The sequence below is a fragment of the Bacteroidota bacterium genome (assembly GCA_019637975.1).
Classification (GTDB): Bacteria; Bacteroidota; Ignavibacteria; order UBA10030; family UBA6906; genus CAADGV01.
In genome coordinates this window covers 1-57,671 of record JAHBUR010000014.1, presented here as the reverse complement: position 1 = coordinate 57,671, position 57,671 = coordinate 1, and the positions used below count along the sequence as shown (strand labels likewise).

The following is a 57,671-nucleotide window of genomic DNA, read 5'->3' as shown; positions in this document are numbered from 1 at the left end:
GAATTGCGTGCCAAGTACCTGAAAGACGACTATCAGCTTTCCGGCGACGGGCCCGCATCGACGGCATTTCGTATCAACAAAGTCCTTCGAATGGTTCCGTTTTCTCCGGGCGACAAGGTGCTCGATATCAGTTCGGGCAAGGGACTCCTCTTCGAATTAATTCACGATAAGGTGTCAGAGTGCCGCGGCCATGATGTTGCCCCTGCAATGGTCGAGCGTATCCGCCAGAAGTTCAAGGACGCAAAGAATGTCTCCTTTACGTGCGGGCCATCCAGCGACCTTCCGTACGACTCGGGATATTTCGACAAAGTACTGATGACGGGAGCATTCTGCCTTCAGGAGACGAGAGAAGAATGCATGAAGACGCTCTCGGAAATCCGTCGTGTCGCCAAGGATAATGCCGTGATATTTCTCAGCGACATTGCGGTAGTGGATGAATCGAAACTTGTTCCTGAACATGTGCCGGCAGTTCAAAGACTCATGCGACGCATCAACCAGGACGGGCCTGTCGAGTTTTTCGCCAGTCTCCGGCGTTACCTTTTCCAGAGAATCCGCATCGCACGGGGAACCGAGCCTGTTCTCATCCCTTCAGATCGGGGCATTTGGTTCGACGATGCAGTGTTTGTCCGGATGTGCAGGGAAAACAAACTTGATGCGGAAGGATTTCCCACTGAAGAAATCACGGGCACGTCACGTTCCCGGTATGACTATCTTATCAAACCAGTTTCATAGCTTGGAGATGTTCCAATGAAATCACTTCCCCTGCTTTTGGTTGGCATGTTGTTGCTTCTGCCGTCTTTGTCTGAAGCGCAAAACCGGGAACAGCCGCTCAGCCCCCGAGATTCCGTATTCTGCCTGATCGACACGAACATGATCTCCGTGAATTACGGTCGCCCCTCCATGCGCGGCCGGAACATCATGGGCGAGCTTGTTCCCTGGCACCAGGTCTGGCGAACCGGCGCAAACGAAGCCACACACTTCAAGACGAACTACGACATGCTGCTCGGTGGTGTTCCTGTTATGAGAGGAACGTACACATTGTTCACTCTCCCCTCGCCGACCGGCTGGAAGATCATTCTCAACAAACAGCGCGGTCAATGGGGAACCCGGTACGATGCAACGCAGGACTATGCGCGCTTCGACGCGATTGTCGAAGAGCTTCCGGCACCCGTCGAGACACTCACCGTTGCGTTCGACGCAACGGGCATCACCAGCGGGCGCATGAAGATGATGTGGGAGAAAACGATGGTGTGGACACGGTTCGAAAAGGCCGACAACATTCGCCCTGTCAGTCCGTTGGATTCCACAGAGGTATTCCTCGAGAACCGGAAGGTGAAGGTGAAGTACAGCAAGCCATTCATGCGCGGAAGAGAAATTTGGGGCGTGGTTGTTCCTTTTGATTCAATCTGGAGAACAGGCGCCAACATGGCAACCGTTCTGGAGACGGAAGGTGACATTACGATCGGCGGCGCAAACGTACCCGCCGGGACCTACACGCTGTATTCAAAACCGGCAGCCAAGGGATTTCATTTGATTGTCAACAGGAAAGGACCGGGACAAGCCTCGTACGATCCGTCCCAAGACCATGCCCACGTTGAACTGACGATGAAGAATGTTGATAAGCCTGTTGATCCGTTCACGATTACGCTTGAACCCACCGGCCGTAGCAACACGGCAATACTCAAACTTGGCTGGGGAGATCGTGAATACGCGGCCGATGTTGTTGTGAAGTGATCTTTTGAAGAAGGGTTCTGCTTTTTAAGGCGGCGGAGCCCTTCTCACAACAAACTCGTATCTGTATTCTTCAGCATCAATACCGGTTATTCCCTCCTTCAACACCTCCCGTACACGCACAACGTAGCTCCCTTCCCGTGCAAGTTGTTCCCGCGTGAGAGTAACAAGAAGGCTGCGCATTCCGTCTTCTTTGTTCGAGGGTTGGAACAGTTTCTCGATCCTGATTCGTTCCCCTGCCGGTGGAGTGATATCGACCCTGTATCCTTCTGCAATTGCTGAATACTCGACGGGAACAGTCACATCCGCCAGAACAACATCATCCTCAATAACGAAAACCTGCACCCCGTTCCGTGTTGCCGATGGATGTCGCAGCGTTCCTGCATACGGCAGCGCGATTGCCATACGCCTTACCTGCTCTGCCTTCGGCGAGACAACGGAAGCAGTTTCCTTTGCCTGTGGCTGAACACCGGCTTGCTGCGGCGGAGATTCATTTGATTTCAGATAGATACCCACTGCGATAACAACGGCGAGAAGGGAAAACGCCAACGCAGGGCGGAGAAATTTTCTTCCTGTAAGAAATGAAAAGAGGCTCAGCGTACTTGCAGGTTTTCTGACCGTACGGGTTTCTTGGGTTGATTCCTGAATGAGCGAAAGCTCATCACGACACGATTCGCATGACCGCAAGTGGTTTTCAACGAGCAACCATTCCTCACCCGCGGGCAATGTCCCCCCGGCAAACCGGACAATTTGTTCCGCGGACGGGTGTTGTTGCGCATACGCTGCGTCCGCCAACGTTGCCTGCTTCATCCCCTGCCAGAATAGAAGTTCTTCCTTCAACTGCGGATGAGCTTCCAAAGCCTGCTGAACATCCTTTTCCTGCTCCGCCGAAAGCGAACCTGAAACATACAGGGGCAACAGTTCTTTTACTTCATTGAGCGTCATGATCCTCTCAAGTATATAGCCGCTTCAATCGGCCGGATGTTACAAAATTCAGGTGTTTTTCCGAATCCATTCCATTGCCTTGTCCTTGCAGCGCAAAAGCCTCACACGAAGGGTACCTTCCGAAATACGGAGCTTTTCTGCAATTTCCCGGTATGTCGATCTTTCGGTAAACAGCATATCCCACAACTCGCGACACATCGGGTCTGCAGCCGCCCGGGCACGAAGATAGATCTCCATATTCTCCTTCAACAAATAGATTTCCGCGGGGTCAGGATTTTGGAGTGGCAGGTGTTTCAGTTTTTCCTCCATCGCCTTTCTCCGTTTCTCGCGCCGCACGGCATCCACAGCAACACATTTGACGATATGGTGTATAAGTCCTTTGGGTGATGAAATGGGAGGCTGATTCGGCTGGGAAACAAGCTCGAAGAGGTTCATGCTTGCCTGGGAAACGATATCTTCCCGAGAGAGAGAATCCGTCCAATGCAGACGCGATACGGCCTCGCCAATCCAGCCGAGAACAACTTTCGTACTCGCTGAGTTTCGCAGTTTAAAACCTTCAATGAAGTCGGTATCCGTCACGGGAACTCTGCAGGCAAATGAACGGGATTGGTATCGACTGCTTGGTAGGGAACATACGAAGTTTTCCGGCACGGGTCAAAATGTTGTTGCGGATTCTTGTGGGAAATTGTACCTTGAACAGGACGTTCTTTCACATACCCTCATTCAGATGAAAGACAAGCTCTTACCCCCCGAGCTCAGGCACCCGGCCGGCATTATTGGCCTCACGGGTATTGCGCTCATCCTCCTCGCAGAAACCCACACGTATACTCTACTTTTGGTTTCCATTTGGTCACCGGTCGCACTGTTCGACTTCGGTCGACGGTGGCTGTCGCTACGCAGATGCGTAAACAGAACACCTGCGAAGGTCTTTGTTGCAGGAACGGTTTTTGTTTTTGTGATCAGACAGCTCTTCGTCAATGATGCCCTCGTTATGCCGGGTACTTTCTACTTCCGGGAGATTTCGCGGTTCGGCGGCGGGCCGTTGGGTGAGCCGAACTTCGAATCCCTTGCCATCGCATGTATTGGAGGAATGAGCTTCCTTCAGATTGCCCGCGCAATCCGGCAAATTGATCTCCCGTCAACAGGGATACTTCGTATTGGATTTGAAACGATGATGATGGGGATTGGAGTGTGGGGATTCTTCCTCGGCATCAATTTCCTTGGAGAACGCCACGGCATCTTCTCGCAAGATGTTTACATCATCTCGACGGCAATCTTCAACGCGCACTTCACCAATCCGCATCGCATCTTCATTGTGCCGCCGATTGCCGCGTTGTATGTGGTTGCGGTGTTGATGGCGGTGAGGAGATGTTTCTCATACGGCAGCAATCGTGAGACTTCAGCGTGAAGAATCGCCTCTTACTTTTTCTCATCTTGGCAACTACACCCGCTTCATCCCCTGCTCAAATCTGGGAGCAGTATGTTCTTCGCGCAGATTCGATCTTTCGTTCAAACCCGAAGGATTCGGCCACCATCGTCAATTCACTTCTCGAATCGGAGAAAGAGTGGTACTACATCACAACGGACACAGGAACGGCCAGAATATTCAATCCGGTCGGTGAACCCCTTTGGTTTGAGCAACCGGAATACGGAGTCAACGAAGAGTTGATCCATCGTACCATGGAAATACGAGTTGCGCTGCTCGGTCGTAATCATCCGCATGTGGCAAGAAGTTTGGAGCGGATTGGCATGCTGCATACACGATATTTCCGCCTTGAAGAAGCCGGGGAGGCATTTGCAGAAGGCCTCCGAATTTACGAAGCGACGTTAGGCCCGAACCATCCCGACCTTGGACGCATTCTCCACTGTGTCGGCTTCACCCACAGATACCAGTATCGCTTCGATGAAGCTGAGAAGTATCTTTCCCGAAGCCTTCAGGTACGGGAAGAAGGGCTGCACCCCGACGACCCGATGATCAGCTACAGCCTCAATGGGCTTGCTCACCTTTATTTCAATTTGGGACGATACAAGGAGGCAGAGCAACTGTACAAACGCGGAGCGGTCATTCGTGAGAAAGCGTACGGCCTTTATGAGCAAGCAGCTATCGGATCGAGAAGCAATCTTGTCCGGCTTTACATGACCCAAGGAAGGTATGAGGAGGCTGAACAGATACTGCACGGTCCGTCGGGACTGTTCAATCGTATCAACACTGGTTCCCAACAACTTATGAAGCTATACTTGCTGAAAGGACAGTTTGATCAGGCCATAGAATACGCCACAGCATCAATCGCACAACTCACGCAACAAATCGGGGAAAACAGCCCCTTTGTTGGAGATGTCTACTGCTTTCTCGCACAGGCTCACAGAACAAAAGGCAGTCTCACCGAGGCCGAGCAATGCTACCTGAAGTCAATAGAAGTCCTTGAAGATCAATCAACAACCGGCACGGGCTTGGAAGCGGGATTGCCCCGATTGCTGCTCGGTGAACTGTATTGTCAGCTCAGCCGGCTGGATGAGGCAGAGGTTCTGCTGAACAGGGTTGTTCGTGATCGCGAGCTTCTGTACGGATCCGCTCATCCGACTTTGGCGACAGCGCTTGAGTCGCGTAGCCGTTACCACCTGTTGCGAGGCAATACAGCCGATGCTCTCGCCGACGCTGCTTTGGCATTTGATATCCGTCGTCGGCACTACGATGGAGCTTTCGAAGTCATGGCGGAACACGAGGCGCTTGGCGTTTTTCAATCGTTAAGAGAGTCTGCCGGAAACTACTTTTCCAGCTTGCTGAAAGACTCACTTGCCGACGCAGAGTCGCTTCGACATGCCTTCGACGTTCTTCTTTCCGTAAAGGGAAGGGTTTCTGATGGAATGATTCAGCGTCAATCCCGATTGAAGGGCGGTGTCTCAAATTATCAAAGCCTTCTCGACAACTATCTGTCTTTGAAGGGTCGCCTTTCAAGTCTGTATTCACAAGGGCCCAACCCGGCATCCCCGTCGGGGTATCGTACTGCCCTGGACTCACTAACCTTGCTCGTGAGAGATCTTGAATTCGAACTGGTGTTGCAAAGCCGGGATTTTCGCATAGTCAAGTCGGAAAGCAATGTCACAAATGCAGACCTCCTTACCTCGCTGCCGAACGGGATAACCTTGCTTGAGTACTTTCGATATTCGAAATTCTATCCAGAGAATCACGCGTCCCTTGATCACTACCTCGTCGCCATCTTGAACACTAACGGGACTATTGCCCTGCTTGATCTTGGTTCATCAGACAGCATCGACCAACTAATCGCCGATTACCGCAAACACTTTCTTCAGGTTTCCACAAAAAAGCAAGTCCACATTTCTGACGATAAAACCTATGCATCAATAGCACGGAGCCTTTATCAGAGTATCTGGACACCGGTTTTGAAACACATACCTTCAGGCACAACGGGAGTGTTTATCGCCCCTGATGCCGGGCTGAATCTGATAGCATTCGGGGGATTGATGAATCGCGAAGGGCAATATGTCATCGAGCAGCATCCAATCCATCACCTCACGAGTTCGAGGGAGATACTCCGCCTGCGAGAAGAAGATTCTTCGGCAATCGGATTGCTCTTGATGGGCAATCCTGATTACCATGCCTCAGCCAGAAAGCGTGTCTTAACGGGCGGACTGCGGAGATCGGAAGAAAACCGCACAGCATTTTCATCTTTGACGCGCAATGTCCGAACCGATTGCTCTCACCTTAACCAAATAACTGTATCGCCCCTTCCTGCTTCGGAAGCCGAAGTGCTGGCCATTTCTCGCAGTTGGAATCTGATGTCCGAGAATTCACTTCAGAGAATGTACGTAGGCCCGGAAGCAAGCGAAGAGAACTTCAAACAGAATGCAACTGGTAAACGCGTGATCCACATTGCAACCCATGGCTATTTTCTGGGCGGCGAGTGTACCGAGGCGTCAAACTCATCTGGGACGTTGAAAGAGAACCCGCTTCTTCAATCCGGCCTTTTCCTTGCAGGCGCCAACCTGCACGGCAAAGACGCGGATTCCCTCGGCACCGAAGACGGCATCCTCACCGCTCTCGAAGTCTCCGCGATGGACTTGCGCGGCACCGACCTCGTTGTCCTCTCCGCGTGCGAAACCGGCCTGGGCAAAGTGGAACAGGGCGAGGGCGTGTACGGGCTCCGTCGTGCATTTCAAATGGCGGGAGCCAAAACCGTAGTCAGTTCCCTCTGGAAAGTGCCGGACAAGGAAACCGTCCAGTTCATGAAAGCCCTCTACGCCACCAAAGCCAAAACCTACCCTGAACTGATGCAGCAGGTGGCGCTGAAGCGCATCCGCGAACTCCGCCTCCGCGGCCGCCCGACGCATCCCTTTACATGGGGCGCTTTTGTGGTAACGGGGGATTGGAGAATCAGGGGCGTAGAGACGGGTCGGTGACCCGTCTCAAGCGAACAACCAAAGTAATGAAAAACGGGTCGGCGACCCGTCTCAAGCGAGCAACCAAAGTAGAAGACGTCTCCCTGTGCCCTTGACGACGTTTCACCGATATTCTAACGCACGTGTTTTCCTGTTGAGACGTTTCACCGAAACGTCTCTACGACATGCCAAAATTCAAAAACACATATCAAATCGAGTCTGCCCGCCTTAGCACCTGGGACTACACATGGCCGTGGTGGTACTACGTCACCATTTGCACGAAGGATATGGCGTGCTTCTTTGGAGAAGTCGTGAATGAGCAGATGCAACTTTCTGCCATTGGAGAGATAGTCGCCGAGGAATGGTTGGAGACACCGAAGATTCGGAAGAATGTGGCATTGGATGAATGGAAAATCATGCCGAATCATCTGCACGGGATCATCATCATAACCGATACCGTGGAGACCCCAAAGAAAGACGTAGAGACGTTCCGTCGGAACGTCTCACGAGAGACGACTCAACGAGTCGTCTCTACGAACCCGGAGGGGTTGCAAGCGAATTCACTCGGTTCAATCATTGGACAAATCAAATCGGTTTGCACAAAGAGGATATGGAAGGCCGGATTCACAGACTTTGACTGGCAAGAGAGATTCTACGACCACATCATCCGGAATGATAAGGACCTTCATCGAATTCGAACCTACATAGCACAAAACGCCCTCGTGTGGGAGATCGAGAAGAACCATCCCGAGAATCTCCCGGAGTAGAGACGGGTCGGTGACCCGTCTCCCATGCACCCTTGAGGCGCCGCCCCAAGAACTCCTCTGCGCGCTTTGAGACGTTTCACCGAAACGTCTCTACCCATAATGGATGGCGAACCGGGCCTCTCATGCGCCCTACCTTTCCCTTGTAACAAATCCCACCTTCCAGCGACTATACCTGTAAACCTCGTAAGGGTCAGGTGTGGTCAAACGTAAATCCGGACAATTCTCTCAAATCCGACTGGCAATCGCGCATATCAAGTCGCATTGGCAGGAGGGGAAATCCCTCAAGGAAATCGCCGCAACATACAGGGTTGATCCGGGCAACCTTGCGCGCGCATTTCGCGTGCAGGAAAGTATGACGGAAAAGAAATTCGTGGACATGAAACGGGCGGAATACATCCGACAGAAGCTTTCGAAGAATCATGTCTTGGGCTACGAACTCGCCGATGAACTCGGCTTTGCCTCGGATTTTGCGTTTTACCGGTGGGTGAGGCGGGTGTTTGAAATACCCTTTACGGTGCTGAGAAAGCAAGCGACTGACGCCAGGCATTCCCGGTGAATGACAAGGAATGACATATTGAAACAGTGGCGATTTGCCCGGCTGCGGAGTACCTTTGGCTAAGCACGCCCTTCAGTTTCCCGCGCTTTGCAGGTCGTGTTCAGGAAAAGCTCCCCGGGGCGTAATTCCTCATTGTCACGTGCGTCCGCCGTACCATGAGTCAATGCGGTACGGGGTTCAGAAATCCGAAAATCAAGTCAAACTGTTCTATCTCATCAGGAGAAATCCACATGGAAGACAGATATGCTTGCAGCGGAAGAACATATTCGTCATCGTCTCTCAAGAAGGGGACGATTCTCTTTGCGTCTCTGGTGATTTTCAATGCTATCGGTTTTTCTCAAGAAGTGGTGAGCCCGATCCGCCACGTATTGGAAGGAGGAGGGCACGCGCAGGATTACCGGGGTTACAGAAGCGTTGCAAATGCGACTCCCCCGGCCGTCAGCGGCACGCTCTCGACGGTTGGTGTCTACACGTCGCTTGATGGATACGCGGACTATCAAACCAACGGTGGTGCATGCCAGTACATTCGTGTTGATTCCGCTTCCGGGCGAATTTACGTCACGTATATGGTGCTGGATGATTCGACAAACGCTAACACAAATGGTGTTGCTTTCGCACTGAGCACAAATGCGGGCATTACGTGGAGCAACTTTTCCAACCTTCGTTTGCCTCAAGATGTCTCGTTTTATCCCGCGCTTGATTTGGGTCGAGGTCCGTTAGCGGGAGTTCCTATCATAGCGAATCAGTATGGCATTCCACGGAGAGTCTCTGCTTTTGTCGGAAACGTGGTCCATCCGGATAGTTTCAGCCAAGTTCCTCCTCCTGCTTCGACATTGTTGAGGGTCCCGGCGATTACTTCCGCTTCTGATGGTTCAATCATCATGGAACCTTTTGACTTTGGCATCAACAAAGCACAACTGTTTCGGACGACGGATCTTCAAACATGGTCCAGTCCTGTCACCCCACCGGACACACCTGCAAGCAGTTTACGCAATGTGCTTGTTTCCAACAGTTCCGGCAGAGTCGGTTCGTTGATGAATGCGGCTGACAATGGGCTCTACTGGTTTGAATCAACTGACAATGGGCTCACGTGGCCTGTCACGGCTCTGCAGATCCATCCACCAATCAGGATTGCGGGGAATGATTCAATGGCTGTATGGGTCGGCTCTGATGTTGTGTATCAAGGGAATGAGCCGCTTGTAGTCTTTGACGAGAGGAGAATCAATACCACTGGCCCGGACAGCGCACGCATCATGTTCTGGAGTCGTGCGACCGGGTTCGTTACTGCGGCATCTAAAGGTAATACGCCGGGGGTAGTAACAGCGTTGAACAGGCCACAAACAAATCATATCACAGTATGCTATCCCGTAATTGGCTTGTCCGGCTCGCACATCGTTGTCGCGTATATAGCATTCATGAGCGATACCTCGTCCTCTGGATTCAACTATGCTGACGTCTTCATTGTAACTTCCTCAAACGCCGGAGCCAGTTGGTCCACTCCGCGAAATCTCACAAACAGCCCTCAGGTTGATGAGCGCTATCCATCAATTTCAAAATGGAATGCTGCAGGACAAGTAAATCTCGTGTGGCAGGAAGATGCAGAGCCGGGTACTTGGTGGGCATTTAATGAGGGACCCATAACTCGGAATCGTCAAGTATTCTACCGCGACATATTGACGAACGTGGAGGAGAACCCGGAAAGTCCCAGAGAGTTCGTCCTCTTCCAGAACTACCCCAACCCATTCAATCCGACGACGACGATCAAGTTCACTGTCAAGGAGACATGGCAAACAAAGTTGGACGTTTGGAACATTCTCGGCCAACACGTTGCCACATTATTTGATGGAGTTGCAGAACCGGGGAGATTTTACCACGTAAATTTTGATGCAAGCAAGGTTGCAAGCGGCGTGTATATGTACTCGCTTCAGAGCGGAAACAAGCGGGATTTGAAGAAGCTCGTCGTGCTGAAATAGATTTTGGGCAAACGTCCCAACCGGCGTGCCCCATCGCCGTTCTTTCTCATACATACACAAAGGGAGGTAGCTATGAAGCACAACCGATTTCTTTTCGCACTTGCCGCGTTGCTCATGGTGGCAGCCTTGGCTCTCGTCGGGTGCAGCGACCGGCAGCAGCCACCTGCTTCAGCAGAACAGCCCGAAACTGTTCCGACTGTCCGGCAGGACATTCTCGATGAACTTGCCGAGCTGCGCCGCCTTGCCGCATTGCCCGACCGCGGAGTAAGTACCATCCTCGGCCAAAGCGACGCGCCGCCTGTAGTTATCCCTGCCGGATCAGTCGATGCACTTCAAGCTGCGGTGATTGCCGCCGGCAACAACGGCAAGGTGATTCTTGCCGCCGGGGTTCACACCGAGAATTCCATGGTCACCGTAACGCAACGCGGCATTACCATCATCGGCGAGAATGGAGCAGTTCTCAAGCTGAATACCGACCCCGTTACGTCGCCCGCCGAGCCGTGGGTTGTCGATGCCGGGCTGCATATCTTCAATGCAGACCGCGTGAAGATCTGGAATATCGACTTCGTGCCGGTTGGCACCATTGGCGGAACCGCCATTGTCGTGGAGAACTCCCCCCGGACATCCATCGGCTCCAACTCGTTCAATGAGTTCCAGTGGTCAGTTCTGCTTCAGAACGGAAATAACTCGACAATCTTTGGCAACGAGGTACACGCCAGCACAGCGTGGCAAACCGCTGTCATCCCTGAAGCGGATGGCATCATCAACCTCAACGGCAAGGGAGTCACGTGGGCGGACAACGAGTTTACGGGCGGTGTGCTGGGTGCATTTCTGTCTGATGCCGACAATACCTTTCTGCATAACAATCTGCATGATAACTTCGTTGGCATGATTCTGTGCTGCGTTCCCGACGGACTGTTTCAGTTGCCGAGCGGCGCGATTGTCGGGTCACTTGTGAGCGGCACGAAGAGTTTTGTGCAAGGGAACACGGCGTCAAACAATTTCTACGCAGGGTTCCTTGTGATTGATGGAGCGAACAAAAATCTCCTTGTCAATAATGGCGGCTCCGGCAATGGCGCGTACGACATTGAACTGCTGGGTGGTACGTGTCTCTTCGGATTTTTCACACCGACCAGCTTTGACAACAAGGTGGTTGTCGGTTCCCACCAGGGAATCACCATCAACGACTTCGGACAGAATAACACTATCATCGGGCAGACGACGGTCACCAACAACATCAGCGCGCCGTGCCCGTGACATTCGGGGGTACCGGGTTGCATACAATCTGATCGAGCAATGGCTCTCATGTACCGTAACAGTGAGGGCCATTCCCTTCCTCATATCAATCTTATCCGCTGCTTGCTTCGGTCACCCTCCCTTCTTATATTGTGGTCAGAATAGTCAGAATTTAGGGAGACCTCCCGTGAGCAACTACTGGCAAATACAGCAGGCAAAGGCACAGTTCAGCCGACTGATTGATCGGGCAATGCGTCATGGCCCGCAATACGTAACCAAACATGGTCGCCCGGCCGTCGTTGTTCTTTCCGCATCGGACTATAAACAGGCGGAGAAGCCTGGGGAGAGTCTCGTCGAGTTCTTCCGGCGCTCTCCGCTACACGGAATACAATTAGACCTCCAACGTTCAAAGGATAAGGATCGTCCGGTGAGGTTCTAATGTTCCTGCTCGATACCTGCGTCATTTCAGAATTGACCAAACCGAAACCCCATCCCGCTGTCATCGAATGGCTTGACACGCATGATGAGCAAACTTTCTTCCTCAGTGTTCTCACGCTCGGCGAGATTGAGAAGGGGATAACGAAGCTCCCGACATCACGAAAGAAGAAACGCATCATGCAATGGTTTGACCATGATGTGCAGCAGCGATTTGAAGGAAGGATTCTCGACGTTGATGTTCGTGTTGCGGTTGCATGGGGAAAGATACAAGGAGAAGCTGAAAAGAAAGGCGAACCTGTCCCGACGATCGACGCGTTGCTTGCCGCAACAGCAGAAGTACACGGTCTCAAGGTTGTTACCCGCAACAACACTGATATTGAACGCACCGGTGTTCCGACGGTAGACCCTTGGAATGAGTAGTTAGTCGAGTCTGCCACAGCGGTTGCTTCTTCCCGCCCCATCCCGTAAATTACTTCAGCATCTTCTCTCCGTTCTTACCAATCATTCCCCTGGAATCGAAAACTTATTCTGAAAGTCTGACATGGATATCAAAGGAAAAACCGTTCTCATCATCGGCGGATGGGGCCTCGTCGGCTCGGCAATCTGCCGCAAGTTCATGGAACACCAGCCAAAACGCATGATCGTGACATCTCTCGCAAAAAGCGAGGCGATAGAGGCGGTCGAGCAACTCAAACACGACTATCCTCGCGCGGGCAAGAACTTCTTCGTTCCGTGGTGGGGAAACATCTTCGTTCGCCATCAACTGAAAGACATGGCACGTGAGGACATTCTTGCCACTGACAAGTATCGCTCGATGGTTATCGAGGATATTATCGACGACATGACACCGCAGGTGTTGCAGCGCTCCAGTCTGTATCGCCTCATGCAACAATACAAACCTGACATTGTTGTCGATTGCGTGAATTCAGCAACGGGTATTGCATACCAGGATATTTTCCAGGTTTCACGCACCGTCATGCAGACCATTCGCTCGGCAAAGAACAACCGCAACAAATCGGAAGGTGTGGAGTCTCTCGCCCTCGCAACCGAGAAGTTGCTTGCAACGCTGTACATCCCGCAACTCATCCGGCATGTGCAGCTGATGTACCGCTCGATGAGCGAGGCAAAGACAAAGATTTATGTGAAGATCGGTACAAGCGGAACAGGCGGAATGGGATTGAACATCCCGTACACGCATAGCGAGGAGCGGCCTTCACGCGTCCTACTCTCCAAATCCTCCGTCGCCGGAGCGCATACGTTGCTTCTTTTTTTGATGGGAAGAACGCCCGATGCGCCCATTACAAAAGAAGTGAAACCGACTGCTGCCATCGCGTGGAAGAGAATAGGCTTTGGAGAAATCCGGAAGCGCGGAAAGGCGATTGAGTTGGTTGATTGTCCGCCGGAATCCGCGGTGAAGCTGGCCGGCAAACTGCGCCTGCAAGGAAACAGCACAGCCCGGAAAACCGGCTCGACCCTCAAGTCCGTGTTCATTGATACGGGTGAGAACGGGATTTTCTCACGCGGGGAATTTGAGGCGATCTCCACACCCGGCCAGATGGAGTTCGTCACGCCGGAAGAGATTGCTGAGAGCGTTGTGTTTGAAGTACGCGCCGGCAATACGGGGCATGATATCATCAACGCTCTCGACAATGCAACACTCTCCCCCACGTATCGCGCCGGTTACATGTTCAATAGCGCGATGAAAACAATGCAGAAACTGGAGGAACGTCACGGCACCGACAGTGTTGCATTTGAGATGTTAGGCCCGCCCCGCCTCTCGAAACTTCTTTACGAAGCATATCTCTTGAAACGCTGTTTCATCAACATGCGGACGGTTGCGCGAACGGATGCAGCATCGCTGAGTAAATCCCTCACAACACTTATCACCGACGACGCGCAGCTGCGTTCGCAGATTATTTCCATCGGAATACCGATTCTCATGCCCGATGGCAAGTCGTTGTTGCGCGGCCCGCTGATGAAGATTCCGCCGTACCGCGGCGAGAATGAACTTCCGCTCAACGCAAAGAACATCGATCACTGGGCACACGACGGGTGGGTGGATTTGCGCGTGAAGAATATGGAACTGTGGCGCAAGCGGTTCAAGGAAATCATCGCCGAAGTCGAGAACCTTCCCGCGGAGGAAACCAGCTCGCGTACGATGCACAACCGGGATTACTGGAACAACCTTTCCGAAATCGATCCGGGAAAAATCTGCGGTTTCCTCTTCACGTTTGAGGAAAAAGGAAAGCGAATGAAGGCCTGACAAGGCCACGAATCACTATCGGGCGTCGGCCTGTTGACTGCTTTAGGCGGCGCCCGATTGTTTTTGGTAACGCTGCGCATCTCCCCTTTCAGTTCACATCTCCCCTGCAAGACCGGGTTTTGCTGTTTTACTGCCGTATTGTACAAAAACATGTTGCGTTCGAGCACGAAACGCATGAACGGTTCTTGCTATACTTTCGGGTGTCTCAAACTACTTCATGACATTATGGTCGAACAACATACTCCTGAAACGCCGGACGGGGCAGAAACCATCCTCCTCGTTGAAGACGAACCAATGTTGCTTGAGCTTGTGCAGTCGCTGCTTGAGTCAACAGGGTACCGGGTTCTCACCGCGAGGGATGGCAGGACAGCAGTTGAGACGTATAAGATACATCAGCAGGAAATCCGACTGGTGTTGAGTGATCTCGGACTGCCGCTGTTAAGCGGATGGGAGGCTTGCCGGCAAATGCTTGCTATCAATCCGGAGTTGAAGGTGGTTGTCGCCACAGGCTATCTTGATCATTCTGCGAAGGATGAGATGATGGAAGGCGGCGTGAAGGAATTTGTGCAGAAGCCCTACTTTGCCGCTGAACTTACGGCAAAGCTGCGTGAACTGCTCGACGGAAAGCAGTAACCCGTTTCAATCACGAATAACAAATTCGTTACCCTGCGGACGAATTGCATCATGCAGACGATATAACGCACGGTACGCATCCTGGCTTCCCCGTTGGGCGCTGCTTCTGTAAAGTCGAGCAGCTTCCGACACACTCTTCGTAACCCCGGTTCCCGTCTCAAAGCAATATCCGAGTGCCACTTCCGCAAGCACCGAACCGGACGCCGCGACGTTTGATAGGATTGGAATTGATGTCGCGAGATCATCACTCCCTGATCTGATATTCATTACCGCACGCCGTACAGTTGCCTCGGCATTTCCGAGTCGGGCGGCTCTTCGCCACATTTCGTCCGCTTTCGATTCATCGCGGCTCGTCCATCGCCCGGAGTAGTAGCACAATCCTAACTCGATCATGGCCTGCGAATGATTTTGTGCCACAGCGCGTTCAAGCATCTGGAACGCCTGCGCCTCCGTGAGTTGACGGTCGTAGCCCAAGGCAATGAGACATGCCCACACGTACAATGCCTCGGCATCATTGCGGTTCACGCGCTGCCGCAGGAGATCGAAAAACTCCCTCCTTTGAATAAGATCAAAGAGAAGCCGGGACGAACGCGGCGAGTCAAGCCTGATTGCTCGAATGTAGAAGAATGCCGCCCGGATGATATCTTTGTGAGCGTGAACGCCGCGATCATACGAACGCGCAAGAAGCGTCAACGCCTCGGGGCTTCCCGCTTCCGCCGACTGTTCCAGCAAGCGAAAGGCCGCCGTATCCAACTCGAACCGGTTCGCGCCTCCGTTTAGTGAACCGAATATTCTCTGTACCGACTTGTCGTTACTCAACATAGCCGCCTTGACAGCGTCTTCAAACAACACGGAGTCGCTCGGGGCTTTAATTGTGTCTTGCGAGAAATTGAGAAATTGAAGCTGAATGCCTCCGGAGGATGATGTTCGTTGCGTTACCGTTCCGTCGGATGTTTGCCTGTTCGCCGAGTCGGCAGGCGGGCGGATGCCGCGTTTCTCGAATTCCTTCAACGATTCTTTCGCCGGAGCGTAGCCCGAATCGGCGGCGAGCTTTACCCATCGATAGGCCTCGTTCCAATCCTGCGCCACAACAAGGTTCTCCGTAAAGAACTGAGCAAGCACAAACTGCGCTTCAGGCAAATTCCGTTCTGCAGCAAACCGGAAATCGCGGTACGCTTCAAACGGATTCCATTCCGTTCCCCAGCCGTTGAATTTGAAGATGCCTAAATTGTAGCGTGCAAGCAGATGGTTCCGGTCGGCGGCCCGTTGCGACCAGTATGCTGCTTTTGTCGTGTCGGCCTTGAAACCTCTGCCCGTCAGATATCTGATACTCAACTCGAACTGCGAAACGGCATCGCCGGCATTTGCCTTCTGCATCACCTGAAACCCCTGCCACATTTGATATGTTGCATCGGATTGTTCGAGAATCGGGGCTGTTGTAGGAGGACGGTAGTGCTTGAAGACGGGACTGTTGGGATTGGCTTTTCGATCAGATTGAGAGAAGGCAAGAGCAGAAGACGCGGCCAGCGCCACAACCACCACGCTCGTCTTCTCAAATATCATCTTCAGCAAACTCAAGGAAATTGGATCATGAACTTGTCCAATCTAAACAAAAAGTGCCTGAGAATCAGACAGGGACCTTCGGGGATGAAGAGATTTGACATTCTTGACATCATTCATACCTGAGCGCTTCAATCGGATCAAGCGTCGAAGCTTTCCATGCAGGATAGACGCCGAACACCATTCCGACAAGGGAACACACAATCAGCCCGACCATCGCCCAATCCCAGGGAATCACGGCGGGCCATTCCAGCCACCACCCGATGCCGTTGCCTGCAAGAATACCAAGCAGCACGCCTAAAACGCCGCCTATCTCACAGAGAATAATCGCCTCGACAATGAACTGGGCGAGAATATCCTTCTTCTGCGCGCCGACCGCTTTCCGGATGCCGATCTCCCTCGTCCGTTCCGTCACCGAAACTAACATGATATTCATGATGCCGACCCCGGCGGCAAGAAGCGCAATGGAACTGATGAGCAGAGCCCCGAGCCTGACGTACAGAGTAAACGAGTTGAACTGCGAGATGAGGGAGTCGTTGGAAAAATAGCCGAAGTCGTCATCAGCGCCGGGCGGAACACGCCGCGCTGTGCGCAACGCAAGGCGGGCCTCTTCAAGACAATCATCAAACACTTCTCGGCTGCGGGCTTTCACAAGAATGTTCACGCTTCGCCCTTCCCTGCCGTATTTCTTGAAGAACGTCGTAATGGGGATGATGGCAAACGTGTTATTGTCCTGTCCGAGAACTCCTCCCTTCAAATCAAACACACCGACAACTTTGTACATTGTACCGTCAATCCGGACCTCCTCGCCGACCGGATTCTGCCACGGGGGAAAAAGCTTCTCGGCAACAGTCTGCCCCAGAAGCGTCACGTTGCGCCCGTCGGCGATTTCTTGATCCGAGAAACTTCGTCCCAACCCGATCGACATATCGTTCGTGATGTACCCGTCGGCATTTTCGCCGCCGATGCTTGTATTAGGATTCGTTTTCTGTCCCTTCCAATACACAATTCTCCCCCGGATCCAGCTCTCGATACCCACGGCATCCGCGAGTGTCAACCGCCTGCTGACATATTGTGCCTGTTCGAGTGTGATGTCCTTCCGCATTCTCCATTTGCGTCGTTGTTCGGGTGTACTGTTGATGACGACATCGGATTTTTGAATGCGGAATGTGTTTGCACCGAGTCCGGCAAGTCCCTGCTCAATGCTTGAACGCAGCACGCCCATCGCCGTCATGACGCTCACAATCGAAAACACACCCACAACAATCCCTAGAAGGGTCAATATCGAACGCAACTTGTTTGCGCGGATTGCCGCCAGCGCCATGAGTACACTTTCTTTGAATTGTGACAACCGGAATGCCGGAAACACGAAACATCATCCTTTCGAGAGAAATAACAAAAAAAACATTCTCCGCCAATGGCGGTGAACGCATCAAGAATTAAGAAAGAACAAAGGGCTAATGCAAGAACGGAGGGAGGCCGGATGTTCCGGCCTCTATATGATAAGGAGATTCTATTCGTATCTCAACGCTTCGATCGGGTCGAGCGTTGAGGCTTTCCATGCAGGATAGACGCCGAAGAGAATACCGACGAGAGAGCAAACACCGAGACCTATCGCCGTCCAATCCCAGGGCATATAGGGCGGCGTTTCGAGCCATACACTGATGCCGTTCCCGGCGAGGATTCCTACGAACACGCCGATGATGCCGCCTATCTGACACAGAACCACGGCCTCGATGATGAATTGTGAAAGAATATCCTTCTTCTGCGCGCCGATTGCCTTGCGGATGCCGATCTCACGGGTTCGCTCGGTAACCGACACGAGCATGATGTTCATAATCCCGACTCCCGCCGCAAGCAATGCGATGGAGCTGATCACAAGAACGCCAAGACGGAAATACAACGTGAAATCGTTGAATTGCTTTACGATGGAATCGTTCGAAAAATATCCGAAATCATCCTCGTCCCCCGGTGCAACGCCGCGCGCAGCGCGGAGAATCATGCGCGACTGCTCGATGGCATCGTCAACAACATCACGGCTGAGCGCCTTCACCATCACGTGAATATCTTTGTCTTTGCCGTATTTCTGGAAGAAGGTAGTGATGGGAATGATGGCAAGATTATCCTGATTGCCGCCAAGCGCGCCGCCCTTGGACGAAAGCACACCAATCACCTGATACACGGATCCATCAAAACGGATACTCTCCCCGATCGGATTGAGATTGGGAGGGAAGAGCTTGTCCGCAACGGGCTTGCCAAGAACCACAACACGACGGTTCAGGTCAATGTCCTGGTTGGTAATGCCGCGGCCGTTGCCAACAACCCAGTCGTTGGTGATCAGTCCTTCAACATTCTCGCCCGCGATTGAAACGTTAGGGTTCGTTTTTTGTCCGCCCCAGAACACCACCCTCCCGAACTCCCATGCCTCAATGCCGACCGCCTCGGCAAGTGTCGCCTTTTCACGAATCTGCATCGCTTGCTCGTAGGTGATGTTCTTTCTGTTGCGGAACCTCCAACGCTGGCCATGGCCGCCGCCGGGGCCTCCGGGAGGAAACTTCTGGAGTTGGAATGTATTTGCGCCGAGTTGCATCATTCCTTCTTCAATGGAATTCCGCAGCACACCCATCGCCGTCATCACCGAAATGATCGAGAAGATTCCCACGACGATGCCGAGCAGAGTCAGGATGGAACGCAGCTTGTTCGCTTTGATCGCAGCAACGGCCATCAGCATGCTTTCGCGAAGACTCGTCCAATCCAGTAAATGCTTACTCATAGCGCAACGCCTCCACCGGATCCATTTTTGCTGCACGATATGCCGGAAGGAAGCCCGACACGACGCCGACTGTAAGCGAAATTGCTATGGCAATAAACACGACCGAAATGGGCATTGCGGTCGGGAGAACCTTGTCCACGATAAGACTAAGTGGAAACGCGAACATCAAGCCGATTATTCCACCGATGAGACATAACGCCGCAGCTTCGACAAGAAATTGAAGCAGGATGGTTCTTCGTTTCGCGCCTATCGCTTTCCGAATACCGATTTCCTTTGTCCGTTCGGTGACGGAAACGAACATGATGTTCATGATGCCGATGCCGCCGACGAACAGCGACAGACTTGTGATAAACAATCCGATTGCTGAAATGACGAGACTGATCGGCCCGAACGTCTGCGTCAGCAATTCCTGCTGGTTGATGCTGAAATCACTCGGCATGCCGGGCTGTGCCTTGCGGATACTGCGCATGATTCCTTCGACTTCAATTTTCGCGTCTTCAAGAACACTCATCGAGCTTGCGCGGACCTGCACCATCACGTAGCGGCGCCCGCCGAAGTTGCTTTGAAATGAGTGAATGGGAATGAACACACGCGTATCGGACGTAAACTGGCCGAACAATCCGCCCTGTTTCTCAAATACGCCGAGCACCGTGTAGGGGAATCCTGCCACACGTATGGTTTTTCCGATCGGATCTTCGGTGGGAAAAAGGTTCTCCGCAACGACAGCACCGATCACGCATACCGGACGTCCGCCGGTGGCCTCTTCGTCGGAGAAAAATCGTCCGTCGATTTCCGAGTTGCCCGAGGCCGAAATATAGGAAGCGGTCGTTCCCGTAATAAGGGCCATTTCCATCTGCTTATCGGCATACTTCAGCGAACGGCGGGTGTTCATTACCGGCGCGACAGCATTGAGCAGCGTTGCCTGACGTTCGATTCTGTCCGCGTATTCCACTTTCAGATCGGGGCGATTGCGGAACGTCGACCAATCCTCGTTGCTTACCCACGGCCACTTCTCGATATACATCACGTCGGGGCCGAACGCCGCGGCGCTTTTGTCGAATGCGCGGTTCACGCCCTCAATCGCCGTTGCCATCAACGTCACCGAAACTATGCCGATCACGATTCCGAGCGTCGTCAGCACAGAACGAACCTTGTTCGTGCGGATCGCACGGAATGCAATAATCAGCCCTTCCTTTACTTCGTTCCAGAAGTACATGGGATTCCCTTCGCGTTCGTTACGAGGCTTTTTTTACGGCGTACCGCTTGCGCTTCGCCTCAGGGATGACGTCGTCGCTTTCCACTTTGCCGTCACGCACACGCACAACGCGGTGTGCATGTTCGGCGATATCGGCTTCGTGAGTCACAAGGATGATGGTGTTGCCCTGACTGTGCAAATCTTCAAAAAGCCCCATAATCTCTTCGCCGGTTCGACTGTCGAGGTTTCCCGTCGGCTCATCGGCAAGAATGATGGAGGGATTGGTAACGAGCGCCCGTGCAACCGCAACACGCTGACGTTGCCCGCCGGAAAGCTCATTCGGTTTGTGATGTCCCCGGTCGCCGAGTCCGACATGTTCGAGCGTTCGCCGCGCCCGTTCCTTTCGTTCGGAAGAGGAAATGCCTGCGTAGATCAGGGGAAGCTCGACGTTGTGAAGAGAATCGGACCGGGCGAGCAGATTGAATGTCTGAAACACGAAGCCGATTTCCTTGTTGCGAATACGGGCAAGATTGTTATCGTCCATCTCGCTCACGTTTACGCCGTTGAACAGATACTGGCCCGAGGTCGGCGTATCCAGGCATCCGATGATATTCATCAGTGTTGATTTGCCCGAGCCGGACGGCCCCATGATGGCTACGTACTCGTTTTTTCCGATGACAAGATCCACGCCCTGCAGTGCGGCCACTTGCTGGGCGGCGCCCATATCATACACTTTCGTGATATTCTTCAGCTCGATGATGTTCATGCGCCTTTCCTTCTTTGCTTACGATTGCTTATCGTCGGTTCGCGGACCGGATTTCTTCGGTTCTTCGATCTTCACCTTGCTGCCATCTTCCAGCTCACGGTTGATCGCCTTGTAACTGCCGGAAACAACCTGCATGTCTTCCTTCGCCCCTTCACTGATCTCGACGTAAGCATCATTGCTGATGCCGCGCTTCACAGGCATGGCCTTCACGACGTTTTCTTCGACAACAAAGATCACTTCCTTGGGTTTGTTTTCCGCCTTCTTACCGTTGCCGCCGTTGCTTGCCGCCACAAACTCACCGCTTTGTCCATCCTTCGGTGGTTCCTTGCCTTCCATTTTCGGCATACGTGTTGTCACACTTTGAATCGGAACGGCAAGAACATCCTGCTTCGTCTCAGTCTCAATATCTGCTGTCATCGACATGCCGGGGCGCAACGTGATGCCCTGCGAAATAACGCGCATCTTCACTTCAAAGTTTGTCACTTCTTCTTGCGTGCCCAGCCCTTTCGACTTTGCCGTGTTGGCGATTTCATAGACAATTGCATTGACCTTCTTGTCCGGGAACGCATCAACTGCAATGCGTGCCGTGTCACCGAGATGCAAGCGGACGACATCGGTTTCGCTGACATCAACTCTTCCCTCCATCCGTGACAGATCGGCGATCGTCATCACGTCTGTCCCCTGGAATTGTTGAGTACCGAGAACACGTTCGCCGAGCCGTGAATTCAACTGGCTGACGGTTCCGTCCATCGGGGAAAGAATCGTGGTCTTCCTCAAGTTCTCGTTTGCCTGATTCAAAGACGCGGTTGCCTGTGCGTACGATGCCTTTGCGCTTTCGTGAGCCGCTTTTGCCTGATCGTATTCGGCTTGGGAAACAAGTCCCTTCGAGAAGAGTTCTTTAATGCGGTTATATTCCGGTTCTGCACGGCTCAACGTTGCCTTGGCGGAAAGGAGTCCGGCGGCATACTGATCGCGCTGCGCGACATACACGTCGGGTTTGATTTTCATCAGCACGTCGCCCTTCCTTACTTTCTGACCTTCTTTGACGGGAAGATCAACAATTTCGCCGCTAACTTCGGGAGAGATTTTTACCTGAATCTCGGGTTGAATCTTTCCGGTGGCTGTTACAACCTGGGTGATGGTATGACGCTTCACTTTTTCTGTTTGCACGGAGACTATCGGCTCCTTCTTGCTGCCAAGGAAAAGCACAACGCCCGCGGTGACTGCCAGCAAGCCGATAACTGAGAAGATGATAATCTTCTTCTTGGATTTCTTTCCGTTTGTTGCCATTACTCCTCCATGCGGTTATGACATTCTTGGTTAGTATGCACGTTCGCCGACCGAATATTCAACGTTTCGTTTGGCGATGATGTAATTGTACACGGCGTTCACGTTGTTTGCCTGCGCGCTGACGAGCCCGGCGTTTGCCGTAAGCAAGTCAAGCAATGTTCCGGCGCCGAGGTTGTATCGTTCCTCTGCTATTTTTCTGTCTTCGGTTGCAGAGATCAAACCCTTGAGACTTACTTCGTACGTCTTACGCGCGGCTTCCAAATCAAGCAAGGCTTTCTTCACTTCCACATTGATGCTGCGTTCTGTTTGTTGCAACGAGAGCTCTGCATTTTTGCGCTGTACCTGGGCAGACTGCAATTGGTTGTTTGTTCTGAAGCCATCGAAGAGATTCCACGACAGGCTCAGTCCCCAATTCAGATTTTTCCGGTCGCTCAAGGATGAAAAGGTCTGGCCGGTGAGTCCGTAGCGGGCAAATGCACTGATACTCGGGAAGTACGTGCTGCGGGCACTTGTGACACCGGCTTCCGCCGCCTCGACGGATTCTGTCGCGCTCGCATAATCGGGGCGGTTTGTGAGTGCACGCCGGGAAAGCTGTTTGAAGTCATTGACCATCGATGCCGAGGATTCCAATTCCGACGGACTGATGTCGTGCGATATTGTCGGATCGGCTATCTCGAAACTCTCATTCACATCCAACCCGATCAGCGCAAGAAGATCGGCCTTTGCTTTGTCGAAATTGTTTTGTGCGTTGATTACCGCAAGCTCGTCCGCAGCCACTTGAGATTGCTGGCGATACACATCTGCGCGGGACAGGGCACCTACACGGTTTGATTCCGTAATGCGCTCCAACTGCCGCTGGTCGCGCTTCAAGTTTTCTTCCGCTACTTTCACTAACTGTTCATTACGCAAAACATTCAGGTACGCGCTTTCAACATTGAATACAATACTCTGACGAGTTCGGGCCGCTGTATGTTCAGTCGCAATCGAATTCGCTGATGCGCGTGAATATCCACCCTCCCGGCTGAATCCGTCAAAAACCGTGTAGTTCAAACTGAGGCTCGTATTCAGCGTGTTGTCAAGCGATCTTCCGCCGGTGGTAGTAACCTGATTGGTGACAGGGTTCAGGAAAAGTCCCGGAGGAGTGTCGGTTTGCGATCGTGTCCAGCCTGCAGAGGCGGACAGCGTCGGGAGGTAATTGCCGGTGGCGGCAAGAACACCTGCCTGCGCGGCTTCTACGTTATTCTGTGCCTGTGCGACGCTCAGGTTACGTTCCAAGGCAATCTGTCGTGCCTGCTCGAGCGTCAATGATCGTGATTGTGCCGAGGCAACCATTGCGGTAATAACCGACAATGTTGCGACAATGGTGATGAATCGGGTGAAACGCATAGCTACTCCTCTTGTTGGGCGATATTTGTTGAAAACATACTGAAAAGAATGGAATTGGGGATTTCAGCACCAACACCTCATGTAAACGGGGGTGATTTTGAAATGTTTCAATCCTTCATTGTTTTGACAGTCTTTTTTCGAAGTCGTTTAACACGGCATCCTTAATGTTCATTAAGTAGGCAAGCGCTGCATCATGTTCGTTGGGAATCTTGCCATCCAGAATCGCTTCTTCTATTGCCGTCTTGAGAATGCCAACTTGCTTCCCCTGCTGCAGCCCGCATACCGTCATAATCTCATCTCCTTTTACAGGAGGCTGCCAATTGCGAAGCCGGTCTTTTTCTTCCACTTCAACGATCTTTTGCATGACAAGATCGTAATTCTTCAAATACTTCTCGACAAGCTTCGGATTCTTAGACGTGATATCTGCCCTGCAAAGTTTCATCAAATCATCAACATCATTCCCTGCTTCGAAGACAAGCCTGCGAACGGCGGAGTCGGTAACGATGTCATCCACCAGCACCATCGGACGCAGGTGCAGGCGGACAAGCTTCTCCACATACGGCAGATGGTCGAGCGGAAGTTTGAGATTGCGGAAGATGCTCTTCATCATCCGGGCGCCGAATTCTTCGTGACCGTGGAACGTCCAGCCGATGCCCTCTTTGAAGGCTTTCGTCCGGGGCTTTGCGATATCGTGAACAAGAGCAACAAAGCGGAGCCACAGATTGTCCGTCGTCTTCGCGATATTATCAACAACGATGCATGTGTGCAGAAATACATCCTTGTGATGATGATCTTTCCGCTGATCAACGCCTGCCATCTGCGCTACTTCGGGAAAGACAATCTGCATCACGCCGGTATCGTACATCAGGCGCAAGCCAACGGATGGTTTTTCGGTTTTGAGAATCTTCAGAAACTCATCCGTCTTTCGTTCCTGCGAGATGATATTGAGGCGTGAACTCATTGCTATGAGCGCCGCATGAACATTCTCTTCAATTTTGAATCCAAGTTGCGATGCAAACCGGATCGCCCGCATGATGCGCAACGGATCGTCTTCGAACGTTTTTGCCGGATCGAGGGGAGTTTTCAGAATGCCCTCATGCAAATCCTGAATGCCGCCAAACTCATCATACAGCTTTCCGAATGTTGCTGCATTAAGACTTGCAGCAAGCGCATTGATTGTAAAGTCGCGGCGGCGCAGATCATCCTTCAGGGTTCCCGTAGTCACAAGGGGTTTGCGTGAGTTCGGGTCATAGACTTCCTTCCGGGCGCCGACAAACTCCACTTTGCCGTCCTCCACCGGAACCATCGCTGTGCCGAATCGCTCGAATGCGACAACTGTTTCCGAGCCGATTTCCTTCGCGAACTTTCGGGCGAATTCCACACCATCCCCCAGGACCAGAATATCGACGTCCTTGTCTGCGTGGCCGAGCAGCAGATCGCGAACATACCCGCCTACGACGTACGCTTCCATCTGCTCTGCATCGGCAAGTTTGCCGATGGTTTTGAGCAACGGGTGTGCGAGTTCTATTGATGTTCCTGCGGTTTCCATTCTTTCCTATAACTCAAACCCACGACTCGCAGGTCGTGGGCTTGTGTTGGTGCAATAACAACATAACTCCCCCGCGGGTTCACATCCTCAGGGTTTGCTGACTGATTTTCTCCATTATGATATGCGCCACCTCGAGCGCTCTCCTGCCGTCTTCACCGGTTACGGGAGGCGGCGTGTTCGTTCGGATAGCTTTTGCAAACAACTCCAGCTCGTACTTCAAGGCGTTCACATCATCTACCTTCGGCAGTTCGTACACGATATTTCTCTTGTGTTTTGCAGACTCAATTTGCCCGAGCATCATGGCCCCTTTTGCCCGGGGTTCATCATCTCCAACGAGCCGGAACACTTCCGCCTGCTTCTCGGAGAAATCGATGGAAAGATATGCATCTTTTTGGAACAGCCGCATCTTCCTCATCTTCCGTTGCGAGATGCGGCTGGCGGTTACGTTTGCGACACACCCGCTTTCAAACTGAATGCGGGCATTTGCAATATCGACACTGTCCGACACAACCGCGACTCCGTTCGCCTCTATCCTCACAACAGGAGACTTGACGAAACTCAGAATAATATCAATATCATGAATCATCAAATCCAATACAACTGCCACGTCTGTTCCGCGGGGATTGAACTGCGCAAGACGGTGGGATTCGACAAACAGCGGGTCGATATTGTATTTTTCCAACGCAAGCACCGCGGCATTAAAGCGTTCGATATGCCCGACCTGGATCAACGCGCGCTTATCCCGGGCAAGGCGGTTCAGTTCATCGGCTTCCGCTGTTGTTTGCGTGATCGGTTTCTCTATAAACACATGCTTGCTGTGCGCCAACGCGGTCCGGGCAACCTCGAAGTGGGTCGAGGTTGTGGTGGCTATCGTCAACGCGTCGACTGCGCCGACCAACTCTGCATAGGTGGAACATGCTTTCGTGCCGAATTCCGCGGCAACGGATTCGGCCTTTGCGGTATTGGTATCAAACACGCCGGCAAGAGTAACATCATCGAGTTCTGCAAGCATTTTTGCGTGAAGGGCACCGAGATGCCCGACGCCGACAACTCCGATATTCAGATGGTGATCCATGTGTATGCTCAAAGTGTTAAACGCTTAGTGAGAGCCGGGGAGTTGCTGACTGCTGCTGCCCCGCCCTAACCCCACAATTCTGTCAAACCCGCCGAAGCGCGGATCGTTGAAATACACAAAAACCGTGTACGTGTTTGTTGTGCGCCAATCGTTTCCTTCAATGGCAAGCCAATCCTGATTTGCCACCTCCTGAGTACGCGCATCCCACGTTCCCGTGAGATATTGATAGTCATAGATTCCGCGACGCAGCAGCTTTTTGACAACATACGAACGCTCGTTTTCGTCCCACATCAGTTTATCATCCCCGGCGGGATTCCAGAAGTTGAACGGACCGACAAGATAAATACTTCTTCCGCCGCTCGTCAGAGAACGATAGTCGGAGAGGGTCATATCGAGTCTGAACAGCACTTCAAGGTAATCCGAATTGAGCCCCGTATAGTTATTCAGCGTCGCTGTTCCGTTTCTGTCGGAACCCGTTCGCCAGAACAGCCGCATCTGGTCAGCACCGTCAACCGGACGCACCAATGAATTATTCGGGTAGCGGGTCACGTTGCCCAAATCGAGGACGCGATATTCGTTGCCCGGCATGATATTCATGATCTTGAAGACACGCTCACCTGTGTTGATGCCTTCGACATGTGTATAGCGATTCCTGTCCCACGTATCAATGCGGTACGGATGGTAGAACCGCCTGTTCTGATACACATCAACAGTAGTGAAAAAATAGGCATCGGCTTCATCCGGCAATGTCACACGGGCGGCCACTGTGTGAATTTGATTGTAGGGTGATGCGCTTTCAGTGAAATATTCGTTCGTCACGGCAACGGCGGTCGGTACAAGATCATCAACAACAAAAAACCGGCCGTGGGCAAACACGATCGTCTCACTCTTGTTCATGATTTTGAAGATCCAGTTGCCGGAGTACTCAAACCGGACAGCGTCATCGGCGTCGGGAAATGTGTTGACATACCGGTATGTATAGCCCTGAACTCCGCCGGGAGAAGTGACAAACTTCAGAGAGAATGATGTGTTGTAGTTGATGTTGTTGACGAACAAGTTATCATCCACAACCCAATCACGATTGCAGTGCTGAAACCGGATTTTGAGATCGGGTGGCTCGCTTGCAAGAACATCGAATTGAATCGTAATATGGCCGTACTTGCCTGCCGGCCTTCCTTCACGGTCGAGGTTTTTGCGAAGCACAATCGGGGGATTCGCTTCATCATTGCCTGCATACACCGAGAGGCCGCGAAGAACCGGTTCGCCTTCCCGGGCGACAAGAAGTTGAGCACAGCAGAGAAGAAGACACATCGTTCGAACAATCACAACCGCCTCCAGATTTTGTAGCGTTGCCCTATGGCATGCACGTGGGGATCATCCGATGCAGGTTCGAACACTACGCCGAAGCCCGGCAGTTCACTCTGATCCGAAAGAACAAAATCCGTTTCCGAAACACCGATCATTTTTTCTGAATAGAATCGCACAGCCCAGCCATACGATGCCGGCACGGACACTGTTTGATCGTCATTCATATGTGTTTTGAGCCATAACCCGGCGGACTTCATTTCAGCTGTTGTCGAGATATTCCGGTCCATGAGATCATAGACCGGCGGTCGGGAGACGAACTGACTGTATGCGAGAAGCGCGGTTGCCAGCAACACAACTACCGCGTCACCCGCACGCGGGAATCCCGTCATCCCGACAATCAGCCTCAGGGAAAGAAAAGCAAATGTCAGAATAAGCGGCAGCGCCACCGCAAGCATGATGGTGTGCAGAAACGGCACAGTAACAGTCCACAACACAATTGCCGAATGGGAGCGGAGCAGTTCACGGTCGCGGGTCGCGAGCAGAACGATGCCCACGAACATCAATCCGACAAGCAGAACCGTCATGAACGATAGTTGCGGAGAAATGACCGGTACATCACTCACATGAATTTCATTAGGGATCAACAAAAGGGATGTGTACGCACCATACAACACCCACGGCAACACAATTCCTGCAAACACCATCACTATGCTGGCGGCAACCTTCGCCGACCGGGTTTTGCTGATCGAGTTGATGGAGACATCGAACAAGATGACGAAAAGCAGCCCGGTAAGTTGCCATGCCACCATTCCGCCAAATGCGGCAAACACCGTTGCAAGCAAATAGTCGTTCCTCAACATAAAAAACAACGCTGCGAGACTGAGCAACAAGGCAAAGGCAACTCCGCTGCCCGAAGGTCCTAATTGCAGAAACCACGCCTGCATCGAAATCGCCAGGGTCACGCAGAACGCCGACAGATGATCGCGCAACACTTCATACGCAACGAAAAACATGAACAGAAGCGAACCACTGCAAAAGAGCAGGCTGAGGGTTTTTGCCGCAAGAAGAAGATCGAGGCTGAAAGAATCAAAAAGCGTCAGAAGTACCATCCACAGCGAGCTTGCATCTCCTTCCTTCACTCCGATCAGCGTCGCAAATGTACTTTCGGGCGTATAGTCGAACCGCTCCGCGGCCGTTACATAATAGACAAGTATGATGAGAGGAACCCCGTAGCGGGAAAGGTATTTGTACAGCGTATGTTCGGAAGACAATATTGTCACGGAACGTCAATAAGAGTTACTATGAAACCACTCGAACATTTCGCTTACGTTGTGAAAAACAAAATCAGTGCGGGCCGCAAGCACCCGTTCCTTGTCGTATGAATCCCAAAGAACAGCTGCCATTTTCACCCGCGCGCTCTGCGACGCATGTACGTCGGCCATTGAATCACCCACCATCAACACCCTGTCAGCCGTTAGCGAGTATTTTTCCAGCACCTTGCAGATTCCCTCCGGATGCGGTTTGTGGTTCACCACGTCGTTTCCGGAAACGACAACATCAAAATAGGGCGCAATATTGAACGCCTCCAGTGTAATCGAGGCGGTTCGACGGCCTTTGCCGGTAAACACTGCCAGCGTTCTTCCTTGTCCCTTCAGAAGGGCCAATACATCTTCGATCCCCGAATGAAGCCGGGCCAATTCTGCATGGCGGGATTGGTATGCCTCGCACAGTTCATCCATTGCCTTCTCGACTTGATCAGCCCCAAGCAGCTTCTTAATTGCCCCTTCCTCCGGTGGCCCGAAAAAACTGATGATTTCTTTTGGTGTGAAGGTTTTGCCGAGGTACTTTTGCGTGATATGGTTGAAGCTGGCGAAGATGAGATCGTTTGTTTGCGTCAGGGTCCCATCCATATCAAAAATTACACAGGGGAATTGACCGTTCTTCACACAGTTCCCTTGAAGGAGTCTCATTGTGGGTGACTATTTTATAAAAGATACGCAGATTGACAGCGAGTATCAATAAAACCATGTGTTGCTATTCGGCTCACCTCTTGGTACCTTGAAGTCATCATGGGCCACCTCGAGAAACAAATCATCCTAAAAAACAAGGAAGAAGGACGCATTCTGTCGGGCCACCCGTGGGTCTTCAGCAATGAAATTCGCGAGACGAAAGGAACCCCGCTCATCGGGGATGTCGTTGAACTCCTGTCGGCCGGAGGCAAAACGCTTGGCGTCGGATTCTACAACCCCCACTCCTTGATCAGCGCTCGACTGCTCTCAACCGTCGTTGAAGATATCGATCAAGACTTCTTCAGAAAGAGACTGCAGCAAGCGCTGGATCTTCGAAAGAAACTCTATCCGTCGGGAAACATGTTCAGGCTTGCCTTCAGTGAAAGCGATTTCTTACCCGGGTTGATTGTGGACAAGTTTAACGAATTTCTTTCCGTTCAGACATTCTCATTTGGAATGGATGCCCGGCTGCAATCAATCTGCGACATTCTTGAATCCCTGTTGCAGCCTAAAGGGATTATTGAACGCAATGAGTCACCATTGCGTGATCTGGAGAAGCTTCCCCAGCGAAAAGGTGTCCTTCGGGGTGAAGCCGGATGTACGATTGTTGAAAACGAGGGTTTGAGATTCTCGGTTGATGTACTCGAGGGTCAGAAGACCGGCTTCTTTCTCGACCAGAGGGAGAACAGGTTGACCATTCGACGGTTTGCCCCGGATGCCGAAGTGCTTGATTGCTTTTGCAATGACGGCGGGTTCGCGTTGCACGCTGCAGATGCAGGTGCACAATCCGTACTCGGCATCGATGCTTCCGCAGATGCAGTGAAACGGGCGACCGCAAACGCAGCACTCAACCAACTGACGCGTGTTACCTTCGAGCAGGCAGACGTATTTGATTCCCTGAAGAAACTTCACGCCGAAGGAAGAACATTCGACGTTGTTGTTCTTGACCCGCCCTCGTTCACCAAAAGCAAGAAGAATGTTCAGTCGGCAAAACAGGGGTACAGGGAACTCCATGCCGGAGTTTATCGTATTATAAGAGAGGGCGGAATACTCTTGACCGCCTCATGTTCGCATCATATCGAATCCGGGGTATTTCTCGATATCATCGATTCGATGGCAACAAAAACAGGCCGCAGGATACAACTGCTGGATTGGCGCGGAGCGGCACCTGATCACCCGGTGTTACCGGCAATGCCCGAGACGCGTTATCTGAAGTTTGCGGTTGTGAGAGTGCTGTGATTGATTCTCAACGTCAAACCGACTATCTTGCACAAGAGGTCTGAGAAACGGGAATGTATTACGCAGGAGGAGTTATGAAAAGGAAGCCAGGTTTGGTGGTGGTGGCGTTTGTCGTGCTTACATCATTTGCAGCGGCACAAACTCCTCCCGCTCCCGACAATTCGACAAGAAGCATCGTCTTCGGCTCCGCTCTCAAGCCGGACACAACTGTGGTGATTACCGACGGTGATTTCGAAGAGCCGGTCTACCGTAATGCGTGGGGGCTGGATGTTCTTGTTTCGAATGACGGATTCGGCCTCGGAATGTTCTACAAACGTGAGTTCACGGAGGACCTTTCGGGCTTCGCCACGTTCTCCATCTCAGAATCAAAAGATGAACGCGAAGTGGAACAATACAATTACTTCTCCGGACAGAGTTTTACTCCCGGAAAGTTGCAGCGCTTTCTCGTTATGCCGCTAATGTTCGGGGTACAGCAAAGACTCTTCCGGGAGGAGATTGCCGACAACTTTCGCCCGTTCATCAATATCGGAGCAGGTCCGGCTATTGTTCTGTCGGCTCCATTTACAGAATTTAGAACCGTCGGAGGAGCCGTTCAATCGCAACAGGTCGAATTTTTCAAAAGTCTGGGAAAGGCACGAACCCATTACACTGCGGGAGGATTCATCGGTGTTGGGGCGAACTTCGGAAACGAGAAGGCGAATGTGTTTGGTGTGAATTTCCGGTACTATTTCACTTATATTTTTGGCGACGGGCTTCCCTCGTTGTACAAAGAACGAACTGCAGGTGAAGTGCTTGCTACCAAGAAGGATTTTGGCGGGTTCTTTATCACCCTGAATGTTGGAATGGCCTACTAATGGCGAAAGGCATCAGCACTTCCTAGGATCTCCCCTAAATCCGTCGAAGTACCAATGCCTTTCAGTAACTGCTGCGGTATCAATGTAGTATAATCCCATCCCCTCCGATGTGACATCAGTCACTTAGACGACTTTTCCGGAAAGAGGCACCTCCTGAGGAATCTGCCCGTGTGTGACTCCGCAATTTTGGCCAGTTTTTCAGGAGTACCCTGCCCCACAATCTCACCGCCGCCGCCGCCAGCCTCCGGCCCCAAATCAATAACATAGTCGGCACATTTGATGACGTCGAGATTGTGCTCAATAATCACGACCGAATGCCCTTGATCTATCAAGGCCGAGAAGCAGGTCAACAGTTTGGCAATGTCGTCAAAATGCAATCCGGTTGTCGGTTCATCAAAAATGAACAATGTGTGAGTTCCCCGTTGAGGAGCGGAAAGATGGGCAGCAAGCTTGATGCGCTGCGCTTCTCCGCCGGAAAGGGATGTCGCGGATTGGCCGAGCCTGATATAGCCCAGTCCCACATCCTCAAGAACCTTCAGTTTCCGGGCAACCTTCCTGCCTGTTGCATCTGCCGAAAAGAATTGAATCGCTTCTGTAACCGTCATCCCCAACACGTCGGTAATGTTCTTTCCGTGATAGTGCACATCAAGAACTTCCTGCTTGTACCGTGCCCCTTTGCATGAATCACAGATCAGATACAAATCGGCAAGGAACTGCATCTCGACTTTCACCACACCATCACCTTCACAAGCTTCACACCGTCCGCCCGGAACGTTGAACGAAAAGTGACCGGGCAAGAAGCCGTGAATCTTCGCTGCTTGCGTAGCGGCAAACAGATTTCTGATGTGATCAAAAATCTGGATATACGTAATCGGATTGGAACGGGGCGAGCGACCTATGGGAGATTGGTCAACCATCTCGACAGAACTGATGTGCTCGTGGCCGCGAATTGCCGAACACCGTCCCGTTTTCTCGGCGGGCTCTCCCTTCAATCGCTTCAGTCCCGAGTAAAGAACATCATGCACAAGCGTACTTTTGCCGCTGCCACTGACACCTGTAATGCAAACGAACATGTGCAACGGGATGGTGACATCTATTCCCTTCAGATTGTTTTCGGCCGCCCCTTCAATGATAACTGCGGCACTGTTCGGAAGCCTTCTGTTTCGAGGAACAGCGATTGATCGCTTGCCACTCAGGTATTTTCCTGTCAGAGATTTCTGATCAGTGACAATCTCTCCCGAAGGTCCGGCATAGACTATTTCACCACCGAACTCTCCGGCCTTTGGCCCCATATCGACAATGATGTCGCTCTCTCGCATCATATCGCTGTCATGCTCAACCACAAGCACTGTATTTCCGACATCACGAAGGGCTTTCAGGATATTGATGAGTCGTCCGTTATCGCGGGGATGAAGGCCAATGCTTGGTTCATCCAGAACGTACAATGCCCCAACAAGCGAAGAACCGAGCGAGGTGGCAAGATTGATCCGCTGCGATTCACCTCCTGAAAGTGTATTCGACAATCTGTCAAGGGTCAGATAGCCGATGCCCACCTCGTTGAGATACTTCAGCCTCCGATCCAGTTCTTCGAGAATTCGCTTTGCTATTTCCCGTTCAGTATGTGTGAGAGAAAGCGATGCGAAGAACTCTCCGGCTTCAGCGATAGTCATCCGGACAATGTCCGCAATTCCTTTTTCAGCCACTTTGATGTTCAAAGCTTCCTTGCGTAGTCGGGCTCCACCGCATGCCGCGCACGTTGTGTAACCTCTGTACCGGCTCAGCAGAACCCGGTAGTAGATCTTGTACGATTTCTTCTCGAGCATTTTGAAAAAGCCGTTAATGCCGTCAAAATCTCCGTGTCCCTCCATAACAAATTGCTGTTCAGTTTCCGAAAGATCGCTGAATGGAACATCGAGCCGTACACCGGCTTGTCGCGCGGCCGAGACCATTCGCCCCTCATTCTCTTTGAACTTCGGAGTTGACCACGGTTGAATCGCCCCTTCGCGCAGGGTCTTGCTTTTCATCGGAACGACCAACTCCATGTCAATCCCGATTGCCTTTCCAAATCCCTGGCATTCAGGGCATGCGCCAAACGGATTATTGAACGAAAACAACCGCGGGTCGGGTTCCTCGTATCTGATACGACAGTGAGAACACTCGAAATTCTGGGTGAACTTCAGCGTTTTGTTATTCTCCAAGAGAACCACCTCTGCGTTTCCGCCGCCGGATGCGAACGCAGTCTCGATCGAATCGGCAAGACGGTTGTTTTCCTCGCCGACAGTAAACATGACACGATCGACCAAGACCTGAACTTCAGCGGGCTTGATCTTCTTCGGTACCTCACTTTCGTTCAAATCCACAATCTCGTTCTTCACGACAACGCGAAAGAACCCCTCCTTTTTCAGATTGGAGAGGGCCTCATCTACTGTCTCATTGTGATGAATGGGAAGAGGAAACGTGATGTAGAGCTTGAGCGAAGAGGTTTGCACATCCCCTGCCTCCTGCGTCAGAGAATCGAGGATAGTCCGGACGGTATCTCTCGTCACCAGTCTGCCGCAATTATAACAGTAGGTCTTTCCTATGCGGGCAAATAGTACGCGGAGATAGTCATAGATTTCCGTCGTGGTTCCGACTGTTGAACGAGGATTGCGGGTATTTGTTTTCTGCTCGATCGCCATTGCCGGACTGATGCCCTGAATGAGATCAACATCAGGCTTATCCATCCGCTCAAGAAACTGGCGGGCATACGAAGAGAGACTTTCAACGTACCGGCGCTGGCCTTCGGCGTAAATTGTGTCGAACGCAAGACTCGATTTCCCTGAACCACTGACGCCCGTGACGACAATCAGTTTCTTTCGGGGAAGATCGAGGTTGACATTCTTGAGGTTGTGAACCCGCGCTCCGCGGATTACTATTGTATCTTTGTTGAATGCTGCCTGAGGAGAGGTGGCCCCGCCGTTTGAACGCTTTGCCATAGAATAGTCCGCCGAGAACGATTTAGTTGTCCAACAAACTAACGCAAAGGAGGCGGAAAATCAATTCACACCCAAGAGAGGTTTCAGTCTGACCGTAACGCTATTCAAGAAAACGCAAGAGCCTCTGCGACGTCTCGGCAGAGGCTCTGATGATGTGGTGATGATGCGACAGCTACTGCACGATTCCATCCAAGGTATAGTATGCGTTACCGTTCGGCCCGGCTACGGTAATGGAAACTGAAGTGGGAGTCGGACTATTGGAGATGTTCGGAGTTCCATCACTCAACCGGAAGCTGAAATCCGTACTGCCGGCCCCCCGGAAGATCACGTCGTTGAGTACAATTGTTCCTTGATTCCCGAAAGCAAGTTGAACCTGGTTCACAGGCGTATTCGGATCCGGTGGCGGCGGCACACTCGCGGTAACCGTAATTGTTGTCCCTGCTGCAAGCGGGTTACCGTTGAAGTCGGAGACGCTGAACGTGAAGTCCTGCGACCCGCCATTCGCGATGTTGAACGTAAGCGGTGTAATGTTCCTGATTTCAGAATGCGCACTCCACAACACCAGGATGCTGTCTTCCACGGGAACACCACCTTGTCCGATGGTCCGGGCGGCAAGATAATGGTAACCGTTTCCGTACGGTTGCGCTGCATATTGACCTGCCGGGAACGGATTGCCGCTGATAAGATCGGCAGATCCCAATCCATCAATATTCGTAAACACAGTCGGCTGAATAACGCCGGCGTTTGTCCGGAAATACACGGCGGTGTTCATAACCACAGGGTTCGAATACCTGTCGCCGACAATAACGCTGATTTTGTTTCGATTACCGGCAATACCCCACGTCGGGAAATTGTATCGCTCGGCTGCAATAGTAAAATGAGCTTGATCGGCAAAGCCGGCGTTGATGACGATACGAACCGGTGATGACGTAATAAGCCGACCCGCAACATTTGCCGTTGCCACCACCTGTACAACTCCCGAGCGTGTGCCACTGTTGAACGCAATAAACGCCCGCCCGACTGCATTCGTTGTGATTGTTGTCGGAGAGAGATATTCGCCGCCGTTCGGTCCGCCCTGAAGGCTGAAGTTGATTTGTACCGCATGCGCCGCGTCAACGGGAAGGCCGAGAGAATCACGAGCCTCGAAACCTAATACGGCTGTTTCCTGACCTCCTACACCGTACACAGAAACCTGCATGGGGTCGGCGCCGAGAAATGCAAACGTTTGTGCAAGGCCGCTCGTGCTGCCACCTCCGCCAATCACTTGTGACTTCGGATTCAGATCGATATCGCGCAACACTGCTTCGTTGGGTTTCACTGAAAGGGAAATATCAATTGTATCACGGTATCCTGTGACGTTGCGGATCGAGATTTTTGCCGTCATCGCGCTGTCAACATTGAAGCGAAGTTCAAAACGACCCTGGTCATCCGTTGTTGCCTGCGCGGTCACTGTTGTTCCGGCCTTGCCTTCTACGAGAACCCCGCTTAGCGGCATCCGGTTCTTTGCATCTTTGACGAAGCCGGATACGACCGCAACGCCGGCGCTGGGCCCCGTATCATCATTGCTGCATGCATTCAAGACAAACGCGAGAGCCAGTGCTGCACCCATTCCAAAGAGAACTCTTCTCATTGCTTAACGTCCCTCCTTCCTTGCTCCGGTTACATGGTCAACCTGCCGCTGAACGCCATCCTGCCATCGCTGATACACACCATCTTCCTGAACTTTTTGCGCAACACGTTCCTGAAGCGTCGGAACAAGTTCCGCTTTGAGGAGAATAATCAATTCCTTCTTGCGTACCTCGTCTTTGTTGTAACCGAAAAGATACCGCAACCCGAATACGTACCAAGGCAGGTCCTTTAATAGAGGAATGCCGAGCCGTGTTTCCTGTACTTCATTGTTGTACAAACCGCCGATGATTGTCTCTTCCCCGTCGAGAAGAAGGACGTTGGTATTTGCCTTTGTTTTATTGATGATGGTACTTCCCTGGGAAGGCACCAACGAACTTCGCTCGACATCAACTTGAATGTGAATGAAGTTGACACCCGATTCCGAGATCACCTGCGGATGCACATCGATAATGGTGCCTGTGCTGTAAAACTTATCGAGGAGATTTCCTGAGAAATCACGTTCCTTGATCGAGAAATCCTGCCCGACCTGGATTCTTCCCTTTTCACCAGAACGGACAATCAGTTGCGGACCGGAGAGAACCTCCCCCAGATCGTACGCCGAAAATACTTGTGCCACGGCATTGATGTTGGCAAACGAGATTTTCGGAGTCACGTCCATCTTAAACAAATCAGACGACACATTGTCCGCCGCCTTGAACTGCGAGTTGACTGAGACATCCTTGTTGCTCTTCATGAAGCTCCAGTTGACGCCGACTTCTTCGAGTTTCGTCAGAGATACTTCAAAAAACACAGCGGAGATTTTGATTTCCCGACTCTTGATGTTCGCTATTTCCTTCTGCATTTCTGCACTGACCGGCATCATTGTTCCGGCCGCGCCATCCCGTCCTTTTCCTTCACCGTTACCCAGCGCAACAATCTGGAAATAGCCCGTGTATTCGTCGTACCACAAATTGTTCTTGCGGCAGATCGTTTCAAGGGCGATCCTCCATTGCATTCCTGTGATATCCACGCCCACCGGATCATTGCGGCGTTCCGGATCAATGATGATTTTTCCGGTGAATTTCTTGCTCACTTCGCTGATGGCACTGAACGCCTTGTCGAGCGAAGCTGTTGGTGCTATCGACACCAGCTCATCGGGCGAGATGTACTCTTTCAGCGCCCGGCGTTCCACGGGATTCAGTGGCTGGGCTGATGCAGGCACGATGCAAGCAACGAACAGCGCAATTGCGATTATGACGGTTGGTGTTTTCATGCTCCCCTCAAGGCTTTTTATTCAAGAAATCCGGTTGTTGACCCAACGCTGCCTGTTGTCCCGCAGCATATCGTATCTTTAATTCCACTTTTTCAATAATGCCTCCCTTGTTCAGGGTGCATTCGATTTTTCCTTCTTCCGGCAGAAGCTTCGTTACATAGCCAAGATATACTTCATCTCCCCACTGCAAGGTTCTGAAGTTGTTGTTCTGATCGAAGACAAATGCTTTGCCCGGAATAACAGCCTTCAAATCCGAACGCTCGATCTCAACAAGATTCGTTTTGTTCGGAGGCAAGAGGGCGGTAATTACCGGCAGGAACGGATCTTGCGACAAGTAGGGAGGAGTATCTTCGCGTCCCGAATTCGGTTTTGCCAATTCCGGAATTGCCGCGTAGAACGCGTGTACCGTCATTTCAAAAGTTACCAGAATATCGCCCGCTGTTTTTTCATTCTCTGCAATTTCGAGCCCCTTCATATTCAACGTGTTGATCTTGAACAGCTTGCGTCCGTTCTCAATATGCCAGAGGAATTTGTAGAGATTAGCGTACGGTCCTTCGCCGCGCAAGTTGTACACGTTGAAACCATAGTTGTCTTTCATCTGCGGGCCCTGGTATATCATGTTCAATTTCAGGCCGCCGCTTCGTTCAATGAGATTACTGAAATATTCGTACGTCTTGCCGGTAATGTCTTCCGGCGGAATTTCCTTGCTTCGACTTTCCCATCGAGCCTTCGTATCCTCAACAGTTGCGCTGAGTTCGTTATATTCATTGATGAGACCCGGGGTATTGCTCAATTCCTCCTCGATCTTTTCGATTTCCGCAGCCAAGGCTTTCGACTCCTTGGGAAGGTGATACGCCCGCACGAATGTACCAACGCCCATGATGAGCAGCAGCAATACACCAAGCACTATACTATTTCGGACTTTGTATGACACGCCTTACTCCTTTCCCCGTCGCCTATTGTTTCGTGTTCATGATGGACGGAACCTCTATCTTGTAGCGGTACACCGTTTCACCCCTGATTTCCTCGGTTGAAACCTCTTTCAGCAGCGCCTGTTCGAACATGGCGGAAAGACGCGGAATGCGTGATCGGTTCACGGCAAAGCCGTTGAGCGTTACCTCGCCGCTTTCCGGCACAATGAACTCGTTCAGCCAGATCGAGTTCAGATCTTCTACGCCGTGACTTAAATGGGAAAACGCTTTGCTGAATTTGTCTGCCCCCGGCACCAGCGAATCATACAATGCCATCGATGCGTTGTACTTTCCAAGCTGGTCACGCAAGCTGCTGATCGAGTTCATCAAGGTTGTGTTTTCGCTGATCTGGGCCGACTTGACGTCGAGAAGAGACTTGAGTTCGTTGATTTCCTGCCGTTTCTGCTGAATCTGCGTTGTGAAGAAGAGTGTAGAACCGAAAATGGCGGCAAGTAACAGATAGCCGTGCCATGACAGTTTGAAAACACGCTGACCTTCACGAACAGAATCCGGAAGCAAGTTTGTGCGGTAGAACGCTTTGTTCGAGCTATCAAGGAACTTCCACGCAACGCCAATGGCAACAGCATACTCGGACACTGCTTCCTGCTGATCAGGCGGCAACTGGCTGACATCAAGATTCGGCGTTAACAGGTAGTCAACTTCCTGATCGGGCAGCATCTGGTGCAAAAATTCCTTGAACCCTATCCGTCGACTTTCACCCGCAAGAATGATCTTGCTGACACGCTGAATGTTCAAGTTATCTTGCTCGAGTAACAATCTGCTGTACACCGTGTTCGGCAGGTTCGACGAGTCGTACCCTTCGCTGAGAATCGGGGCAAACTGGTAGAAGTTCGTTCCGTGCATAAAAATCAGGCGCGTGAACTCGGCTCCGACATAAATAATCACCGACACCTCATCGGGCTGAAGATCATAATTCGATCTCACCATATTCATGAGAGCAATGTCAGAGCTGTCGATACCGGAAATATTCGGGACCCTATTCCCCAAAAATCCCTTAATGCTATCGAGGTGATTTATAAGCGAGAGGCCATCTTCGCGTACAACACACAACAGGTTCCCGTCTTCCGTCGGAATGGCATCTACGGCATCGGGAGTGGGCTGGAAGGTTCGAACATTCTTCAATTCATCAATAATCCGCAGCTTCAGGTTCTTTCCCTTCAGGCCGAAGTTACTGTCCAATGCATGATAGTAAATGGATGGCTCCGAGATTCCGTAGGCAAGCGAGTAGCTTTTCGGTTTGTATTGGGACAGCAATCCTAACAGAATGGCATTGTTGTCTTCGCCGCCGGCAATGGCAGCTTGCTCGGTCGAATCAAGTTCAGGAAGCCGGAAAGGATCCCTGTCATCGGCCGTCTGACTCATCGTCGCTTCCGCCGTTTTTCTTTCTTCCAGCTTGGAAATAAGCGTTGCCGAACGCAACTCCTGAACGACCACCTTGCCCCGTTTTTGTGCGACACGGGCAAGCTTGATGTCGAGGCCGTCAACAAACAGGCCTATCATTGACTTGCCGCCTACCATAGCCATAGCGACTGTTCCCTTGTTATTCGGTGGTGACTATTATTGTTCATATGGCCATAACTCCCGCTTGTTTCAATCGCCGATTGCATTCGCATTGAGGATTTGTTGCAATCGTCGTTTGTTATTCGCATTAACCATCGCAGTCTCGAGAGAGATTCTCTTCTGCAGATACAATCGCTTCAAATCCTGTTCCAAAGTTATCATGCCGATATCTGCCGATTCTGCCATCATTTGGTAGATCTCCCCGGTATTGTTGTTTTTGATGGCTGCCCGAACAGAGGGGATCATCAGCATGATTTCTTTGGCCAATGTGAGTTTGCCATCCAATGTCGGCACGAGCTTCTGGGAAAGTACGCAACTTAGCGTATCCGCCAATCGGAGCCGAACCCGTTCTTGTTCAATCGGCGGCACTTCACCGATGACGCGGTCAATCGTCTCAATCGCGGATGCCGTATGCAATGTGGAGAACACTTTGTGTCCGCTATCGGTGATTTCCAGCGCAGTGAAAATCGTATCGGGATCGCGCATTTCCCCGATAACGATAATGTCGGGATCCTGACGCAATGCCTGTATTGCTCCTTCCTTGAATGACAGCACATCGCGCCCCACTTCACGGTGGCGAACGATGCACCGGTCGGGCTTGTGCACGTATTCAATCGGCGACGAAATGATGACAATATGCGCATCAACCGAGTGATTGTTCGCGTCAATGATGCTATCAAGGGTTGAGCTTTTGCCGGACCCCGTAATGCCGGTAACCAGCGTAAGGCCGTGTGATGAATGAGCAAGGCTCAGCGCCTTTGTGACATTCGAGTGGAATTCAAGGTTCTTGTACGGACGGACTGTTGCATTGATCGCCCGCATGTTCAACGCAAGCTGATCCAAATCGAAATAGGCATCGGCACGGAAGCGGAACATGGAATCATCCTGCATCACCGTGTACGAAAAATCAAGATTGCGATTTTCATACAGGAACAACCGCTGCCGCTCAATGAGTATGGACTGAATCAGCAGGCTTGCTTCATCCGGTGTAAGCACGGGAAGCTCTCTGTCCGGCTTCTTATCGCCGTAGGTACGGTACCAGAAATGACCTGTTGTGCCAAAACCTCCGATATCGATGTCGGACGCGTTGAGTTTCTGCATCCGAAGAAGAACCACATCCATCAGCTTTCGCATTGCAGTTCGCTCGGCAGGCGAGGCTTTGCTCGCGAGATCGCCGATAATCATCTGGCGTTCCACGCCCGGCGCCGTCGGTGGAATTGTGGAAGCGAGTTCTCGAAGTGTATGTACGGCAATATCAATCATCTTCGCTCTGCACGTATTGTCGTTGGGTTAGTCATCAGTTGTCACCGCGGCAATTTCTTCAAGCGTACACACGCCGCTCTTTATTCGTTCGATACCGGACTTCCGCAATGTCCACATTCCGTCTTTGACAGCCTGCGTACGTATCTGTTCTTCATCAACTTCCGCCCCCGACTTGACGATGATATTGCGAATGGTTTTTGTAAAATACAGCGCTTCGTGAATTGCCGCCCTACCCTTGTAGCCCCCGTTGCATTTGTCGCAACCCACCGCCTCGAAGAGTACATGATTGTCAAGATCCTCTTCCGTGAAACCGAACTTCATATACACCTCACGGTCCAGTTCATCCGGGAGAATCGGACGTTTGCAGAATTTGCAGAGGGTTCGTATGAGACGCTGTGCAACAATCACATTGATCGCATAGGCAATGAGAAATGGCTCAATCCCCATCTTGTACAATCGTGATACGGCACTCGGCGCATCGTTCGTGTGCAGCGTTGAGAATGTCAAGTGCCCCGTATTTGCCAGCTTGATGGCAATTTCGGCAGTCGTCTTGTCTCGCATTTCCCCGACAAGCACAATATCAGGATCATGACGCAGGATGCCGCGGATGGCGCTATCAAAATTCATTTTGGGCCCGATCTTCAATTGCCGGGCTCCGCGAATAATGTACTCTACAGGCTCCTCGACGGTAAGAACATTCACAGTCGGGTCGATAACTGCGTGCAGAGCGGCAACCAGCGTCGTGCTTTTTCCGCTTCCAGTCGGGCCGGTAAGGATCACGATGCCCTGCGGCTTGTTAATTGCCTTTTGGAAGAAATCCATCGTCGGCCCCTGAAGACCGAGCTTGTTCAGATCGGTAATCACCTTCCGATCATCGAGAACACGAATAACAATACTCTCGTATTTGTGCTTGAACTCCGTACCGACCATCGGCATGATGGAAACGCGAAAGCGGATCATGTGATCATCAATCGACCGCTGGATGAAACCATCCTGCGATGCTTCGCGTTCGAACCGGTCAATATTCTTTGAGCGATCCTTCACAACTGCCGCAATAGCTTCAGGCAACGTACTCTCCTGGGCGTGCCATAGTTGCAGATTGCCATCCACGCGGAACCAGAACTCCGTACGGTTCCCACCTTTCGGAACAATGTGAATATCGCTTACGCCCTGCCGCACGGCCTCGACAAGGGCTCCTTCGACAAGATTGACAAGCGCGCTTTTGCTGATTTCCGCCTCGAGCGCTTCCTCGTCAACGGCACCTTCGTCTTCCTTGACGTCAATACCGGCATCGGCGTTGGTTTCCAGGAGACGAAGAAACTCGTTCTCAACCGGAACAACCTGTTCCATGAGTTTTTCAAGCGCGCCGAGGCGGCAATACGCCACTTCGTACTTCTTCGCGTTGAAATTCCGTGAGATTAGCGGAATGCGCCTGTCGGTGGGATCGGCAGCAAGTATAACCAGCTTGTCTGTCTGGCGTTCATCGTACTTGAGAGGCAACATCTTTGCCTCAAGCAACATTGTCCGTGCCGATTCGGGCAGGGATTCGATAAGCTTGCGGATAAACTCGATTCTTGGCTTATCGAGCAGTTCGTCTTCCAGGGAGATTTCGCGGAATGCGTAAAGGTCGGCTACCTCCTTAAATACCGAGTCGTGTTCAACGTTGAATTCATTGACAAGAATCTGACCCAGATTTCTTCGGTTCCGTTTGCTCTCGGCTTCCTTGACTTTCAGGGACTTTTCAAGGGTCTCGTAGTCAATGATGCCTTTCTTCAGTAGTGTGAAGCCAATCTTGTCAGTAATATCAACCGTTGCCATTGCTCTTCTCTTATGGGGAATCGAGAATCACCGATTCACGTCCTGCCGTGTTCTGAACTGTACTGTACTACTGCGCCCAATGCCGGATTTTTCGGACGCACCGTTGCCGTTTCGGACGAGACAATTGTGAGTGCCGTAAGAACGACCATAATGATCATCGAGATGATGACCTGGATATAGTCGATCGCATTTCGCATTTTGTACGATGTCTCTTTCTCATAATACTCGGCCAGCTGCAACGCTGTGTGTTTCACGGTACCGGTCTCGGCACCCGAATGGAACCGCGAAAGAGCGGTCTTGGTAAACACACCGCTCGCTTCAAACGCTTCCATAATACCTGCCCCCTTCTGGGTCATCATCGGCAGAGCAACGGTTTTGATCTGATGTTCCATAAACTTGTTGCCGCATGCTTCCGCGGCCATGCGAATTACCTCAATGTTCTCGCCGGCCCCGCTGTACAACGCGTAGAACACACGGCAGAATATCTCTATGCTGCTCTTGTGCATCAGCGAACCGATAATGGGCACTCTCCAGATATACTTGTCGAGAATAAATCTCCCCTTTTCGGTCGAGAAGTATTTTACTGCGAAAATACTCGGTATCAGCGTGCCGAGCGTGATGAGGCCCATGTTTTCAACCAGGAAGTCGCTCATTGCCATCGTCGCCGCAGTCATGGGCGGCAGTTCAATCCCGAACTTGCGGAACAACCCTGCCGTTGCCGGAAAGATGTAGCCGACGTAATACACCACCGCGCCAAACAGAACTACCAGCGTCACCATCGGCATAATGAGGGCACTTTTGAGATTTTTCTTGAACTCTGCCTGACGTTCAAGAAATTTTGCCGTGCTTTCATAAATATCGGCCATGTTGCCGCTTTTTGAGGCAAGGCCGAGCATGTGCGCCGTGAAACGGCCAAGAACGGCTTCGTGCTTGACGAAGGCCCGCTCGCTGTCTTTTCCTTGCTTCAGTTCGGCATTGATATCCTTCAGCGTTTCGCGCAATGTTTTGTTTTGGATATCGTTGACAAGCAGTTGCATTATTTCATTGAAGGGAAGCTTCTGCCTGATCAGGTCGGCGCTGACGCGTACAAATGTCACGATTTCCGCAGACGGGGGCTTTGGCCTGAAGTCAAACAAACGCTTCTGAACCCGAATGACGCGGTACCCCATTTTTTGCAGAGCTTCTTCGACTTCTCCTTTGGTGAAGGCTTTTTGTTCTCCGGAGATCGGCTTCTCCGTCCCGCGTTGAACCCGGTAAACCCATGTTGCGCGCGGCACCACATTCAGCAGCTTGAATTTGCGCTGGCCGGCCATGACCGCGGCTTTTTGTTTTGCTGCTTTGAGCGAGTCTGCTTCAAATACTCCCTGAAGCGGCTTTCCGTCTCCGGTGACACCTTCTATTCTGAATTCAGGCATTGTATCTCTCGTTCACTCAGGTTTGTTCATACTGATAAAAGCAGGCTCTCCCCTTGTCTCCGTTGCAAGTCTCACTAAGTCCCCCACATAGCAAAACACAATCGGAAAACAGAGAGAGCCGCCTGCATTACTTTGTGTTTCAGGCCTTGCTCGTTTCCTTACTTGTCATCCACCGGAAACGCTAATTCAGCGTTTCCAAGAAAACACTATCCGGCCAAATCGTTATCCGTACTTCAACGGGAGCCGACCTGTCGTTTCCGTTATTGAATCCCGTTCCCGTGATACTGACAAACGGGTCACTTCCGCTCGCAGGATCAGGCGCAAGCACGTATGTGCCGTTCGAATTCGTTTCATTCTTCGTTATGTGTTTGAAGGACAATCCGTTGAACGAATGAGCACCGCCTCCCAACACCAAGGGTTTGCGATAGTATTTCTGTGCCCGCACCGCAAAGTTCGCAAGATCATTCGAAATCGAGTCGCGGTTTGTGGACGCCGCCTGATCCTTGAACATATCCATGCCCACAGCAACCATGATGCCGATCAGAACGACGCCCACCACAATCAATAATAGTTGCTGCGAACCCATATCAACCCTTTTCTACTCTTGACTATCGAGCGCCTTCGGCACATGTGAAATCGCCTGTACGCACGCCCGAACTGTTACATCTATTAACGACCCGGGCCTCCATTGCTGGAAGCCCGCAGAATGTTCGGCGTTAGTTAGCCTGCGAAACATATGTGCTGTCGGCAAAAACACTCATCGTAATGCTGATGGGATTACCATCCACTCCCTTCTCGACACCCGTACCCTGCAACACAACAGTTGTTGTTGTACCGGCTGTCGTAATTGCATATGAACCGTTCGCGTTTGCCGACTTTGAGGTCAACTTTGCGAGACCGGCTGCATTGGCTGTCAGGCCGACGAACGAATTGCCACCGCCGCCAAGCGCTTGCGGGCGACGATAGAATTGCTGTGCACGTGACGCAAGATTCACAAGGTCGTTTGTGACTGCATCGCGGTTAGCGGACACGGCGTTGTCCTGGAACATTGTGATACCGACTGCAACGGCGATACCGACGACGATCACGCCAAGAATGATCAGAAGAAGTTGTTGCTGGCCCATGGTATATCTCCCCTTTGATTGTTAGTTGTGGATTATGGTTGTTGGTTTGAAAACTTGCTTCAGGTTGTTCTTTCGTTTCTGTTGACTATGGTTCTTTCAACGGTTATGCCAGAATTCCATGTTGACGATTCGCCCCAAAATATGCGGCAATACCATCATCTCACCGCAGCATGAGGAAATTTTGACTTCTCTTGAGTCAGTTTTTCCATTACAAACTTTCAATCCCTCGTTGTTGCGTTTACGACTTCGTCGATACTGCTCACGCCCTGTTTCGCCAATTCTAATCCTGATTGTCGCAACGTTCGCATGCCATGTTTGATTGCTGTACGCTGAATCGCATCCAAATCAATTTTTTCACCGCTGTCGATGATGATTTCCCGGATTTCCGGAGAAATATACAGCGTTTCGTGTATGGCACTGCGTCCTTTGAATCCCCCGACGCAATGCGGGCAGCCGACCGGCTCGAAGAACACCGTGTTCAGTATATCTGCCTCCTCAAATCCGTATTTCACAAGCATTGTGTGATTCAACTCGTTCTTGTGTACCGGTCGTTTGCATTTTTCGCACAGTTTGCGGACAAGACGCTGCGCGACAACAATATTCAGCGCTTGTGCAATCAGGAACGGTTCGACACCGATCTTGAATAATCGTGATACCACACTGGCCGCATCGTTTGTGTGCAGCGTGGAAAATGTCAGGTGGCCGGTATTTGCCAATTTGATGGCGATATCAGCAGTTGCGCGATCGCGAATTTCACCCACCATGATGATATCGGGATCGTGACGGAGAATGGCCCTGATAGCGTCGTCGAACGAGAGCTTGTGGTTGAGCTTTACCTGGCGTGCACCTTCAATCAAATACTCCACCGGATCTTCAACCGTTATTGTGCAAACGGACGGGTTCATTACCGACCGGAGAGCCGCGACAAGTGTCGTGCTTTTTCCGCTTCCCGTTGGTCCGGTGAGAATGACAATGCCGTGAGGCTTGTTGATTGCCTCGCGGAACATCTCGAGCGAGTACGGATCCAACCCGATGGATTCGAGCGAAACCGATGCATGGGCATCTTTCAGAATTCGGATGACCATAGATTCAAATTTTCCCGCCATTTCCTTGGAAATAATGGGAAGAACAGACATGCGGAAGCGGACTACCTGATCGTCTACCACCTTCTGTGCCTGACCGTCCTGAGCGGCCATTCTCTCGAAACGGTCAAGGCCGAGGCCGCGTCCCTTCACAACGGCAACGACTGCTTCAGCCCGGGTATCTTCAACAGTGTACCATGTTGTTAGCTCCCCGTCGATGCGGAAGCTAATTTCGGTTTTGCGGGAACCCTTCGGCACTATGTGAATATCGCTCGCACCGATACGCACGGCATCAGTGAATATATTGTTCACCAGATTGATGAGTTGGCTGCTGTCAATTTCGCGTTCGAGGGCGCTATCGAGTTCCGAATCATTCTCCTCGAACATCCCGTTGCCGGCCGAGGCTGCCCCCAACGAGGTTGTGCTCTTTGACTGTGATACTTGTTGCCAGAATTCATCCCAATCTGCCTCTTTCATGTAGCAAATTTCGTGTTTGGCGTAGGGAAAGGCTCGGGCGGCCTCACTCACTTCCCTGTCCGTCGGATTGGGTGTCACAACCAACAACTTGTCCGGCTGGCCCTCGGCAGTTTCGAAGGGAAGCACTTTGTGCCTCATAACAACACGATATGCCGGCGGCGCCAAGCCTTCAACTAGTTTCAAAATGGTTTGATTATCGAGCCTTCGCAGACTCCTTTCCTTGCTGTCAATAATCCGGAACGAGTAGAACTGCGCAAGTTCCCTGGCCAACACATCCTTGGAAACCTCATACTCTTCGGCCAGAATATCGACCATGCGGCGTTTTTCGTTTCCTTTTTGTTCCTGGATATGATCGGATACGTCGCCCGCAATCTTCTCTGAAATGATCCGGTTCCGAACGAGATGATCGAGAAACGCAGAGGCGTAACGACGCTTGGCAGGAGCAGCACCGTCTGCTCTATTCTCTCTATATGTCTGATCCGGCAAGGACATTCGTGTTCTATTCCGTTAGTGATGATTCGATCTGATCGAGAACTTCAATGACCTTACTTATCGGGGTCATCTTGCTGATAAAGAAATCAATTGAGGAATCCTCAATTGCTTCCTGCGTATAGGGATCGTCGTACCCGGACATGAAAATGAAGGGTACTTTTCTATCCCCCATCAACTCCCGAACGTAGCTGTGAAACCGTATTCCATCCAATGTCGGCATAAAAATATCGGAGATGATGACATCAACCGACTCTTCTTCAAGAAACTCACGCGCTTGTTTTCCGTCCCGTGCAATCAACGGGGTATGGCCCTGCCCTTCTATTAAATCCTGCATCACGAGCAAGAAATCATCATTGTCATCAGCAAGCAGAATTTTCATGGCTCTCTTTGGTTCGTTTTGAGTTTTTATCCGGATGTCATAATCGGTTTTAGTTGAGACAAAGGTTACGCCAAAAAATCCGGGTGGATAAATGGCTTGGAAAGGGAAGTTGAGACTGAAGGGGGGAAAAATCTACTGTTCGTTTGAAAATCTTACAAAGGCAGGCATGAGAGCCACCGCCGGCATACATGATTCTGTGTATGCAGGAAAAGTGAGGAAGTCATGATGCTGCAGGGTGTTGGTGGACAGCAATACGACAGGACGTGCTATGCTTCTTCTTTCGCCCGTTGCTCGGCCAGCAATTCGCGTACTTGCGGAAGGTTCTGTTTGTTGACGAGAACGAGAATCGTATCTCCCGATTCCAGCACAGTACCGCCGCTGGGAACCAGGAATTCTTCATTGCGGATAATCAACACGATCAGGCTGTCATTCGGCATTCCCAATTCCACGATAGTTCTTCCGACAGCCGATGAATTGTACGGAACCATCAAATCAACCAATTCGGTATTTGACTCCCGCGGGGCATCAAACTCAAGCGGGTAGTTCGGAGTTCTTTCGAGCGGGGCGTCCACTTTGAGGATGCGTGCAAGCAAAGGAATGGACCATCCCTGCAACAATGTTGATGTGAGAACGATGAAGAAGACGAGATTAAACATGAGTTCGGCCCTCGGCAGGCCCGCCAGAAGCGGAAATGTTGCCAGAATAATCGGCACAGCACCACGCAACCCTACCCACGAAACAAGCGCTTTTTCGTTCCATCGAAATTTCGTGAATGCAAGCGAGAGGAATACGCTGACCGGCCGTGCAACAAACATCAGCACAGCGGAAGCCAGTAATCCAATTCCCACCACACTGACAACGTGAGACGGAAACACAAGCAATCCCAGCGTGAGAAACATACCCACCTGGCTCAACCATGCAAAGCCGTCGAAGAATCTGAGAAGACTCCTTTTCTGAATGATCTCAGAGTTGCCGACAACGAGACCCGCAGCGTACACAGCAAGAAATCCGCTGCCGTTGATGACAGCCGTAATCCCGAAAATAAACACTGCAAACGCAAGTGCAAAAACGGGGTAGAAGCCCTGGTAGGAAAACTTCAGGCGATTCAGCAGAAAAACCATCGCTTTGCCAAGACCGAACCCCAACACCGCGCCAAAACCCATTTGATAGAAGAAGAGTACAATGAAGTCGACGGTGGTTTCTATTTGAGATGTGAGAACCTGAATCAGCCCGAGCGTCAGGAATACCGCCATCGGGTCGTTGCTTCCCGATTCGAACTCGAGCAGCGGTTTCAGGTTTCCGCGCAAACTGACGTTCCGCGACCGTAGCAAGGAAAATACTGCAGCCGCATCGGTGGAGGAAACAACGGCGCCGAACAGAAGACCTTCAAGCAGTGAGAATCCGAACGTATACGAAACAAACACCCCGACCAGCAATGCCGTGGTAAGCACTCCGACCGTCGCAAGAATTCCCGCCTCGCGAAGCACAGGACGAACGGACGACCATTTCGTGTCCAAACCGCCCGCAAACAGTATAAGAACCAATGCAATCGTCCCAATCGAACGTGCCAACCCGACATCGCTGAACTCGATTCCGCCCAATCCTTCGGAGCCGGCAAGCATGCCCACCACAAGAAAGAGCAGCAATGTCGGAACGCCGAAATTGTCGGAGATCTTGGCAATCGCCAGACTGATGAGTATCAGGCCCGAACTCACAAGAAGGATATATTCAAAACTGATCACAAAAGGGTGCCGGGTTACGCTTCAATTGGAAAGGAAGAGGTTCATTCTCCGGACGGATGTTCAGCCGGATTGCATTGGTCACAGACTCACTCAAGAATATATCAAGACATCAGATAAAAACAAGACACAATCCGTCGAGGCCGCAAAAAAATCTGTTGGTATTCTGATTCAGAAAATTTTTCTATATTGAATTCCAAACGACAATACTCCCGTCCGAACACAAGCTACTATGCGCGATATTTCCCGAAAGACAACAACGCTCAGAACTGCGGTCGCTTCGGCACGGCTGCATCTCAGCCCCCGAACAATCGATCTCATCCACCAGAATAGAATCCCGAAAGGAAACCCGCTTGAAGTGGCAAAAGTGGCCGCAATACAAGCGGCTAAGAATACCAGCGGGATCATCCCGTATTGCCACCCCCTTCCCATCGACTTTGCGGGCGTTGAATACGCCTTCGGCGAAAACTGGATTGACGTCTCGGCAACGGTGAAGGCTATCTATAAAACCGGTGTTGAGATGGAGGCGCTTACGGCAGCATCAGTTGCCGCCCTGACAATGTATGATATGTTGAAGATGCTTGATGAGGAAATGTCGATTGGCGAGATTCGCCTTCTCAAGAAGACCGGGGGCAAATCGGAGTACCGTCTTCCTGCATCAAAGACATTTCGTGCCGCGGTTCTGGTTATGTCGGATTCGATTGCAGATGGGAAAGGCGCTGACCGTTCCGGAAATGTGATAGTTGAACGATTGAAAACGGAGGGATTCGAGATTGCGGATTATTCAGTGATTCCCGACGAAAAGGCAACGATTGTTGAAAAGCTGAAACACTACGCCGACAATTTGAAAGCCGATCTTGTTGTAACAACCGGCGGAACAGGGCTCAGTCCCCGTGATATCACACCGGAGGCAACCCGGGAAGTGATTGACCGTGAAGCCCCTGGAGTTGCAGAAGCAATACGAATGTACGGACAAGCACGTTTCCCTCTCGCAATGCTTTCCCGTGCCTGCTCGGGTTTACGCGGGAAAACGTTGATCGTCACTCTGCCCGGATCACCCGGCGCCGTCACGGACGGCCTCGATGCACTGTTTCCTGCCATCCTTCATGCTTTCGCAATGATCGAAGGAAAGGGGCACTGAAAGCATGATCGATTTCGGGGAAGCGCTGAAACTCGTTTCCGACAATTGCCGGAGGCTTCCTCTCGTGCGAATCCCCGTACCGAAATCGTTGGGATATACATTGGCGGAATCGATTCGAGCAAATACGCCGTTGCCACGCTTTGACGCCTCGGCAGTTGACGGCTTTGCGGTACGCTCGTCCGATCTTGCCAACGCATCCCGTAGAAATGAAGCCTGCCTTCAACTCACCGATACACTTGCAGCAGGCGACACTCGCATCGTGAACCTGAAAAAGGGAACGACCATCAGAATTCTCACCGGCGCGCAGATCCCCGCCGGAGCCGATACAGTTATCATGCAGGAACACGTAAGGGTGGAGAATGACCTGGTCTACTTTTCGACACGGGCAGACACCGGTGGCAACATCAGGTTTGCCGGAGACGAGTTCAAGAAAGGTGAAGTTGTCCTTGAAAGCGGTACACTTATCACTCCGCCGGTTGTAGCCCTGCTTGCAACGCTCGGCAGAAAGCACGTTCGTGTGCGCAGGAAGCCTCGCGTTGCGTTAATCGTCACGGGTAACGAACTGCAGCCTCCCGGAACCCGGTTGCGGCGCGGCAACATCCACGACTCTAATACCCCCGGACTTCTTGCAGCTATGCGCGCAATGGGCATTGACTCCGTCCGGACATTCCGCACGCGTGACAACCCACAGCAGATCGAGCAAGCGTTCAAACAGGGGGTAGCCGATGCAGACATCGTTGTCTCGTCGGGCGGCGTTTCCGTCGGGTCAAGCGATTTCGTGAAAGAAGTGTTGGCAGATCTTCATGTGAGAAGCATTTTCTGGAGAATTGCAATCAAGCCGGGCAAGCCAATTTTTTTTGGAAAAAAGAAAAGCACGCTGATATTCGGGCTGCCGGGAAATCCGGTTGCGGCGCTGCTTGGATTCCAACTCCTCATCAAGCCGGCTCTTTTACAGATGATGGGAATGAATGATGCCGGCATGTTCGTTCTATCGGCACGTCTCTCTCATGACTTGAAGAAAAAGCGAGGACGAATGGAATTTGTGAGGGGAACGCTCTCTCATGATTCCAAAGGAACCTTGCATGTGGCACCGACTCGGGGACAGGATTCACATATGGTTGGCGGACTTGCAAACGCTGACTGTCTGATTCACTTTCCGAAAGAATGTAAGCAACTTTCGGCAGGCGATGCCGTCAAGATTTCATTGTTGAAATGGGGGGTTCAGTGAAACATCGTGGTTGTTCCCTCTAACAATTCAGAAGGCTGCCCCGAAACCGGGAGAAGCTCCGTCATCTGACTTTGCGGGATTATCAGAACAAGCTCAATATGCCGGCATCTACAAACCTCGTTCTGAGGATTTGTATGGAGTTCATTTCCTGTATTTGGAAATGAACTCCTCCACTTCGGGCACGCCGCCCTGGAAAATCAGGTAGCCGTTGCTCGGCTCGCGTTCGGTGATTTCACCGGCGACCGGGGTGAGCATGATCTCTTTCACCTTCTCCAAATCATTCGTCTGTCCCAACGCCCATCCTAATTTCATGTAAGCGACTTCCGGAAGCATGTTGGCAGTTGGAACGACGCCCAGATCCATCATGTCACGACCCGTGTCGTACACATACATCTGCACATAGCCCCACAACGTCTGCACCGTCATGTACACGGCGATGTTCTTCTCCTGCGCCCGCTTTAGTGCGGGATACAGCGGTTTGTTGACATGGCCGAGTCCTGTACCCGCAATGATGATTCCCTTATAGTTGTTTTCGATCAGCGAGTCGAGAATGTCAGGGCGCATGTTGGGATAGTAGTACACAATGGCGACCATCTCTTCAAACGCAGCATTCAAAATCACGTCCGTATCCGAACGGCGACGCTTGTAATCCGTGCGAAGCGGTTTGATGAACTCCCTGCCCACCATCGCAATCGGGATGTCCCCGATTGTGCGGAACGTCGAACGATAGCTCGAATGCATCTTGCGGACACGCGTGCCGCGATGCAGCAGGCCGTATTCATCCGATGTCGGGCCGAACATGCAGACCATCACCTCGGCGATGTCGCTTTCTGCCGCAGTCTTCACGCTGTGCATCAGGTTCAGCGCTGCGTCCGAGGAAGGCCGGTCACTTGAACGCTGCGAGCCGACCATCACAATCGGTACCGGGGAATTCTGAACCATGAACGAAAGTATCGCCGCCGTGTGGTGCATCGTGTCCGTCCCATGCCCGATCACAATGCCGTGCGCGCCTTTCCTGATTTCCCGCGCAATGGCTTCGGCGGTTCCTTTCCATTGTTCGGGGCCCATGTTCTCACTGAAGACGCCGTACAGCTTCTCGGTTTCAAGATTGCAGATGTCGGCAAGTTCGGGAACCGAGCCGTACAACTCACCCGGAGAGAATGCGGGAATCACGGCGCCGGTTCTGTAATCGAGCCTGCTGGCAATCGTTCCTCCCGTTCCCAACAACTTGACGTTGGGCTTCTTCGGATCGTACGGAAACGCTTTCTCCGGAATCTTGTAATGGGCTTCCTTTCTTCCGGAGATGGTGATGGAACGAATCCGCTTTGCCGCAATACCAATGTTGTACCCTACACGAAGTTTGAGAACAACATGATGAGGATCTGCAGTTTCCGAACGGGGAAGAATGATGCCCTTGAATGTGCCCGTGTCGGTTGCTATCTCAACATCACTCCAGATGGGCGCATCAAAGTTCTTGAGCGTGTCGAGGGCTTCGCCGCGGTACCCTTTGTACAGTTCGTTTGAGTTCATCAGCGTGCCTCCCGCTGCACGTATTCACGAACAGTTGAGCCTTCAACTCTTCCCCGCAATCTGTTCATAACTAATCCCATGACAATCTCGTCCCTTTTTTCTGCATGATGAATTGTGATGCCACCAAGTCCCGCGACTGTTTCTTCAACAACCTTCGCAAGTTCATCAATCGGACAAGGCACAGGGAGGAGTGATTCCTCAAACGATCCGTTGCGCACAGCCTGTTTCATAATGTCATAAAGTCCATCTCTCGCAACTCTCCCCTCTTTGTATGCTTTCACGATCCGTTTGATCATCAGTTCATCAACGATCCTATTATCAAGACCCTCTCTCTTCAGTCTCTTCTGAAATTGAATAAGCAGAGTCGCTGCAAGCTTGGGGAGGATGTTCCACTCGCCCGTCAACGTGTCAAACAATCCCGCAAAGCGTGAAACTGAAAGCGATTGCACAAGATCCTCGGGAACACCGAGTCTCCTATAGCGATCCTCCCTCTTCCAGAAATCGAGAGGAAGCGCGGCACGAATTCGTTCGCGCCGCTCATCTGTTATTCGCTTCGGCGGGAGATCGGTATCGGGATACATCCGGTCGGCGCCGGGAAGAATTCGTTCAAATCCATTCGTTCCGTCACGGAGCGCCTGTCGTGTTTCCGAAGGAATGCCGATCGTTGCCTCCTTTGCACGAATAGTGATTTCCTGTGCACCCGTTGCGGCATCCTGTTCGCTTCCCCAAACAAGGACAAGCGTATCATCTTCCGTTGCGCCAACAGCTTTCTTGATCGATTGCCATTCCGCCGTTGCAAGCGACTCGCTCGGACTGTCGGAGTGGAGAATGTTGGGGAGAGTTGTAAGACATGCTATCACCCGGACTCTGTCCGAGATTTCTTTTGAGAAGAATGTATCGGTTTGTGTTTGCCAGCGAAGCAAATCCCTGAAGCCGCGAAGCACCACGCAGTTCACAATCATGCCGCTGGCGAGGGCATTCTCCAACGGCAGGTATCGTGTTTTCTTCAGCAATTTTGTGACGGATTCGGTCGAAGCCTGGAATGCATCCGCCGTGATGCCGCGACGGTGAAGTTCGTCACGTAAGCGAAGCAAATTCCACTGCCGCATCGCTTCATTGTATGTGAGGAGGGGAATATGAGGAATGCGCGGAACACCTTTGATTTCCACCCGCGTTCCGCCCGTGACACTCACATTCACATCCTGCCGCGCCGCGCCAATGCCTGTCCGAACCATCCCGGTACTGCGCGCCATCCAGCGGCACAACTCGGCCACCTCGGCCACCTCGTACGGCGTTTTCATGTCCGGCCCCGTTACTGTTTCAATCAACGGCATACCGAGCCGGTCGGTCAGATACACGCGTTGATGGCCGATATCGCTCACCTCACGACAAGAATCTTCTTCAATCGACATTTGCACAACACGCACCTCACGACCCTTGAAAGGAATTATGCCGTTGAGGGAAAAGATCGCCGTGCGCTGGAAACCCGTCGGGATGCTGCCGTCAAGATATTGCTTGCGGGCAATATGAAGTTCATCTACCAGCTCGCATCCGTACATCATGCCGATGCCGAGAGCAATATCCAGTGCCTCTTCGTTGATTTGAAACGGCGGCGTGTCGTCCATCTCGTACGTGCAAACGGTATCACGATTGATCCGGTAGATGATGTTCTTTTTCGTTTTGAATTCCATCAACGCCGTCCCGTCGTACTCGCCCAACTCCGACAATGTCGGGCGCATGTGGCGGAGAATTTCGGCGTCGTAATGATCGCTGTAGCGGCCGGCGGGACAGCGACAAAACAATTTCTTTGATGTCAGAAGTTGTTGATGGATTTCGAGACCGGACGTGAATCCGACGGCGGCATAATCGGACGCCGTCATGTCATGAAATGGCTTGAAAAGGAAATCGTACATGATTATGAAGTGCTATGAGAATCAACAGGTTCAATGAGAAAGGCCGGAAATACGGGGGGATGCTCGCAAAGCCCGCATGTATTCTACGGACTTTTCGGGTGGGGTGCAATGCGGGATTGTGTCGGTGAAGGAGGGATGGGATGACGTTGAAGTGTCGCCGTCACCGACTTCTTGCTAATGAGATCACGGCAGGTTAGCGGTCATGTCCACTGCGCACTCTGCGCTTCACTTCTTCCCACGATAGTGCCGAGACAGTGTTCTTCTAAAGATTGGCTTTGCGGCGGGCTAATTCCTGCTTCTGCCATTCGTGGACGGGAATAGCCCCGGAGTTTCCCGCAAGGTCATCCCAGAGGTCTTCAACGAGTTGGAGTTTTTCGGCAGGGGTAAGATCAAAGACAGATGAAGAGCTCATGCTACCTCCCAAGCTATTTCAGAATCCAACAAAGCCTTTCGATTTCTTGACCTAGAATACGGATTCCATTTCGAAAAGGCAATGCACTTCTCTCGCGCGATGTTTTCCTCGCATGACGGTGGAACCGTCACGCTGGCCCAACAAAATCCCGATGAATCGGGATCAGAGTTTTGTCTTCTTTTTCATCCCCCCCCCAACTTCTGCAGCGCCTTAAGCGGCGTCATTTTCGCTTTGTATGAAGATGGAGATTGTTGAGTTACTCAATTCGTCTCACCGCAGCAGAAGCGTGAAGGTGTACCTGACGTCGGGGTTTGGGTTTTGAGGATGGATGGCTTTCCTGTCTACCGTTTGAATCTCCGTCGTATTGCCAATATAGTCAGCGTGGAGAAAGTGGCGATAAGCGCATATTCGGGGATTTGGACAATTCGAGTGCAAATGGAAGGCAAGTAGACCGCGGAAATGTCCTTTGCTGGAAAGACACTGAGCAAGTTATATGTCAGCGCATCAAGATAGTCGGACCAGAGTTTTGATACCGTAGGGAAGGAAAATGCAAGGTCATAGTTGATCTGAGGTTTCTCAAAACCTGTAAGTAATGTCAGAGCGGCGAATATGAGAACGGTGAAGAGCAGTGACAATATGCCGTTAAGCCAAAAGAGACCATATCCACTCGTCAACCTATACAAGGCCCTCCAAGAAAAGCATCTTGTCACAAGATTCCGAGGGTGGAGCCGGAGCATTTCCATTTCACGGAAATAGAATTCATCGGCTGGTCCAAAGAAGCGATTGTTGTCGAAATTCTGTTTGAGATCTCGATAGGCATTTTGGACAAGATTGAATTCGTGCTCATCGATTTTCAGGTTTTGATTGCTGCGCTGTTGTTGCTCCAACAAAACTTGATCATATAAAATGATCCGTTCTCGTCCTGCAATACTCGTTTTTGCCTTTCTCCAGTTGACAGAAGTGACTCTTAGATCTTGCAGATCGGTGCCGCGGAACTCAACGTTTTCAAAGTTCACGTATCTAAAGGTGAACTCCTTGGGTTCACGAATCGAGATGTACTTGAATTGGACATGTCCCTTAAACAACAAATTCGTTGATGAGTCTCGCGACCCTTCGAAGATAGTTGCATTCTTAAAAACCGCATGGTTGAATTTAGTTTCAGCCTCGAAAGTGCATCTCGAAAAAGTGGTTTTCTCAGCTTCAAAACGACTACCAAGAAATGAAGCACCTTTCTTGAACGTACAGTCAACAAACCGTGTCTCGCTTCCTACGAATGTGCACTCGGAAAAGTCCACATTCTCCTCGA

The 57,671-nt window shown here is 51.6% G+C and carries 45 protein-coding genes and 1 pseudogene (1 of these 46 running past the window's edge); 15 read left to right on the top strand and 31 right to left on the bottom strand.

Annotation, left to right across the window (positions count from 1 at the left end; translation table 11 throughout):
• Together KF749_09705 and KF749_09700 are read left to right on the top strand one after the other, a co-directional pair.
• Nucleotides 1-732, top strand: partial view of a class I SAM-dependent methyltransferase gene (locus tag KF749_09705; protein MBX2991433.1) — the 3' portion only. The gene continues 42 nt to the left of window position 1, outside the view; the window shows 732 of its 774 coding nt (coding positions 43-774); its start codon lies beyond the left edge, outside the window; its stop codon occupies nt 730-732.
• 15 nt (nt 733-747) lie between these two features.
• Nucleotides 748-1,734: a DUF2911 domain-containing protein gene (locus tag KF749_09700; protein ID MBX2991432.1), complete on the top strand. Its 987-nt coding sequence runs from the start codon at nt 748-750 to the stop codon at nt 1,732-1,734.
• 24 nt (nt 1,735-1,758) lie between these two features.
• Here KF749_09700 and KF749_09695 read toward each other — a convergent pair whose 3' ends face one another.
• Both KF749_09695 and KF749_09690 read right to left on the bottom strand, forming a co-directional pair.
• Complete coding sequence (locus tag KF749_09695) at nt 1,759-2,676, bottom strand: hypothetical protein (protein MBX2991431.1); 918 nt, start codon at nt 2,674-2,676, stop codon at nt 1,759-1,761.
• A 48-nt stretch (nt 2,677-2,724) separates the two neighbouring features.
• The gene (locus KF749_09690; GenBank protein MBX2991430.1) at nt 2,725-3,255 is read right to left on the bottom strand and encodes a sigma-70 family RNA polymerase sigma factor; all 531 of its coding nucleotides are present in this window, start codon (nt 3,253-3,255) and stop codon (nt 2,725-2,727) included.
• A 376-nt stretch (nt 3,256-3,631) separates the two neighbouring features.
• On the opposite strand from KF749_09690, the gene KF749_09685 reads away from it, so the two are divergent.
• From KF749_09685 to KF749_09645, 9 genes are all read left to right on the top strand, one after another.
• Complete coding sequence (locus KF749_09685) at nt 3,632-4,084, top strand: hypothetical protein (GenBank protein ID MBX2991429.1); 453 nt, start codon at nt 3,632-3,634, stop codon at nt 4,082-4,084.
• Nucleotides 4,081-7,095, top strand: a complete 3,015-nt coding sequence (locus KF749_09680) for a CHAT domain-containing protein (GenBank protein ID MBX2991428.1) — start codon at nt 4,081-4,083, stop codon at nt 7,093-7,095. Before KF749_09685 ends, KF749_09680 begins: the two co-directional genes overlap by 4 nt.
• A gap of 164 nt (nt 7,096-7,259) precedes the next feature.
• The gene (locus KF749_09675) at nt 7,260-7,841 is read left to right on the top strand and encodes a transposase (protein ID MBX2991427.1); all 582 of its coding nucleotides are present in this window, start codon (nt 7,260-7,262) and stop codon (nt 7,839-7,841) included.
• A gap of 196 nt (nt 7,842-8,037) precedes the next feature.
• Nucleotides 8,038-8,397, top strand: a complete 360-nt coding sequence (locus KF749_09670) for a helix-turn-helix transcriptional regulator (GenBank protein ID MBX2991426.1) — start codon at nt 8,038-8,040, stop codon at nt 8,395-8,397.
• 230 nt (nt 8,398-8,627) lie between these two features.
• Entirely contained in the window at nt 8,628-10,370 is a 1,743-nt protein-coding gene (locus KF749_09665; protein MBX2991425.1) for a T9SS type A sorting domain-containing protein, read from the top strand.
• Nucleotides 10,371-11,442: 1,072 nt separating this feature from the next.
• A complete protein-coding gene (locus KF749_09660; GenBank protein MBX2991424.1) occupies nt 11,443-12,045 on the top strand; it encodes a type II toxin-antitoxin system Phd/YefM family antitoxin in 603 nt (200 codons plus the stop codon).
• On the top strand, nt 12,045-12,464 hold the full coding sequence (locus KF749_09655) for a type II toxin-antitoxin system VapC family toxin (protein ID MBX2991423.1): 420 nt from the start codon (nt 12,045-12,047) through the stop codon (nt 12,462-12,464). Before KF749_09660 ends, KF749_09655 begins: the two co-directional genes overlap by 1 nt.
• A 121-nt stretch (nt 12,465-12,585) precedes the next feature.
• Entirely contained in the window at nt 12,586-14,307 is a 1,722-nt protein-coding gene (locus tag KF749_09650) for a short-chain dehydrogenase (GenBank protein MBX2991422.1), read from the top strand.
• Between the two features lie 225 nt (nt 14,308-14,532).
• Nucleotides 14,533-14,940 carry a response regulator gene (locus tag KF749_09645; GenBank protein MBX2991421.1) on the top strand — a complete coding sequence of 136 codons (408 nt, stop codon included), beginning with the start codon at nt 14,533-14,535 and terminating at the stop codon, nt 14,938-14,940.
• A 6-nt stretch (nt 14,941-14,946) separates the two neighbouring features.
• On the opposite strand, the gene KF749_09640 is transcribed toward KF749_09645, so the two are convergent.
• The 12 genes from KF749_09640 to KF749_09585 all read right to left on the bottom strand — a co-directional run bounded on the left by KF749_09640 (nt 14,947) and on the right by KF749_09585 (nt 29,752).
• A complete protein-coding gene (locus KF749_09640) occupies nt 14,947-16,503 on the bottom strand; it encodes a sel1 repeat family protein (protein ID MBX2991420.1) in 1,557 nt (518 codons plus the stop codon).
• A 109-nt stretch (nt 16,504-16,612) separates the two neighbouring features.
• Nucleotides 16,613-17,869, bottom strand: coding sequence for an ABC transporter permease (locus tag KF749_09635; GenBank protein MBX2991419.1), 1,257 nt, complete (start codon nt 17,867-17,869; stop codon nt 16,613-16,615).
• 144 nt (nt 17,870-18,013) lie between these two features.
• A complete protein-coding gene (locus tag KF749_09630; GenBank protein ID MBX2991418.1) occupies nt 18,014-19,273 on the bottom strand; it encodes an ABC transporter permease in 1,260 nt (419 codons plus the stop codon).
• Entirely contained in the window at nt 19,266-20,489 is a 1,224-nt protein-coding gene (locus KF749_09625) for an ABC transporter permease (GenBank protein MBX2991417.1), read from the bottom strand. The genes KF749_09630 and KF749_09625 overlap by 8 nt, the downstream gene beginning before the upstream one ends.
• 19 nt (nt 20,490-20,508) lie before the next feature.
• Entirely contained in the window at nt 20,509-21,228 is a 720-nt protein-coding gene (locus KF749_09620; GenBank protein MBX2991416.1) for an ABC transporter ATP-binding protein, read from the bottom strand.
• 24 nt (nt 21,229-21,252) lie between these two features.
• Nucleotides 21,253-22,524, bottom strand: coding sequence for an efflux RND transporter periplasmic adaptor subunit (locus tag KF749_09615; protein ID MBX2991415.1), 1,272 nt, complete (start codon nt 22,522-22,524; stop codon nt 21,253-21,255).
• A gap of 30 nt (nt 22,525-22,554) precedes the next feature.
• Nucleotides 22,555-23,910 (bottom strand): TolC family protein, encoded by a 1,356-nt coding sequence (locus tag KF749_09610; GenBank protein MBX2991414.1) that lies wholly within the window; start codon nt 23,908-23,910, stop codon nt 22,555-22,557.
• A gap of 115 nt (nt 23,911-24,025) precedes the next feature.
• Nucleotides 24,026-25,459: an HD domain-containing protein gene (locus KF749_09605; protein ID MBX2991413.1), complete on the bottom strand. Its 1,434-nt coding sequence runs from the start codon at nt 25,457-25,459 to the stop codon at nt 24,026-24,028.
• A gap of 79 nt (nt 25,460-25,538) precedes the next feature.
• Nucleotides 25,539-26,534, bottom strand: a complete 996-nt coding sequence (locus tag KF749_09600) for a Gfo/Idh/MocA family oxidoreductase (protein MBX2991412.1) — start codon at nt 26,532-26,534, stop codon at nt 25,539-25,541.
• A 24-nt stretch (nt 26,535-26,558) separates the two neighbouring features.
• Nucleotides 26,559-27,860: a DUF5103 domain-containing protein gene (locus KF749_09595; protein MBX2991411.1), complete on the bottom strand. Its 1,302-nt coding sequence runs from the start codon at nt 27,858-27,860 to the stop codon at nt 26,559-26,561.
• Nucleotides 27,857-29,122 carry a hypothetical protein gene (locus tag KF749_09590; protein MBX2991410.1) on the bottom strand — a complete coding sequence of 422 codons (1,266 nt, stop codon included), beginning with the start codon at nt 29,120-29,122 and terminating at the stop codon, nt 27,857-27,859. Before KF749_09590 ends, KF749_09595 begins: the two co-directional genes overlap by 4 nt.
• 6 nt (nt 29,123-29,128) lie before the next feature.
• On the bottom strand, nt 29,129-29,752 hold the full coding sequence (locus KF749_09585) for an HAD-IA family hydrolase (GenBank protein MBX2991409.1): 624 nt from the start codon (nt 29,750-29,752) through the stop codon (nt 29,129-29,131).
• 159 nt (nt 29,753-29,911) lie between these two features.
• Between KF749_09585 and KF749_09580 the strand changes: the two genes are divergently transcribed.
• Together KF749_09580 and KF749_09575 are read left to right on the top strand one after the other, a co-directional pair.
• The gene (locus KF749_09580; protein ID MBX2991408.1) at nt 29,912-31,090 is read left to right on the top strand and encodes a class I SAM-dependent rRNA methyltransferase; all 1,179 of its coding nucleotides are present in this window, start codon (nt 29,912-29,914) and stop codon (nt 31,088-31,090) included.
• A 74-nt stretch (nt 31,091-31,164) separates the two neighbouring features.
• Nucleotides 31,165-31,944: a hypothetical protein gene (locus tag KF749_09575; protein MBX2991407.1), complete on the top strand. Its 780-nt coding sequence runs from the start codon at nt 31,165-31,167 to the stop codon at nt 31,942-31,944.
• Nucleotides 31,945-32,063: 119 nt separating this feature from the next.
• Here the strand turns inward: KF749_09575 and uvrA are convergent, their stop codons facing one another.
• From uvrA to KF749_09510, 13 genes are all read right to left on the bottom strand, one after another.
• A complete protein-coding gene (uvrA, locus tag KF749_09570; protein ID MBX2991406.1) occupies nt 32,064-34,919 on the bottom strand; it encodes an excinuclease ABC subunit UvrA in 2,856 nt (951 codons plus the stop codon).
• A gap of 172 nt (nt 34,920-35,091) precedes the next feature.
• On the bottom strand, nt 35,092-36,549 hold the full coding sequence (locus tag KF749_09565; GenBank protein MBX2991405.1) for a hypothetical protein: 1,458 nt from the start codon (nt 36,547-36,549) through the stop codon (nt 35,092-35,094).
• Between the two features lie 3 nt (nt 36,550-36,552).
• Nucleotides 36,553-37,800, bottom strand: coding sequence for a type II and III secretion system protein (locus KF749_09560; GenBank protein MBX2991404.1), 1,248 nt, complete (start codon nt 37,798-37,800; stop codon nt 36,553-36,555).
• A 7-nt stretch (nt 37,801-37,807) separates the two neighbouring features.
• Nucleotides 37,808-38,734, bottom strand: coding sequence for a hypothetical protein (locus tag KF749_09555; GenBank protein ID MBX2991403.1), 927 nt, complete (start codon nt 38,732-38,734; stop codon nt 37,808-37,810).
• A gap of 22 nt (nt 38,735-38,756) precedes the next feature.
• Nucleotides 38,757-40,316 carry a hypothetical protein gene (locus tag KF749_09550; GenBank protein ID MBX2991402.1) on the bottom strand — a complete coding sequence of 520 codons (1,560 nt, stop codon included), beginning with the start codon at nt 40,314-40,316 and terminating at the stop codon, nt 38,757-38,759.
• A 66-nt stretch (nt 40,317-40,382) separates the two neighbouring features.
• Nucleotides 40,383-41,615 carry a Flp pilus assembly complex ATPase component TadA gene (gene tadA, locus KF749_09545; protein ID MBX2991401.1) on the bottom strand — a complete coding sequence of 411 codons (1,233 nt, stop codon included), beginning with the start codon at nt 41,613-41,615 and terminating at the stop codon, nt 40,383-40,385.
• 27 nt (nt 41,616-41,642) lie between these two features.
• The gene (locus KF749_09540) at nt 41,643-43,433 is read right to left on the bottom strand and encodes a type II/IV secretion system protein (GenBank protein ID MBX2991400.1); all 1,791 of its coding nucleotides are present in this window, start codon (nt 43,431-43,433) and stop codon (nt 41,643-41,645) included.
• 35 nt (nt 43,434-43,468) lie between these two features.
• On the bottom strand, nt 43,469-44,848 hold the full coding sequence (locus KF749_09535; GenBank protein ID MBX2991399.1) for a type II secretion system F family protein: 1,380 nt from the start codon (nt 44,846-44,848) through the stop codon (nt 43,469-43,471).
• Between the two features lie 181 nt (nt 44,849-45,029).
• A complete protein-coding gene (locus KF749_09530; GenBank protein ID MBX2991398.1) occupies nt 45,030-45,434 on the bottom strand; it encodes a hypothetical protein in 405 nt (134 codons plus the stop codon).
• 130 nt (nt 45,435-45,564) lie between these two features.
• Complete coding sequence (locus KF749_09525) at nt 45,565-45,972, bottom strand: hypothetical protein (protein MBX2991397.1); 408 nt, start codon at nt 45,970-45,972, stop codon at nt 45,565-45,567.
• A 218-nt stretch (nt 45,973-46,190) separates the two neighbouring features.
• The gene (locus tag KF749_09520) at nt 46,191-48,017 is read right to left on the bottom strand and encodes a type II/IV secretion system protein (GenBank protein ID MBX2991396.1); all 1,827 of its coding nucleotides are present in this window, start codon (nt 48,015-48,017) and stop codon (nt 46,191-46,193) included.
• Nucleotides 48,018-48,030: 13 nt separating this feature from the next.
• Nucleotides 48,031-48,402: a response regulator gene (locus KF749_09515; protein MBX2991395.1), complete on the bottom strand. Its 372-nt coding sequence runs from the start codon at nt 48,400-48,402 to the stop codon at nt 48,031-48,033.
• A 266-nt stretch (nt 48,403-48,668) separates the two neighbouring features.
• The gene (locus tag KF749_09510; protein MBX2991394.1) at nt 48,669-50,144 is read right to left on the bottom strand and encodes a potassium/proton antiporter; all 1,476 of its coding nucleotides are present in this window, start codon (nt 50,142-50,144) and stop codon (nt 48,669-48,671) included.
• Nucleotides 50,145-50,373: 229 nt separating this feature from the next.
• On the opposite strand from KF749_09510, the gene moaCB reads away from it, so the two are divergent.
• Together moaCB and KF749_09500 are read left to right on the top strand one after the other, a co-directional pair.
• Complete coding sequence (gene moaCB, locus KF749_09505) at nt 50,374-51,282, top strand: bifunctional molybdenum cofactor biosynthesis protein MoaC/MoaB (protein MBX2991393.1); 909 nt, start codon at nt 50,374-50,376, stop codon at nt 51,280-51,282.
• Nucleotides 51,283-51,286: 4 nt separating this feature from the next.
• On the top strand, nt 51,287-52,510 hold the full coding sequence (locus tag KF749_09500) for a molybdopterin molybdotransferase MoeA (GenBank protein ID MBX2991392.1): 1,224 nt from the start codon (nt 51,287-51,289) through the stop codon (nt 52,508-52,510).
• Between the two features lie 141 nt (nt 52,511-52,651).
• Here KF749_09500 and gatD read toward each other — a convergent pair whose 3' ends face one another.
• The 4 genes and pseudogenes from gatD to KF749_09480 all read right to left on the bottom strand — a co-directional run.
• Nucleotides 52,652-54,040 (bottom strand): Glu-tRNA(Gln) amidotransferase subunit GatD, encoded by a 1,389-nt coding sequence (gatD, locus tag KF749_09495; GenBank protein ID MBX2991391.1) that lies wholly within the window; start codon nt 54,038-54,040, stop codon nt 52,652-52,654.
• Complete coding sequence (gene gatE / locus KF749_09490; protein ID MBX2991390.1) at nt 54,040-55,953, bottom strand: Glu-tRNA(Gln) amidotransferase subunit GatE; 1,914 nt, start codon at nt 55,951-55,953, stop codon at nt 54,040-54,042. Before gatE ends, gatD begins: the two co-directional genes overlap by 1 nt.
• 193 nt (nt 55,954-56,146) lie before the next feature.
• Nucleotides 56,147-56,365: pseudogene (locus KF749_09485) on the bottom strand (addiction module protein).
• A 341-nt stretch (nt 56,366-56,706) separates the two neighbouring features.
• On the bottom strand, nt 56,707-57,671 hold a 965-nt coding region (locus tag KF749_09480), incomplete at its 5' end, for a pentapeptide repeat-containing protein (GenBank protein MBX2991389.1).

Coding starts and splice junctions, on each gene's coding strand:
- KF749_09605 (MBX2991413.1), bottom strand. CDS start 25,459: ATGGAAACCGCAGGAACATCAATAGAACTCGCACACCCGTTGCTCAAA.
- KF749_09650 (MBX2991422.1), top strand. CDS start 12,586: ATGGATATCAAAGGAAAAACCGTTCTCATCATCGGCGGATGGGGCCTC.
- KF749_09675 (MBX2991427.1), top strand. CDS start 7,260: ATGCCAAAATTCAAAAACACATATCAAATCGAGTCTGCCCGCCTTAGC.
- gatE (MBX2991390.1), bottom strand. CDS start 55,953: ATGTACGATTTCCTTTTCAAGCCATTTCATGACATGACGGCGTCCGAT.
- KF749_09695 (MBX2991431.1), bottom strand. CDS start 2,676: ATGACGCTCAATGAAGTAAAAGAACTGTTGCCCCTGTATGTTTCAGGT.
- KF749_09640 (MBX2991420.1), bottom strand. CDS start 16,503: ATGATATTTGAGAAGACGAGCGTGGTGGTTGTGGCGCTGGCCGCGTCT.
- moaCB (MBX2991393.1), top strand. CDS start 50,374: ATGCGCGATATTTCCCGAAAGACAACAACGCTCAGAACTGCGGTCGCT.
- KF749_09500 (MBX2991392.1), top strand. CDS start 51,287: ATGATCGATTTCGGGGAAGCGCTGAAACTCGTTTCCGACAATTGCCGG.
- KF749_09580 (MBX2991408.1), top strand. CDS start 29,912: ATGGGCCACCTCGAGAAACAAATCATCCTAAAAAACAAGGAAGAAGGA.
- KF749_09610 (MBX2991414.1), bottom strand. CDS start 23,910: ATGCGTTTCACCCGATTCATCACCATTGTCGCAACATTGTCGGTTATT.
- KF749_09630 (MBX2991418.1), bottom strand. CDS start 19,273: ATGAGTAAGCATTTACTGGATTGGACGAGTCTTCGCGAAAGCATGCTG.
- KF749_09700 (MBX2991432.1), top strand. CDS start 748: ATGAAATCACTTCCCCTGCTTTTGGTTGGCATGTTGTTGCTTCTGCCG.
- KF749_09550 (MBX2991402.1), bottom strand. CDS start 40,316: ATGGCTATGGTAGGCGGCAAGTCAATGATAGGCCTGTTTGTTGACGGC.
- uvrA (MBX2991406.1), bottom strand. CDS start 34,919: ATGGCAAAGCGTTCAAACGGCGGGGCCACCTCTCCTCAGGCAGCATTC.
- KF749_09625 (MBX2991417.1), bottom strand. CDS start 20,489: ATGTACTTCTGGAACGAAGTAAAGGAAGGGCTGATTATTGCATTCCGT.
- KF749_09515 (MBX2991395.1), bottom strand. CDS start 48,402: ATGAAAATTCTGCTTGCTGATGACAATGATGATTTCTTGCTCGTGATG.
- KF749_09645 (MBX2991421.1), top strand. CDS start 14,533: ATGGTCGAACAACATACTCCTGAAACGCCGGACGGGGCAGAAACCATC.
- KF749_09525 (MBX2991397.1), bottom strand. CDS start 45,972: ATGGGCCAGCAACAACTTCTTCTGATCATTCTTGGCGTGATCGTCGTC.
- KF749_09575 (MBX2991407.1), top strand. CDS start 31,165: ATGAAAAGGAAGCCAGGTTTGGTGGTGGTGGCGTTTGTCGTGCTTACA.
- KF749_09540 (MBX2991400.1), bottom strand. CDS start 43,433: ATGGCAACGGTTGATATTACTGACAAGATTGGCTTCACACTACTGAAG.
- KF749_09535 (MBX2991399.1), bottom strand. CDS start 44,848: ATGCCTGAATTCAGAATAGAAGGTGTCACCGGAGACGGAAAGCCGCTT.
- KF749_09585 (MBX2991409.1), bottom strand. CDS start 29,752: ATGGATGGGACCCTGACGCAAACAAACGATCTCATCTTCGCCAGCTTC.
- gatD (MBX2991391.1), bottom strand. CDS start 54,040: ATGAACTCAAACGAACTGTACAAAGGGTACCGCGGCGAAGCCCTCGAC.
- KF749_09530 (MBX2991398.1), bottom strand. CDS start 45,434: ATGGGTTCGCAGCAACTATTATTGATTGTGGTGGGCGTCGTTCTGATC.
- tadA (MBX2991401.1), bottom strand. CDS start 41,615: ATGATTGATATTGCCGTACATACACTTCGAGAACTCGCTTCCACAATT.
- KF749_09565 (MBX2991405.1), bottom strand. CDS start 36,549: ATGAGAAGAGTTCTCTTTGGAATGGGTGCAGCACTGGCTCTCGCGTTT.
- KF749_09600 (MBX2991412.1), bottom strand. CDS start 26,534: ATGGATCACCATCTGAATATCGGAGTTGTCGGCGTCGGGCATCTCGGT.
- KF749_09615 (MBX2991415.1), bottom strand. CDS start 22,524: ATGGCAACAAACGGAAAGAAATCCAAGAAGAAGATTATCATCTTCTCA.
- KF749_09655 (MBX2991423.1), top strand. CDS start 12,045: ATGTTCCTGCTCGATACCTGCGTCATTTCAGAATTGACCAAACCGAAA.
- KF749_09665 (MBX2991425.1), top strand. CDS start 8,628: ATGGAAGACAGATATGCTTGCAGCGGAAGAACATATTCGTCATCGTCT.
- KF749_09660 (MBX2991424.1), top strand. CDS start 11,443: ATGGCGCGTACGACATTGAACTGCTGGGTGGTACGTGTCTCTTCGGAT.
- KF749_09560 (MBX2991404.1), bottom strand. CDS start 37,800: ATGAAAACACCAACCGTCATAATCGCAATTGCGCTGTTCGTTGCTTGC.